The organism is Priestia endophytica DSM 13796 (assembly GCF_900115845.1).
GTDB lineage: Bacteria > Bacillota > Bacilli > Bacillales > Bacillaceae_H > Bacillus_I > Bacillus_I endophytica.
The window spans coordinates 10363-67265 of sequence record NZ_FOXX01000014.1; the positions used below are offsets into that span (position 1 = coordinate 10363).

General features: G+C 33.5%; 65 protein-coding genes and 1 pseudogene. 38 read left to right on the plus strand and 28 right to left on the minus strand.

Going from position 1 to position 56903, the window contains the following annotated elements:
* Positions 1-222, plus strand: a pseudogene (locus BM012_RS26685) (group II intron reverse transcriptase/maturase); the annotation flags it as partial.
* A gap of 114 nt (positions 223-336) precedes the next feature.
* Here the strand turns inward: BM012_RS26685 and BM012_RS20485 are convergent.
* A complete protein-coding gene (locus BM012_RS20485; RefSeq protein ID WP_061804085.1) occupies positions 337-954 on the minus strand; it encodes a TetR/AcrR family transcriptional regulator in 618 nt (205 codons plus the stop codon).
* A 169-nt stretch (positions 955-1123) separates the two neighbouring features.
* Here BM012_RS20485 and BM012_RS20490 point away from each other — a divergent pair, with 169 nt between their 5' ends.
* Positions 1124-1462 carry a YhgE/Pip domain-containing protein gene (locus BM012_RS20490; RefSeq protein WP_061804084.1) on the plus strand — a complete coding sequence of 113 codons (339 nt, stop codon included), beginning with the start codon at positions 1124-1126 and terminating at the stop codon, positions 1460-1462.
* A 279-nt stretch (positions 1463-1741) separates the two neighbouring features.
* Here BM012_RS20490 and BM012_RS20495 read toward each other — a convergent pair whose 3' ends face one another.
* The 17 genes from BM012_RS20495 to BM012_RS20570 form a co-directional block, all read right to left on the minus strand.
* Positions 1742-2182, minus strand: coding sequence for a S1 domain-containing RNA-binding protein (locus tag BM012_RS20495; RefSeq protein WP_074842885.1), 441 nt, complete (start codon positions 2180-2182; stop codon positions 1742-1744).
* 94 nt (positions 2183-2276) lie between these two features.
* On the minus strand, positions 2277-2453 hold the full coding sequence (locus BM012_RS27290) for a TetR/AcrR family transcriptional regulator (protein WP_082802561.1): 177 nt from the start codon (positions 2451-2453) through the stop codon (positions 2277-2279).
* A 228-nt stretch (positions 2454-2681) separates the two neighbouring features.
* The gene (locus BM012_RS20505) at positions 2682-3893 is read right to left on the minus strand and encodes a cation:proton antiporter (protein WP_061804083.1); all 1212 of its coding nucleotides are present in this window, start codon (positions 3891-3893) and stop codon (positions 2682-2684) included.
* A gap of 272 nt (positions 3894-4165) precedes the next feature.
* Positions 4166-4681 (minus strand): methyltransferase family protein, encoded by a 516-nt coding sequence (locus BM012_RS27295; protein ID WP_061804082.1) that lies wholly within the window; start codon positions 4679-4681, stop codon positions 4166-4168.
* A 1-nt stretch (position 4682) separates the two neighbouring features.
* On the minus strand, positions 4683-5138 hold the full coding sequence (locus BM012_RS20515; protein WP_061804081.1) for an SRPBCC family protein: 456 nt from the start codon (positions 5136-5138) through the stop codon (positions 4683-4685).
* Entirely contained in the window at positions 5122-5367 is a 246-nt protein-coding gene (locus tag BM012_RS20520) for an acyl carrier protein (protein ID WP_061804080.1), read from the minus strand. Before BM012_RS20520 ends, BM012_RS20515 begins: the two co-directional genes overlap by 17 nt.
* Entirely contained in the window at positions 5364-5738 is a 375-nt protein-coding gene (gene acpS, locus BM012_RS20525; protein WP_061804079.1) for a holo-ACP synthase, read from the minus strand. The genes BM012_RS20520 and acpS overlap by 4 nt, the downstream gene beginning before the upstream one ends.
* Complete coding sequence (locus BM012_RS20530) at positions 5735-6976, minus strand: beta-ketoacyl-[acyl-carrier-protein] synthase family protein (RefSeq protein WP_061804078.1); 1242 nt, start codon at positions 6974-6976, stop codon at positions 5735-5737. The genes acpS and BM012_RS20530 overlap by 4 nt, the downstream gene beginning before the upstream one ends.
* Before the next feature lie 18 nt (positions 6977-6994).
* Positions 6995-8275 (minus strand): beta-ketoacyl-[acyl-carrier-protein] synthase family protein, encoded by a 1281-nt coding sequence (locus BM012_RS20535; RefSeq protein ID WP_082802560.1) that lies wholly within the window; start codon positions 8273-8275, stop codon positions 6995-6997.
* The gene (locus BM012_RS20540) at positions 8272-9249 is read right to left on the minus strand and encodes a class I SAM-dependent methyltransferase (protein ID WP_061804076.1); all 978 of its coding nucleotides are present in this window, start codon (positions 9247-9249) and stop codon (positions 8272-8274) included. The genes BM012_RS20535 and BM012_RS20540 overlap by 4 nt, the downstream gene beginning before the upstream one ends.
* A gap of 13 nt (positions 9250-9262) precedes the next feature.
* Positions 9263-10087: a cyclase family protein gene (locus tag BM012_RS20545; protein WP_061804075.1), complete on the minus strand. Its 825-nt coding sequence runs from the start codon at positions 10085-10087 to the stop codon at positions 9263-9265.
* Complete coding sequence (locus BM012_RS20550) at positions 10080-11762, minus strand: NAD(P)/FAD-dependent oxidoreductase (RefSeq protein WP_061804074.1); 1683 nt, start codon at positions 11760-11762, stop codon at positions 10080-10082. The genes BM012_RS20545 and BM012_RS20550 overlap by 8 nt, the downstream gene beginning before the upstream one ends.
* On the minus strand, positions 11755-11880 hold the full coding sequence (locus BM012_RS27120) for a hypothetical protein (protein WP_268801468.1): 126 nt from the start codon (positions 11878-11880) through the stop codon (positions 11755-11757). Before BM012_RS27120 ends, BM012_RS20550 begins: the two co-directional genes overlap by 8 nt.
* An 11-nt stretch (positions 11881-11891) precedes the next feature.
* Complete coding sequence (locus tag BM012_RS20555; RefSeq protein WP_061804073.1) at positions 11892-12911, minus strand: methyltransferase; 1020 nt, start codon at positions 12909-12911, stop codon at positions 11892-11894.
* An 11-nt stretch (positions 12912-12922) separates the two neighbouring features.
* Positions 12923-13327, minus strand: a complete 405-nt coding sequence (locus BM012_RS20560) for a cupin domain-containing protein (RefSeq protein ID WP_061804072.1) — start codon at positions 13325-13327, stop codon at positions 12923-12925.
* Positions 13328-13360: 33 nt separating this feature from the next.
* Positions 13361-13783: a sigma factor-like helix-turn-helix DNA-binding protein gene (locus BM012_RS20565; protein ID WP_061804071.1), complete on the minus strand. Its 423-nt coding sequence runs from the start codon at positions 13781-13783 to the stop codon at positions 13361-13363.
* Between the two features lie 16 nt (positions 13784-13799).
* Entirely contained in the window at positions 13800-13985 is a 186-nt protein-coding gene (locus tag BM012_RS20570) for a helix-turn-helix domain-containing protein (RefSeq protein WP_061804070.1), read from the minus strand.
* Positions 13986-14343: 358 nt separating this feature from the next.
* Between BM012_RS20570 and BM012_RS20575 the strand changes: the two genes are divergently transcribed.
* The 5 genes from BM012_RS20575 to BM012_RS20595 all read left to right on the plus strand — a co-directional run bounded on the left by BM012_RS20575 (position 14344) and on the right by BM012_RS20595 (position 19852).
* Positions 14344-14919 carry a TetR/AcrR family transcriptional regulator gene (locus BM012_RS20575; RefSeq protein ID WP_061804069.1) on the plus strand — a complete coding sequence of 192 codons (576 nt, stop codon included), beginning with the start codon at positions 14344-14346 and terminating at the stop codon, positions 14917-14919.
* 62 nt (positions 14920-14981) lie between these two features.
* Complete coding sequence (locus BM012_RS20580) at positions 14982-15926, plus strand: ABC transporter ATP-binding protein (RefSeq protein ID WP_061804068.1); 945 nt, start codon at positions 14982-14984, stop codon at positions 15924-15926.
* Entirely contained in the window at positions 15926-17056 is a 1131-nt protein-coding gene (locus tag BM012_RS20585) for an ABC transporter permease (RefSeq protein WP_061804067.1), read from the plus strand. Before BM012_RS20580 ends, BM012_RS20585 begins: the two co-directional genes overlap by 1 nt.
* 13 nt (positions 17057-17069) lie before the next feature.
* Positions 17070-18191: an ABC transporter permease gene (locus tag BM012_RS20590; RefSeq protein ID WP_061804066.1), complete on the plus strand. Its 1122-nt coding sequence runs from the start codon at positions 17070-17072 to the stop codon at positions 18189-18191.
* A gap of 143 nt (positions 18192-18334) precedes the next feature.
* Entirely contained in the window at positions 18335-19852 is a 1518-nt protein-coding gene (locus BM012_RS20595) for an FAD-dependent oxidoreductase (protein WP_061804065.1), read from the plus strand.
* 118 nt (positions 19853-19970) lie between these two features.
* Here the strand turns inward: BM012_RS20595 and BM012_RS20600 are convergent, their stop codons facing one another.
* The gene (locus tag BM012_RS20600; protein ID WP_242068036.1) at positions 19971-20186 is read right to left on the minus strand and encodes a helix-turn-helix transcriptional regulator; all 216 of its coding nucleotides are present in this window, start codon (positions 20184-20186) and stop codon (positions 19971-19973) included.
* A gap of 162 nt (positions 20187-20348) precedes the next feature.
* Here BM012_RS20600 and BM012_RS26555 point away from each other — a divergent pair, with 162 nt between their 5' ends.
* From BM012_RS26555 to BM012_RS20615, 4 genes are all read left to right on the plus strand, one after another.
* The gene (locus BM012_RS26555) at positions 20349-20525 is read left to right on the plus strand and encodes a hypothetical protein (protein ID WP_167360156.1); all 177 of its coding nucleotides are present in this window, start codon (positions 20349-20351) and stop codon (positions 20523-20525) included.
* Positions 20526-20646: 121 nt separating this feature from the next.
* On the plus strand, positions 20647-21813 hold the full coding sequence (locus BM012_RS20605) for an FtsK/SpoIIIE domain-containing protein (RefSeq protein WP_061804063.1): 1167 nt from the start codon (positions 20647-20649) through the stop codon (positions 21811-21813).
* Positions 21797-22369 (plus strand): replication-relaxation family protein, encoded by a 573-nt coding sequence (locus tag BM012_RS20610; RefSeq protein ID WP_061804062.1) that lies wholly within the window; start codon positions 21797-21799, stop codon positions 22367-22369. Before BM012_RS20605 ends, BM012_RS20610 begins: the two co-directional genes overlap by 17 nt.
* A 458-nt stretch (positions 22370-22827) precedes the next feature.
* On the plus strand, positions 22828-23829 hold the full coding sequence (locus BM012_RS20615; protein ID WP_074842886.1) for a hypothetical protein: 1002 nt from the start codon (positions 22828-22830) through the stop codon (positions 23827-23829).
* A 571-nt stretch (positions 23830-24400) separates the two neighbouring features.
* Here the strand turns inward: BM012_RS20615 and BM012_RS20620 are convergent.
* Positions 24401-25012 (minus strand): DUF3967 domain-containing protein, encoded by a 612-nt coding sequence (locus BM012_RS20620; RefSeq protein ID WP_061803911.1) that lies wholly within the window; start codon positions 25010-25012, stop codon positions 24401-24403.
* Positions 25013-26274: 1262 nt separating this feature from the next.
* Between BM012_RS20620 and BM012_RS26940 the strand changes: the two genes are divergently transcribed.
* The 6 genes from BM012_RS26940 to BM012_RS20640 all read left to right on the plus strand — a co-directional run bounded on the left by BM012_RS26940 (position 26275) and on the right by BM012_RS20640 (position 30063).
* Positions 26275-26613 carry an acetate and sugar kinases/Hsc70/actin family protein gene (locus BM012_RS26940; RefSeq protein ID WP_235606135.1) on the plus strand — a complete coding sequence of 113 codons (339 nt, stop codon included), beginning with the start codon at positions 26275-26277 and terminating at the stop codon, positions 26611-26613.
* Positions 26614-26665: 52 nt separating this feature from the next.
* Complete coding sequence (locus tag BM012_RS20625; protein WP_235606136.1) at positions 26666-27454, plus strand: ParM/StbA family protein; 789 nt, start codon at positions 26666-26668, stop codon at positions 27452-27454.
* A gap of 4 nt (positions 27455-27458) precedes the next feature.
* The gene (locus tag BM012_RS20630; RefSeq protein ID WP_061803912.1) at positions 27459-27863 is read left to right on the plus strand and encodes a hypothetical protein; all 405 of its coding nucleotides are present in this window, start codon (positions 27459-27461) and stop codon (positions 27861-27863) included.
* Between the two features lie 423 nt (positions 27864-28286).
* Complete coding sequence (locus BM012_RS20635; RefSeq protein ID WP_061803913.1) at positions 28287-28547, plus strand: hypothetical protein; 261 nt, start codon at positions 28287-28289, stop codon at positions 28545-28547.
* A gap of 601 nt (positions 28548-29148) precedes the next feature.
* A complete protein-coding gene (locus BM012_RS26175) occupies positions 29149-29352 on the plus strand; it encodes a hypothetical protein (protein ID WP_139210406.1) in 204 nt (67 codons plus the stop codon).
* A 171-nt stretch (positions 29353-29523) separates the two neighbouring features.
* Positions 29524-30063 carry a L,D-transpeptidase gene (locus BM012_RS20640; protein WP_235606137.1) on the plus strand — a complete coding sequence of 180 codons (540 nt, stop codon included), beginning with the start codon at positions 29524-29526 and terminating at the stop codon, positions 30061-30063.
* 211 nt (positions 30064-30274) lie between these two features.
* Here BM012_RS20640 and BM012_RS20645 read toward each other — a convergent pair whose 3' ends face one another.
* The gene (locus BM012_RS20645; protein ID WP_061803914.1) at positions 30275-30556 is read right to left on the minus strand and encodes an AbrB/MazE/SpoVT family DNA-binding domain-containing protein; all 282 of its coding nucleotides are present in this window, start codon (positions 30554-30556) and stop codon (positions 30275-30277) included.
* Positions 30557-30745: 189 nt separating this feature from the next.
* Here BM012_RS20645 and BM012_RS20650 point away from each other — a divergent pair, with 189 nt between their 5' ends.
* The 6 genes from BM012_RS20650 to BM012_RS20670 all read left to right on the plus strand — a co-directional run bounded on the left by BM012_RS20650 (position 30746) and on the right by BM012_RS20670 (position 34663).
* A complete protein-coding gene (locus BM012_RS20650) occupies positions 30746-31399 on the plus strand; it encodes a ParB N-terminal domain-containing protein (protein WP_061803915.1) in 654 nt (217 codons plus the stop codon).
* 96 nt (positions 31400-31495) lie between these two features.
* A complete protein-coding gene (map, locus tag BM012_RS20655; RefSeq protein ID WP_061803916.1) occupies positions 31496-32239 on the plus strand; it encodes a type I methionyl aminopeptidase in 744 nt (247 codons plus the stop codon).
* A 404-nt stretch (positions 32240-32643) separates the two neighbouring features.
* The gene (locus BM012_RS20660; protein WP_061803917.1) at positions 32644-33192 is read left to right on the plus strand and encodes a L,D-transpeptidase; all 549 of its coding nucleotides are present in this window, start codon (positions 32644-32646) and stop codon (positions 33190-33192) included.
* 233 nt (positions 33193-33425) lie between these two features.
* A complete protein-coding gene (locus BM012_RS26945) occupies positions 33426-33584 on the plus strand; it encodes a hypothetical protein (protein ID WP_235606138.1) in 159 nt (52 codons plus the stop codon).
* Positions 33585-33593: 9 nt separating this feature from the next.
* Complete coding sequence (locus BM012_RS26950) at positions 33594-33860, plus strand: VOC family protein (protein WP_235606139.1); 267 nt, start codon at positions 33594-33596, stop codon at positions 33858-33860.
* 245 nt (positions 33861-34105) lie between these two features.
* Positions 34106-34663 carry a L,D-transpeptidase gene (locus BM012_RS20670; RefSeq protein ID WP_061803918.1) on the plus strand — a complete coding sequence of 186 codons (558 nt, stop codon included), beginning with the start codon at positions 34106-34108 and terminating at the stop codon, positions 34661-34663.
* 629 nt (positions 34664-35292) lie between these two features.
* Here the strand turns inward: BM012_RS20670 and BM012_RS20675 are convergent.
* A complete protein-coding gene (locus tag BM012_RS20675; protein WP_061803943.1) occupies positions 35293-35574 on the minus strand; it encodes an AbrB/MazE/SpoVT family DNA-binding domain-containing protein in 282 nt (93 codons plus the stop codon).
* 175 nt (positions 35575-35749) lie between these two features.
* Here BM012_RS20675 and BM012_RS20680 point away from each other — a divergent pair, with 175 nt between their 5' ends.
* The 3 genes from BM012_RS20680 to BM012_RS20695 all read left to right on the plus strand — a co-directional run bounded on the left by BM012_RS20680 (position 35750) and on the right by BM012_RS20695 (position 37636).
* The gene (locus BM012_RS20680; protein ID WP_061803919.1) at positions 35750-36412 is read left to right on the plus strand and encodes a ParB N-terminal domain-containing protein; all 663 of its coding nucleotides are present in this window, start codon (positions 35750-35752) and stop codon (positions 36410-36412) included.
* 616 nt (positions 36413-37028) lie between these two features.
* The gene (locus BM012_RS20690; RefSeq protein ID WP_061803921.1) at positions 37029-37235 is read left to right on the plus strand and encodes a helix-turn-helix transcriptional regulator; all 207 of its coding nucleotides are present in this window, start codon (positions 37029-37031) and stop codon (positions 37233-37235) included.
* The gene (locus BM012_RS20695; RefSeq protein ID WP_061803922.1) at positions 37235-37636 is read left to right on the plus strand and encodes a hypothetical protein; all 402 of its coding nucleotides are present in this window, start codon (positions 37235-37237) and stop codon (positions 37634-37636) included. Before BM012_RS20690 ends, BM012_RS20695 begins: the two co-directional genes overlap by 1 nt.
* A 221-nt stretch (positions 37637-37857) precedes the next feature.
* On the opposite strand, the gene BM012_RS20700 is transcribed toward BM012_RS20695, so the two are convergent.
* A complete protein-coding gene (locus tag BM012_RS20700; RefSeq protein ID WP_061803923.1) occupies positions 37858-38046 on the minus strand; it encodes a YjzC family protein in 189 nt (62 codons plus the stop codon).
* Positions 38047-38526: 480 nt separating this feature from the next.
* On the opposite strand from BM012_RS20700, the gene BM012_RS20705 reads away from it, so the two are divergent.
* Complete coding sequence (locus BM012_RS20705) at positions 38527-38967, plus strand: helix-turn-helix domain-containing protein (RefSeq protein WP_064504982.1); 441 nt, start codon at positions 38527-38529, stop codon at positions 38965-38967.
* A gap of 328 nt (positions 38968-39295) precedes the next feature.
* Here the strand turns inward: BM012_RS20705 and BM012_RS26560 are convergent, their stop codons facing one another.
* The 3 genes from BM012_RS26560 to BM012_RS20720 are packed head-to-tail and all read right to left on the minus strand — an operon-like array spanning position 39296 to position 41992.
* Positions 39296-39469, minus strand: a complete 174-nt coding sequence (locus tag BM012_RS26560; RefSeq protein ID WP_161939298.1) for a hypothetical protein — start codon at positions 39467-39469, stop codon at positions 39296-39298.
* Positions 39462-40190: an ABC transporter ATP-binding protein gene (locus BM012_RS20715; RefSeq protein ID WP_061803925.1), complete on the minus strand. Its 729-nt coding sequence runs from the start codon at positions 40188-40190 to the stop codon at positions 39462-39464. Before BM012_RS20715 ends, BM012_RS26560 begins: the two co-directional genes overlap by 8 nt.
* A gap of 14 nt (positions 40191-40204) precedes the next feature.
* Positions 40205-41992, minus strand: coding sequence for a hypothetical protein (locus tag BM012_RS20720; protein ID WP_061803926.1), 1788 nt, complete (start codon positions 41990-41992; stop codon positions 40205-40207).
* A gap of 371 nt (positions 41993-42363) precedes the next feature.
* On the opposite strand from BM012_RS20720, the gene BM012_RS20725 reads away from it, so the two are divergent.
* The 3 genes from BM012_RS20725 to BM012_RS20735 all read left to right on the plus strand — a co-directional run bounded on the left by BM012_RS20725 (position 42364) and on the right by BM012_RS20735 (position 45282).
* Positions 42364-43701: a sensor histidine kinase gene (locus BM012_RS20725; RefSeq protein WP_061803927.1), complete on the plus strand. Its 1338-nt coding sequence runs from the start codon at positions 42364-42366 to the stop codon at positions 43699-43701.
* Positions 43702-43713: 12 nt separating this feature from the next.
* Entirely contained in the window at positions 43714-44463 is a 750-nt protein-coding gene (locus BM012_RS20730) for a LytR/AlgR family response regulator transcription factor (protein ID WP_061803928.1), read from the plus strand.
* A gap of 504 nt (positions 44464-44967) precedes the next feature.
* Positions 44968-45282, plus strand: a complete 315-nt coding sequence (locus BM012_RS20735; RefSeq protein WP_061803929.1) for a ParB N-terminal domain-containing protein — start codon at positions 44968-44970, stop codon at positions 45280-45282.
* Between the two features lie 345 nt (positions 45283-45627).
* Here the strand turns inward: BM012_RS20735 and BM012_RS20740 are convergent, their stop codons facing one another.
* Positions 45628-46350, minus strand: a complete 723-nt coding sequence (locus tag BM012_RS20740; RefSeq protein ID WP_061803930.1) for a hypothetical protein — start codon at positions 46348-46350, stop codon at positions 45628-45630.
* A gap of 1079 nt (positions 46351-47429) precedes the next feature.
* Here BM012_RS20740 and resA point away from each other — a divergent pair.
* From resA to BM012_RS20770, 7 genes are all read left to right on the plus strand, one after another.
* Positions 47430-47951: a thiol-disulfide oxidoreductase ResA gene (resA, locus tag BM012_RS20745; RefSeq protein WP_061803931.1), complete on the plus strand. Its 522-nt coding sequence runs from the start codon at positions 47430-47432 to the stop codon at positions 47949-47951.
* Between the two features lie 16 nt (positions 47952-47967).
* Complete coding sequence (resB, locus tag BM012_RS20750) at positions 47968-49599, plus strand: cytochrome c biogenesis protein ResB (RefSeq protein WP_061803932.1); 1632 nt, start codon at positions 47968-47970, stop codon at positions 49597-49599.
* A gap of 19 nt (positions 49600-49618) precedes the next feature.
* Positions 49619-50794, plus strand: coding sequence for a c-type cytochrome biogenesis protein CcsB (ccsB, locus tag BM012_RS20755; protein WP_307843867.1), 1176 nt, complete (start codon positions 49619-49621; stop codon positions 50792-50794).
* Between the two features lie 180 nt (positions 50795-50974).
* On the plus strand, positions 50975-51106 hold the full coding sequence (locus tag BM012_RS27125) for a hypothetical protein (RefSeq protein WP_268801467.1): 132 nt from the start codon (positions 50975-50977) through the stop codon (positions 51104-51106).
* Positions 51107-51194: 88 nt separating this feature from the next.
* Entirely contained in the window at positions 51195-51677 is a 483-nt protein-coding gene (locus BM012_RS20760; protein WP_061803934.1) for a lasso peptide biosynthesis B2 protein, read from the plus strand.
* 4 nt (positions 51678-51681) lie between these two features.
* Positions 51682-53367, plus strand: coding sequence for an asparagine synthase-related protein (locus BM012_RS20765; RefSeq protein ID WP_061803935.1), 1686 nt, complete (start codon positions 51682-51684; stop codon positions 53365-53367).
* Positions 53360-53617 carry a PqqD family protein gene (locus BM012_RS20770; protein WP_061803936.1) on the plus strand — a complete coding sequence of 86 codons (258 nt, stop codon included), beginning with the start codon at positions 53360-53362 and terminating at the stop codon, positions 53615-53617. The genes BM012_RS20765 and BM012_RS20770 overlap by 8 nt, the downstream gene beginning before the upstream one ends.
* Positions 53618-53891: 274 nt before the next feature.
* On the opposite strand, the gene BM012_RS20775 is transcribed toward BM012_RS20770, so the two are convergent.
* Positions 53892-55679 (minus strand): ABC transporter ATP-binding protein, encoded by a 1788-nt coding sequence (locus tag BM012_RS20775; protein WP_061803944.1) that lies wholly within the window; start codon positions 55677-55679, stop codon positions 53892-53894.
* Between the two features lie 786 nt (positions 55680-56465).
* On the opposite strand from BM012_RS20775, the gene BM012_RS20780 reads away from it, so the two are divergent.
* Positions 56466-56885, plus strand: a complete 420-nt coding sequence (locus tag BM012_RS20780) for a MarR family winged helix-turn-helix transcriptional regulator (protein WP_061803937.1) — start codon at positions 56466-56468, stop codon at positions 56883-56885.
* Positions 56886-56903: the final 18 nt, after the last annotated feature.

Below are 56903 nucleotides of genomic sequence, written 5' to 3' on the forward strand. Positions count from 1 at the left end.
AGTCCGGACGATCCTTGCCTAAAAGAATATTGGATGCAACGAGACCGCAAGGTCTTTGATGCTGAAAATACTTTTGACAGAATGAAACTCGCTAGAAAGCAAGGATATCGTTGTGCGTTGTGTAAACACACTCTTCAAAATGGGGAAACAATCATTGTTCACTGTTTTAAAAATACTAAAGGGACAATAAATAAGCTCGTACATAAACCTTGTATTAAATAAGTTGTGGTTATTCGGATAAAGGAAGGCTTGAGCCGTATGAGTTGAAAGGCTCACGTACGGTTCTTAGGGGAGTTGGGGGCAGTGATGCCCCCTGCTTACCCGACTTAAGTGAATTTAATTTTTTAAACCAGCTGCAAAGAAGGGGCCATTAATTGTCATGGTTGAAAGGATTTCAGCCATTTCTGAAGGAGATTCTCTTCCATCGTCCTGTAACCACTGTTGAATAACGCCTAAATGGGCCGAGGCGATATAAGAAGATAAGTAATCTACGGGAACCCGTAGACTTCCCTGTTTAATAAGTAAATCCTCATGGCTTTCGAATAATTCTTTCCACATAAAGTTCTTTAGAGTCGTTTGGAACGATGGATCCCCTTTTGTCCCCAACATCGCTTTCATCACTCTTCGATGCTGATGAAGATACTCGAATACCGAAATGGTAAAGGAAAAAGGTGGAGTCGTTGAAGGTATGGGTTCCCCTTTTGCCAGTATATTCACAACACCTTTCTTTACAATACTAGCCATGTTATACATAATCTCTTGCTGGCATTTGGTCATAAGATCATATTTATCTTGATAATGTAAGTAAAAGGTACCTCGATTAATATTAGCTCTCGTCGTAATATCCTTAACTGTAATAGATTCAAATCCCTTTTCCTCTATAAGTTCAGTTAATGCATCTACTATAAGGGCTTTAGTACGAACCACTCGTAAATCCATATTTAAATCTCTCAACTTTTCTCCTCCTAGATTTTAATCAACAGATATTTACCATGTGTTCAATGTGCATCATATCTGTTATTTCTGTTTATTGAATAAGAAGATATCTAAACTTATAATTAAAATTGCAAGTAAATCAACATCGTGTTCATTACAGTTTAAATTAGGAGGAAGGTATATTCATTTGTTTAAAAATAAACTGCTTTTTATTTCGCCTTTAGTTGTACTCCTAGCCATTACCCTATTTGGATTAACCCTTATCCCTTCAGTTCAACAGAATCCGGAGAACTTACCCATTGCATTGGGCAATGAGGATATAGACGTTATCATTCCTCAACAAGGTAAAGTTAATATGAGGGAGACCATTACTAATATGGTGAAGGAACAGACCACTTCTACGGATGGGGAAGAACCGGTTGTTAAGTGGATAAATGTTAATAGTGAGGAAGAGGTATTGAAGGGACTAGATAATCAGGAATACTATGGAGCCCTTATTATCCCTAAAGGATTTAGTCAAAAATAATCCTCCTTAATGACTCCCAAACCAGAGAAGCCTGAAATCATTGTCTTTATCAACCAAGGAATGAATCCTATGGAAGCTACATTAACAAGATAAATATTAGATGGAATGGGAGATAATCTAAACAATGGAGTACAAACCCAAATCCTAAAGGGATTGGAAAAACAAGACGTTTCGTTAAAGGCCGATCAAATCGACTTATTGACAGAGCCAGTACAGGTCAATGTAAAAAATGTGAACGAGGTGGGCACAGAAAGTATCTATATCCTGAAGTAGTAAAGTTTATCCGCGTCTTCCTCCTCTACTACCTCGTTTTGTTACAGTACTACGTTTGAGCGTGGATAAATTTTCTTCACTATCTTTTAAGAAACGCGCCATTTTTTGTTCAAAGTTATCCTTTGGTTGGAAATTGCTTTTTGAACGAAAGTCTTTGGAACGGTTATCATTACTTCTTGTCTGACGTGGTAGGCGTTGGGTATAAGAAGAAGGTTTTCTCTCAGGTTTATCTATAGCTTTTTTAATGGATAATCCAATTTTTCCGTCTTTCTCGTTCACAACTTTCACTTCAATTTCTTGACCAACTTTAAGGTGGTCGTTAATGTCTTTTACATAGCTGTCAGCTACCTCACTGATATGTACAAGGCCTGTTTGACCTCCAGATAATTCTACAAATGCTCCAAAATTAGTGATGCCTGTTACTTTATCTCGTCTCTGGAAAAAGATTTTTTTCTCTCAACCCAACTACAATTAAATTCTCATTTTCCTTTAAGATTTGCTGATATAATCTAGAGAACATCAATAAATCTTCTTCCAAATCCTATTTTACTCTCTCTCTTATAGCTGTCGAAAAGGCTGAAATATATGAGAATTGTTCAAAAGCAGATATTAAAATTCCTTTCTTATTCTTAAAATGTCGAAATAATGTTGTTTCATTTACTCCGGCTTCATTTGGAATTTCACATGTAGTTGTCCCCTTAAAACCTTTCTTCTTCATTAATTCTAAAGTTTTTTTAATATTCTCCCACGTGTACTAAGATAATTCATTATGATTCAACACCTTCTTTAGAATCTTGCATATCGTTAGTTTATAGGGGATTCCTTTCTTATTTTTGGGAAAGAGAAGCATACAAAATATGTAAATTTTACTGCTAGTTAGAAGAGGTAACCCTTGATTGATTTGGGATTTGTTTGTCTAAGAAAAAGGATTTAGGTGTTAAGTTCATTATTTTACTTTTTTCTCATTACCTACGGCATTATTTTTATATATTTGTAAGACTTGCCTCCTTCTGCCCATTTTACCTTCCGATTGAATGATATATTTAGTAAGAGGTGGGGAAATCAATGTTGTAATAACCACTATTATGATAGTTGAAGTGAAGTAATCCGGCGTTAGTAGTGAATTCTGAATTCCAGCAGAGGCTATTACTAATCCTACTCCCCCTTTAGATATCATTCCAGATCCAATAAGTAGAGAAGATTTTGTAGGTAATCCTGTCAACCTAGATCCCCATGCCCCACTTATCAGCTTAGTTAAAATAGCAACTAGAGAAAATGTTGTTATAAATATTAATTGATCATCAATGTTCTTAAAAGATATATTTAATCCTATACTAATGAAAAAGACGGGTACAAATATGGAGTATGCAACCGGTTCGACTTTACTTACAATTGTATATTTATGATTAGTCTGTGAAATGGCAAGGCCAGCAGCAAAGGCACCTATAATTCCAGACATTTCCATGAGGTTTGCGAAATAGACGTAACTAAAACAAATTGCTAATCCTATAGAGACTAAAGGTTCTGAAACCTTTAATTTCATCATCACGTTTAAGGTTTTTGGTACTATAAACCAACCTACTAATATGATCACAATGAAGAACATCATCTTCTTAACAATAAGGTCAGTTAGAGAAATATCTTTATCTGTTCCAAATAAACTAATTAAGATAGCTAATAATACAACAACGATTATTGCATCTATTACAGCAGCGCCTAGAATAATATTACCTTCTTTAGAGTTTAGTTTATTTAAATCCTTAAGCACTTGCACAGTGATACTTACAGATGTTACGCATAGTAGGACACCCATAAATAATGAAGAAGTTCTATCTAAATTAAATAATTCCCCTAATCCTACTCCCCCGATAAAAGGGAACAGGATTCCCAGTATAGCTACCATAAGTATGGATTTCCAATTCTTTTTAAGTTGGAGTAAATTTGTTTCCAAACCTGCTATAAACATAAGTAGTAAGACACCAATTTCAGAGAAATAGTAGATAAATTGATCATTTTGAATCCAATCTAAAGCCGCAGGACCTAACAAAATTCCGACAATTAACTTTCCTAAGACAGCTGGTTGTCCCAAACGAACCGATAAATGACCGGATAATTTCGTCAAAATTAATATCAAAGCTAGGGATAAAATAAACGTCATATGCTAGGAATCCCCCTCACTATCCTGAGTAAAGCCTAAGTTTTTTTATAAAGTATAGGAGGTGTGAATTCTTTAAAGAATTCACACCTCCTCTTTTCCTAATACTAATGTTTTCCCAAATAGTTAATCTTCGGGTACTGTACATAAATAAATGATTTTTATATAAATATCTTTTGTAATCTATCCTTAATTAGAAGGGCCGTAGATAATATGATTAGAGGTATAGATACCTTTCTATTCGTGATAAGAGAGTGATCTATAGAAATAGAATATTAAAGGTTTCTTTTGTAATTATGCTGTTTGTGATAGGAATAGTTAAGACTAATCCACCTAGGTGTCCTACGAAAATAATCATCGTACTCCTTGCCAAATTTCCGTCTTAGGCTCGGTTCTTCAATCTTTATAATTAAAAATATTGATACGATTAGAAATACAACTGTCCAAATTAGAATACCAATAGATTTAAAAAACAGTCCTTCACCTAAAAGGATAGATAGGAATCCTAAAGTCATGGGATTCCTACAATACCTATATGGTCCGTAGACAGCTAATTTCTCAGGTGGTTTATCCCATAAGGGGGTATCTAAATGACCGTAAATTATCCTAGCACTCACTATTACATTAAGGATGCCAAAGATCATAAAGCCTAAACCGGCTGAATTTGCTAGGAAAGCCCATGGAAAACGATTAATTGGCATATTAATAGGTATTAAGATATAAAATAGATAAGGGATACATAAACCGAAAAAGCTAGGAATCAGAAAATTTATTATCTTGCTCTTTCTCATATTATTTAACGAGAGAATGCATATTCTCTTCAATAATTTTTTTAATATTTTCTTGATTGATTTTAGTACTTCTATCCATTTTCTCTGTCACTTTATCTAATGGTTCCCTAAAGCCAGGATCAAGTTCAAAATCTTGCACCCAGGTCATTAAAGTACCTTCCGGATGGTGTTCATAATACCAAGTTAAATGCATATAAAGAAAAGGGAACATTGGTTCAATGCGTTGCGCAATCGCTGTGTATTCTTTATGATCTAATAATCTATATGATTTCCAAGTACTATTTCCCTTACCTAACTCAAATACAATCTTTGTAAATCTACCTTCTTTTTCAATATTCAAAATCTTATTGTCGTGATAATCACTGAATAGCTCATTCCATTTGCTAATATCATTTGTAATATTGAACACTTTTTCAATATCTTCTCGTATTATAATGCTATTATTTATTCTTGGCATAGGTATCCTCTCCCTTAAGTTCTACTAGATCATATAAATCCCTTAAGTTATCCAATGCTTTAAGTTCTTCTAGAGTTAGGACAATATTTAATTTATCTTTAATTTGAAAAGCTAGTTCTACTAATTCTGTTGAGTCGATTCCTAAATCATTAATTAAAGAAAAGTCATCATTTAAATCTTGAGTTTCAAAACCGATTTGTAGCATAATATTATTTATTTCTGTTCTCATTGATATCCTCCTATATTCATAGCAATAGCAGTTGCTAGGTTTTTATCATGCGAAATACTACATCTCCATTGCAGATGGGAAAAAGAATTAGCTGCTTTTCCCTTAAGATTTATCACTGGTTCTTTTGCATGACCCCTCAAAATTTCAATATCTTTCAAACTGAAAATTTGTGTGTTAGGTAAAGCCTTAATTACAGCCTCCTTTAAGGCGTAACGGCCAGCAAGTGAATTCCAATTAAAGTCCTGAGTTTTAGACTTTGTTAAATTAAGTTCTTCTTGTGTAAAAATCATTTGTAGAGGTCGTATACCCCATCTTTCATATAGTGTTTTAATCCTTTCAACATCTACTAAATCTATACCAATCCCGTTCAAGAACTAGCCCCCCCTATAACGAAACTTAGATTGTTTCCGCCCATACCTCTTGAAATGACAAGAGCGTTGCTAATATCTTGTTTGTATGGTTGTTCGGTTACGAAATTCAAATCATCAAATCCATAAGCTGGTGTATCCAAGTTTATAATTGGTGGGATAAGACTTTTTTCGATAGATAATAAGGAAAGCATAATGTCAGTTACAGCAGCAGCACCTAAAAGATGACCAAAGGAAGCCTTAGGACAGGTTAAAATCGGTTTATCGCCGTCCTTAAAGACCTCTCTATATGCATAAATCTCAGTTGCATCCTCTGAAGGAATTCCCGTTCCATGTAAGAATAGTAGGTTTACTTCTTCTGGAAAAATTGAAGCTCGATCAATTGATTGTTGCATTGCTCTTGCAAGTTTTTGACCATCCGGACGATGAGTGTAATATGGATAATAGGCATCATTTGTAACACCCCATCCTTTTATTTCTCCATAGATTTTAGCGTTTCTATCCTGAGCGTGACTTAGTCTTTCAAGAACTAGGAAAGTACTACCCTCCCCTAAAACCATTCCACTATGTTCCTCAGAAAAAGGTTTATACGTCTCCGAGGGTTCATTTTTATTAGATGACAAATAACCACTAGATTCGCAACATAACCACCCATAAGGGGATAAGGGTGCTTCTGTTCCGCCCACTAGTACAATATCTGCTTCATCCCTATTCAATGTACTAATTGCATCCTGAAGTGCATATGCGCTACTCGCTCTATCCGCAACAAATGTTCGAGCTTTTCCTTTAATGTTTTGAGCAATACTTATATATCCTTGGGCTGAGGTTGGGAACCATGCCGTAGCTTGATAAGGACTTACATACTCTTCGCCCTTCGCCCATAAATTCCTTAATTCCCTTTCTGCAAATTCCCATCCTCCTAAAACATTTCCTACCATAAGGGAAAGCCTATTGGGTTCAAAGTTCCCTGTATTTATTTGAGCATCGTCTAAGGCCATCTGTACGGCTGCTAGAGCTAATTGCGTAAAACGATCAGTCTTTTTTACAAGTCTTTTAGAAATATAATCTGTAGGTACAAAATCTTTGATTTCTCCAGCAACATTTGCCTTATATTTTGAGGAATCAAATCGGGTAATGAAATCAATGTATGATTCATCTTTCAATACATTATCGAAAGTATTATCCGCACCAATTCCAGCTGGATTGAGGGTTCCTATCCCGGTAACAACTATATTGTCCATTTTTCTACTACCGCCTCTCTAAAAACTCTCTAGAATAATAGCTGAGTGTAAACCCGAAAAGCCACTAGCAATACTTAAAATATTTTTTAGTTCTTTCTTTCTAGACACATTAGGAATATAATCTAGATCACATTCCTCATCTTTTGAGTTGTAATTAATAGTAGGATGTAAGGTGTTATCTTCTAGACTTTTTAAAGAAGCTATAATTTCTAGAGCGCTAGCAGCAGATAAGGGATGTCCAGTCATTGACTTAGTAGAACTAACTGGTATTGAATAAGCTAATTCTCCAAAAACTTTTTTTATTGCCTTCGTTTCACATCTATCATTTTGGGGGGTAGAACTACCATGTCCATTTATATAATCAATATCTACTGGTTTTAAGTTTGCATGACTTAGGGCGTTTTCAATAGCTCTTGCTAAATCTTCTCCGTCACTTACTAAATCTGTCATATGTAGAGCATTACTAGTATTACTAAACCCTGTAATATAGCCATAAATTTTTGCTCCACGTCTTTTAGCATGGTCTTCATCCTCTAAGATAATGATACCGGCCCCTTCGGAAAGGACAAATCCATCGCGGTCGCGGTCATAAGGTCTAGAAGCCTTAGAAGGATTATGATTGTTTCTTGTGGAAAGACAATTTATAACATCAAAAGCCCCATAAGAAATAGGTGTAATAGGCGCTTCGGACGCACCAGCTATCATGACATCTATATCTCCATTTAAAATTTGTTCATATGCATAGCCAATTGCGTCAATACCCCCAATACAACCTGTAGAGAGAGTAGTACATGGACCTTCAGCTCCAATAAGAGAAGCAATAATTTTAGATGGGGTATTAGACATTGATGATAAATATAGGTTGGGGGATCCCTTAGAAGGATCTATTTCCTCTGTACCGTTGTTCGTAACCTCCACAAATACCTCTTCCATATGTTTTGTTCCGCAAATAGCCGTGGATAACGATACACCGACACGTTCAGTATTAAAATCACTACTTCTATTTGTTAAGTTACTATTATTTTTAGCTAATTCTGCAGCTAAAACAGCAAATTGAATATAGCGATCTAATGACTTAATATCACTAGGGATCCGTGATAAATCATTTAGGGAGAAATTTTCAACTTCTATAGAGACATTAGCATTAAAGTTATTTATATCTTGGAATAGGCGGGATGATTCAATATCCTTTAGATTCTTAGCTTTTGTATAACCTAGTTTTAGGTTATTCCAGTAGTTATCAACTCCTATTCCAAGTGGACTTACTACTCCCATTCCTGTAATAGCTACTTTTCTCAATATTTCTCACTCCTTGCAATGAGTATTGGATAGGGTTTTGTATCAAAAATATTTTCAATTTGCAAACCTACATCCTCTAGAAGGGAACATGCTTCATTTATAGTTAATACTCCACCATTACAAGTATTAACTAACATGCTCAAATCCAATAAATTCGCAATAGATGGCTTATCCTCCCTATCAATATGAAAGACATCGTATATAATTATTTTTCCATTGTCTTTTAAGTATCTTTGTAATGAACCTAATAATGTTTTTGAGTATTCTTTATCATAAAAACGTAAGAAATTTGATAGAATAATGTAGTCATATTTATCATTAATCTTACAAATAAATTTAATATTATCTTTATGATTTCTATAGTTAGTCTTCATTCGCTCGTTAAAAGCTTCTCTATATTCCTCGTGATCAAATGCATCAATAACAGCTTCACTATATTTTCTAGAAAGGGCATATGTCCATTCACCTTCACCGCAATGATAATCAAGGATTCTTGTGTTATCAAAATTACAGGGAAGTGTAGAGAGAAGTCTTTCTACAAGTGGGGAAGCTAGGTTATAGCTCTTTTTCTTCATATGTAATAGGAGATGACTATTATCATTTCGTTCATTCTTTAACATAATGGTATCTAAAGCACCCCAACTATCCCATTGTTTAAAGACTAATGTTAAGTGTTCCCCTATATAATCTTTACTTGATGAACAAAGATATTTTGAAGTATTTAAATATATATCACTTTTCTTAGATAGTAATCCCATATATACTAAGGCTTCTAATAATTTTTTGACATTCTCCTTCTTAATAGACGTTATTTCTGAAATAGCTTCAACTTGATTTTTGCAAGTTGACTCCACAATATCAAAGAGATTAAGTTTAAGAGAGAAATCTAAGATTTTACTTTTTACGAATCCATAGTTTAGATCAAGTAAATCTTTCAAGTTAATATCTTTCGTTGTTGAATTAACTTTTTCCATATTTTAATTCCCTTCATGTTATAGCTATTGCCCTGATCCAGCTTGCTCCTACATCCTTGATCGAGATTGGTAAACAGGAAACCTTGAAACCATGAGATACTGGAATGTTTCTAAGATTTGCTAACCTCTCAATATGCAAGTAATGTCTCTTTCTACCTAGCATATGGCTAGGCCATAAATTACTAGAGTCTTTATTTACTAAGTAGCTAGTCGCCATTTGCATAAAGGGGAGATCAAACCCATTAGTATCTATTCCTATAATTTTAATTCCTTGGTCAATCAACCATTCAGTTGCTTCTCTAGACATTCCAGGATGCTCAGTAAAGTATTCTTTTTTAGGCCAATATTTATCGAAATCTGTTCTTATAAGTACTATGTCAAATGGCTTTAGCGTATAATTAATAGAAGATAACGCAGTTCTTATATCTTTCTCTGTTATAAGTGTATTATGAATTTTATGTGTTAAATCAAGTACTACTCCATCGGAGATAAACCAGTCTAGGGGTAGTTCATGTATAAATGGTGCTCTTTCTCCTTCACAATATGGGCCAAAATGGAAAGGGGCATCAATATGTGTACCACAATGTACAGATAGAGACAGAAATTCATTACTTAAAAACATATTGTCAGGGAAGCTACTATTTTTTAGTAGCTTCCTATGTTTAAGATACTTAGGGATTCGACTAATTTTTTCTATAATAGAAGATCTTTTCGGGAAAAAGACCTTTTTCCAAACTAAATTTCCACCTTCGCTGTGCTCAACTTGTTTTTTTTTAACAAATGTAGGGTCTGGAACTTTATCATCAATAGGCAAACTTAAATCAATGATATTAGACATTTGTGGCACCTAATACTCGATTATTTAATGTAATTAATCCATAATTATGACAAAGCTTTAACCAGCGAACTAATTCTGATTCACTTATTTCACTTTGAAGCTTCTCTGATAGAATCATTTTCAATTCTGTCACACTTAGTCTATCTAATTTTAATGACTCTACTAAATTTTCTAACAAAGGAGATAACTGAATAATATCTCCGAATGGATTCTTTAGCACACGTTTTTTATTCATCTTATTTGCATTTGGTATTACAGGAACGAAATACTCATTTTTAATTTCAACTCTATTGTCTAGTTCAATTACTGTTTCAGAATTGATAGTTGTATTGTCTTTTCCTTCGTCCCTTAGGTTTTGGTTTATATGGTCAAATACCATAAACATTGTTTCTTCGTTAAAGGTAGTATGAGTACTTCCAATTTTTTTTCGTTTTTCCATAAAATTATTAATTACTTTTTCAGTGTCTTTCTGGTTTAGTCCAGAAATTAAGCTAATAAAGGCTTGTCGATCTCCGGTTTGGTCTACCTTTTCATGTGCAAGCTTAGGTTGTACTAGATTTCGGGCTCCCGAAAAATAATCTTCCTTAGATTTCTTCTGAGTATCATACATGTTATTGCACAATGCAGTAAAGGTGTTATAATTTCGTATATACATTTCTTCATATCGTTTAAAAACATCATTCTCTATATTAGGTTCATCTAATAGGGTATTTAAAGCATATGCCCCCATCATTCCATTAGAAGTAGCCAACATTACACCGGATGAGAGGATAGGATCTACAAAACATGCAGCATCTCCCACCATAAGCCATCCTTCACCAAATAAATTTGTATTACGGTAGGAATAGTCTTTAGTAACTTTAATATTGGCCACTTGTTTCGCATTTTCTAATAGTGAAGGTAAAGTATCAGATGAGTTAATAGCATCTAAATAGAATTTTTCAAATCCTTTTTCCCTTAATACTTTGCGACCCGATGGAGTCACAATGGCGCCTACACTGATTAGGTTATTATCAAAGTCAAGTGGGATATACCAGAACCAACCGTGTTCGAACGTGATGTAGATGACATTTCCTTTATCATGTCCTTCTAATTGTTTGCCATTTTCCCAATAAGACCATACTGCTACATTTTTAAAGTCTGGGTTATATTCTATACTTTTGAGTTTTTTACCTAAAAATTTATCTTGGCCACTTGCATCTACTACATATTTAGCTTTAGCTTCGTAAGTTTGACCACCATTTTCATATATAACACCAGTAGCCCGATTTTCTTCAAATATAATTTCTTTAACTACGGATTGCTCTTTAACTTTTGCACCTTTTTCCTTTGCATTGTCCAACAAGATTTTATCAAAAACATCTCTTTTTACTTGTCTAGCAGCTGGTAAGCCATTTACTTCACCAAAATATACTGTCCAAGGTGTTCTATCTTTTCCCCAAATAAAGGTTCCTCCTGGTTTGGGGACAAAAGATGTGTTTCTTATCTTTTCACTAACTCCTAGCCTATCGAATACTTTCCAGTTAGCAGGTAAGAGAGACTCACCTATGTGTTCGCGAGGGAACTTTTCTTTCTCAAGTAATAAAACATTTCTCCCCCAACTAGATAATAGGGTGGAGATACTGGAACCGGCAGGTCCGCCTCCAATGACAATTACATCATAAGTTTCAGCCATTTGCTGACTCTACCTCCATCTCTTGACTTTCAGTCTCGTTTTCTGGCTCTATAACAACATGTGGTAAACCAAAATCGTTTAATATAACTAGGTGAAATTCCGGTTCTTTATTTCCCATTATTTACCCTCCTATTTATACATTTCAATTACTGAGGAGATAGGTGATACTTTCTTTAGGATAATGTCTTTAAAACCAAGTTCATTAATCCAATCTAGTATGGTTTGTTCACCATGAACTTCTCCTTCTGCTGTATTAGCTAATAAGATTAAATTAAATAGATAAGGAAAAGTTGTTTCAGCTCTTTCTGGAAGATGAGCATGCATAATTAATTTTCCACCTTCAGGTAATAGAGTGTGGATTTTTTTTAATATTTTGAATGCTTTGTCCCTTCCATATCCATCTAGTACATGTGATAGTAAAACAGTATCTATATTTTCAGGTAGACTAATATTAAAGATGTCACCTTCAATAAATGTAATTTGATTTTCAAGATTTTGGTCTTTAACAAATTCTTTAGCAACTTCACAAGTAGCTCCATAATCAACTGCAGTAATTTTCACATGAGGATTTTGCTTAGCATATTCAATAGAATATGCTGCTGACCCACATCCCATATCTAAAAGGTGCTGACCCTTTATACTACTATTAGCTACTAAAGATTTAGCTTGAACGACTGAACTAGCATGCATAGCCTTAATAAAAGTGCGAGTCCCTTGACGATCCTCATTAGCCCCTGCACCTTCATTGGCATAACCGTCTTTTTTTACTCTACCGGTAATAGAAGTATTATTTATTAAAGCTTCCTCCAACTTAACAAAGTTATTATAATGTACTTCTTGATGCTTTGCTAAATTCCCCATATATCCGGGTTTACCTTCAACTAAAAAAGCTGATGCAAGTGAACTGTTATGAATTAGTCCATTATTCTTATGAAGCAGTCCAATTCCGAGACATGATTGAACAAGGATTCTAGTTGGACGAGGTTGCAAATTTAAAATTTTACCAATTTCTTCAATGCTTTTTGGTTTTTTATCAAGTAGTGTGAATAATCCGAAATTTATACCTGTAAATATAGCTTTGGATGAAATAAATCCAGTAATAAGTTTATGAACTTCTGTAGGGTTTAGTTTTTCTGCTGTACTATTCAACAATCTGCCTCCTATTTATTAGACGTATATTCATAAGGTTTTTCACTTAAGAAATAGTTATGAATAGGTGGTCGCTCAGTTGGGGCCACTACAATAAATTTGCATTCTTCTCCTTCACTTGTAGTAAATCCGTGAGGTTCATTTCTAGGAATGAAAACGACATCACCCTTTTCAATTTTTACATTCTTATCTTCTTTAGGTAATTGCAATTGGCAAGATCCTTCTAATACAACAATCTCATGTTCCCAATCATGGTAATGGGGAGGAGTAGAACCTTGGGGTTCGATATGAAATAATGTCATGACAAATCGGTCTGCTCCGTCTGGCGTATCAATTAAACGTTTTAAGGTTGTTTGTTTAGCTCCTGGTTCACGTACAATATCAGGTTGAATATTTTTAATACTTCTTTTAATCATTTTTCATCCTCCTAAGTTTTTGTTTACATATAATTAAAAGACATTGTTTAAGTTAAAAGTCTCACGATCTTCCAAAAAATTTCTAATTTTATTAAATGCCTGGTTTTTAATTCGAAATATACTACTTCTAGCCATATCCATTTCTTGTGCAATTTCTTGGATCTTTTTATCTTCCCAATAAATTTTTTTAATGATTTGATATTCTAAAGGTTTTAGTTCCTTCATAATCTGTTCTATAGTGGTTTTAAGAACAACGTATTCTTCCATGTTAGTGTGCTTTGTTTCAGCAATACTATAAACAAAGTCCTCGTTATCTTCCCTACTCTTACACTTATTTAAAGTATTTTGTTCATAATAGTTCCTGGATCTGTAATATTTTTGTAAGCGTGATCGTTTTCCTTTTAGATTCATAATGATATACTTTGTGAATTGTCTCTCAGTACTAGTATTCAACATGGATATCTATCCCTTCTTATTGTCTAACTTCAAATTTATCTATTGCTTTTAAGAAAACTATACTTAATTCTTGAATGGCATCTTCTAGTTCCATATGGGTTAGTGTTCTTGCATATTTAATAATTAGGGGATGAAATCTTTCTATTAATTTCTGTTTACTATCCTCTTGTCCATTTAGTGCCTCTAATATTAAATGTTCCATTAATACTCACCTTTCAACAATTAATTAGGGATATGTTTCTATAAATAACAAAGCACAAGATTTAAAAGAAAATTTTATTAATTAATTGATTAATTATACCTACGTAACTCATAATAAACAAAAAAATTACATATAACAACATTTTTTGCATAATATGTATGTATAGGTATTATGACCTAACGTGATTGTTTATATCTATGTTGCTTGATAGTGTGTAGATCTATTTGACTAACCCTAAACATAAGTTTCTAGTTCCAATGTAAGCGGTTAATATAACAATAGAAAAAATTGACTTATATTCTATATTTTTTTATAATTAATTGAACGATTAATTAAAGAGTTAATGGGAGGATATAGAATGACTAAAACTAAATATACAGAGAAAAGAGATTTACTTATAGAGGCAGGTTTACGAGTGTTTTCGAGGAAGGGGTTCTCTGGTAGTACCATAAAGGATATAGCTCAGGAAGCTGGTGTTACGAGTGGTTTAATCTATCATTACTTCGATAATAAAGAAGATTTACTTTGGGGAATTATAGAAGAACATACCCTAAATCATAAACTTTATAATATTATAAAGTTTTCTACTGAAGACCTAACTATTGATGAACTATTAAAAAATATTTTAACAGCTGTTTTTAACTTTTTAAAAGAGAAACCATATTTCATTTCAATGTTTTTAGGAGAGGCTCAAAGAAACCCTAAAATTAGAAAACGTTTGATAAACCTTATTCGAGAAGCAACCGAAGGATTGAGTTATTTTATTTCAAACAAATACAAACTTGATTTTCACTATGTAGAGGTAGCAGTTAGAAATACACTTACTGCATCATTTATGCATCATTTACTTTATATGGAGGGTGATAACCCAGTTATTAATGAAGAAAGATATATACAAAATACTATCCAACAACTTAGTAAGGTTCTAAACTAATTTTTTTAAAATAGAATTAATTGAACAATTAATTAATTTTTATAAAAGAAAGGAGCATACTTATGTGTGGAATAGCTATTAAATGTATAGGGATTACGAAGAATTTTGGAAACTTTAAAGCACTTGATAATATCAACTTAGAGATACAGGGAGGTGAAATATTTGGGTTGTTAGGACCTAATGGTTCAGGGAAAACTACATTGATTAATAGTATAACTGGACTATCTCGGCCGACTCAAGGTAACTCATATATTTATGGAATTGATAGCGTAGCAAATACAAATAAAGCAAGAGAACTTCTAGGTATGGTTCCTCAAGAAACAGCTATTTATATGAAATTGACAGGATATGAAAATTTAGCATTTCATGCTGATTATTATAATGTTTCTAAGAAAGTTAAAGAACAGAGGATTAAAGAAGTATTAGACATTGTACAGCTTTACGACCGTCGCAATGACAGAGCAGGAAATTACTCCGGAGGGATGAAGAGAAGACTTCTACTTGCTAGAGCGATGCTTACAAATCCTAATATTATTATTATGGATGAACCTACATTGGGAGTAGATGTGCAAGCTAGAAACGCTATCTGGAACCAAATATTAGAATTGAAGATGCAAGGAAAAACAATACTTTTAACGACTAATGTTATGGAGGAAGCAGAATATCTTTGTGATCGTCTTGCCATTATAGATCGAGGAAAACTAATTGAAATGGATACTCCTTCTAATTTAAAGGAGAAAGTTGGGGAGGGTATCATCGAATTAGAAGTATCCCCTCATCAGAAATCACTAGCCGAATCTTTTAACTGTTTTAAATCAGTTAAGAAAGTTGAAGACAAAAATCCCCAATATCTTCTAACGCTTCTAAATGAAGAAAAAGAAGATATTATTCCTGATATTATCTCGGTTGTAAGCGAAAATAATTTAAAAATTTTAAAAATATCAATGAGAGAACCAAGCTTAAATGATGTCTTTTTACATTTCACTGGAAGGAAGTTGAGAGACTAATGAGAGTAATATGGTCAATAATAAAAAAGGATACCAGACTGATGTTACGTGAACCCTTTTACATAGGGATATCCATTGTTCTCCCTATAATGTTTTACATTTTTTTTAGTATCATTACTTCGGGAAGTGCGACAGTTCCTATTGCTCTTGTGGACAATGCTAACAACGCTAACTCTAAAGAGTTTACTTCATTATTTAGTGAGAAACTTGATGATAAGAGAGATTTGGAAGCATCTTATTGGGAGATAGTGTCTACAGACGCTAAAGAGTCTATGAATATGTTTAATAATAGAGAAGTAATGTCTGTTGTAATTATACCGGAAAGATTTGACGAAAACTCCAAGGTTACTATGAAAACTCATAACGTGAATAGTGATTATACTAAAAACTATCAATTAAGATTAGATGAGCTTATAAATTATTATAATCACAATAAATTCGATGCTGATAAGCAAATATCAATAAAAGAACAATCTTGGGTTTCAAAAGATATACCTATGTTAACGTATATGGCATCTAGTCTCCTAGTGTTCGCCTTTCTCTACGGAGGGATGGTTAATACAGGAGTCTTAATTGCAAGGGAATGGGAAGAGGATACTGTTAAAGAACTACTTTTATCCCCTGTATCTAAAACTTATCTTGTAATAGGTAAGATGCTTTCAGGTTTAATACCTACATTTATCAGTGGAGGTATTATCTATCTACTAATTTACTTAATTCAGGGATTTAAACCTACCGGAAGTTTATTATTAATATCTTTGTTAGTATTAATAACGGCCCTTTTAGGTGTAGGTATAGGGGTCTTAATTGGTTCCCTTACTAAGAGAATTTTGCCTACAATTCAAATCAATATAATTATTGCAGTAGTGTCCCTAATTATAGGAGGAGGATTTAGTCCTCTAGATGGTTTAGCTTGGGGGGGAATATCTCAATATGTATACTATTTCTCTAAGATTTTACCACCTTATTATGCATTTAAAGCTGGCCATTTAATTATGAACACTGAGTTTTTAGATAACTTCTTTATGTATCTACTAATTGTATTTGGCTCGAGCTTAGTAATAATATTTTTAGCTTCCTTATATCTCAGCAAAGGACTTAAACAAGCGCCTAGACCTAAAGTTTATTAAAGGAGTGACAAAAGTGATTAAACTAAATGTGATATTAGGGCTAATAAAGAAGGATTTAAAGGTCACTAGACGTGATCCTGTAACCTTTACTGCAGCTTGTATGGCCCCCTTAATTTTATTATTTATTTCTGTAATATTATTTAGTGGGGATGGAGATAAATGGCCAATTGGTCTAGTTGTTGAGTCAGAAGGACCGTATTCTCAAGAGTTAGTAGAAGAAATACAGTCTGCAAAATCTAATATCTCACCTTATTTTGCTATAATCACTATGGATAAAGATAAGGCTAATGAGTTAGCACATAAAGGAAGACTTACCATGGTGATTAACATTCCAGAGGATTTTGATGAAAAGTTTGCCAAGAGTAATTCACCAAGTATAAAAACATATCAGTATAATGTAAATACTGATATGTCAAAAAATACAAGATTAAGGCTTGAACATGTCCTAAGAAATTTTCAGGATAAATATGCAGGAGAAAGTATTAAGAATGATTTAGTATCGCCGGAATTTCAGACAACATTTTCGGATGATACACCTCGAAAAACATATATAGCTTTAGGCGTTCTTATATTCTCCCTTATGTTTGGTGGGGTTGTATTTGGATCCTCTATTGTAGTTCAGGAATGGGAAGAAACAACTATAAAAGAGGTACTTTTATCGCCTACTTCAAAATGGAATTTCATTATATCAAAGTTACTTTCATCTAGTTTACTCTCTCTAACAATATTCTTCATTTTATTGTTAATTAATATTTTTATATTTAATTTGCACATAGAGAGCCACATAGCTGAACTTATCGTTCTTATTTTAATAGTAGTTATTTCAAGCTCGGCTGTTGGGATTCTTCTAGGATTATTAGTAAAGACAAACAGGATTACTTTACCAATTTCAATTATATTGTCATTTGCCTTCTTCTTTGTTTCAGGAGGATTCAGCAGTGTTGCTACTTTACCTGAATTAGCCAGAAATTTAAATATTATTATCCCCCCTTCCTATGTATATGAATCAATTCAAGATATTATCTTATTTCATGTCGTTGGATGGAATTATGTAAACTCATTAATTATTTGGATTATACTCCTTATAATAGCTTTACCAGCTTCATATATATCCTTTACGAAGAGTAAAATTTAAAGAGTAGTTTTATCTATACTTCAAATGGATCCAGATGATATGAAATTTCCCTCACTAAAGCAGTCTGCACTAACTATGGGGTAAATATTTATTAACATTTGGATCCAAATCACACTTTGAAAAGGAGTAGAAAGTGAATAAAGATGAATAACATTACAAATAAGGTAGTTATAGTAGGTGGAGGACCGGTAGGACTAACTTTATCACTTATATTGGCTCGTTATAATGTTTCTTCATTAATTCTTGAAAAAAGGAAAGAAGCTACTCCATTAGATGAATCTAGGGCAATAACATGGATGCCTCGGGGATTGGAATTGTTAAATTGGTTAGGAATTTATGAAAAATTTCATGAGAAAGGTGTTTTTCGTACTTTCCATCAATTTAGAAACCAACATCGTGAATTACTTGTTTTACCTTTCACAACATTGCAAACACCTTATAGTTATTCCCTCCAACTTCCTCAGCACGAAACAGAGACAATCCTTGAAAAAGCAGCTCTGGAGACTGGATTAGTGGAAATCAGAAGAGGACATGAAGTAATTGATATTGGACAAACGGAAGAGAGTGTAATGGTTAAGGTTCAATATGAAGATGAGAGCTATAAAATCTATGCTCCTTTTGGAGTTGGATGTGATGGTAGCAAAACAATGGTCAGAGAAAAGTTAGAAATAGAAAAGAATTGGAGGGATTTTGGTTTAAACTCAGGAGTTGCAGATTTTGAATTAAATTGTGATCTTCCTAAGGATGTTTCAAATATTATTTTAGATCCCGAAAGACCTTATGGTTTTTTTTACTTTGCACCTCAACGTTGGAGACTGATTTATAGAATAAATAAGGGAGAAGATCGGGAAAAAGCAAGTAGTTTTGAATTCGTTCGAGGACTTTTAAATGAAAAGCTACCAAATGTAAAGATTAAACGTATACTATGGGTAAGTGCATTTAGACTAGGTGAAGGCCAAAGTAATAAATATCATAAAGGAAGATGGGTATTAGCTGGGGATTCTGCTCATGCCATGGGACCCTCTGCAGGAGCAGGTATGATGGTGGGAGTACTTGGAGCTTGGAGGCTTGGCTGGAGATTGGCTCTTTCAGTAAATAAACAACATAATCTTACTAGACTTCTCCAAGATTATTCAAGGGAACAAAAAGTGGGAGCTGACGAAATACAAGATAATAACGCTATAATCTTTAGAAATATGGCAATAAGCAATCCAATCCTGGCTACTGGACGATCAATTATATTAAAGTTTCTTGGATATATTCCATTATTTAAAAAAAAGACTATTGAGAAGGATGCTCTTTTGAATCAAATTCTACCAGTTTTCGGTGCAGTGGATCAATATGTCTCGAAATCTGCTAGTAATTTAAAATCTTATGGAAAATGGATCCTAGGTAAGAGGATGCCGTATATTTCAAATGAGGAAGGGTCCCATCCCCTAGAGCAAAATACGACTAAACATATGTTTATTTCCATTGGTAAATATCATCCAAAACGTGAGCAAAAGTACTTTAAATCTCTGTGCCAGGACTCAGAATATCCTATTTGTAAAGAATTTTTGCATATAGGTGCTGACTCTAAATATAGAAAAGATGGCAGGGATTTTGTATTTGCACTAGTTAGACCTGATCAGCACATAGTCTCTATATTGAAATTAAGTTAACTTATTGGAATACCAATAACAAAGACCGCCCGGTATCCATTAGTGTATAAGGCGGTCTTAAGTATATTTATGATATATAACTATTCGCTTTTTCACGACAATATTCCAACCTATGATTCTAGATATCGAAAAAATCATCGACTTTAGCATTCCTATCTACCTTTCTAAGGGCCCCCATTAACTTTTTTAATGTAGGAGTTGTAGGAGTTCGTCTCCCTGAACAAATATCGCTTACTGTACTACGAGCTAATTTTGTTTCTTTCACTATCCATTCTTGTTTAATCCCCTTCTTATCAAGCCACTTTCCTAATTTACCTCTTTGTTTTCCGGCCAATCTAACCACTCCCATTTTATTCGTAACTATCCAGCATTATGTACACTATTTAGGATTCTTAAACATAAGATTTCGTACTCTAGCGAAAAAAATTTCGAGATAAGGTAAGTTGAACAAGCCATACAACATACAATCGACTATACCAACTTAGGAGGCGTTCAGATGGTTACAGTCCTAGGAACAAGCCTAGTGTTATTTACGGTGATCTATGCAGAGAAAAAAGGATGGGTCGACAAATCGAAAGTGAGAGTGATCATGCAGATTGGAATGAACGTTGGCATCTTGGGAAGCTTGCTCTATTTTTTATACACGTTGTCCTCTTTTCTTCCTTTCTTATGACCAATGTTCCGACCAGGCTAGTAGAGAAAAAGGAATAGGTTCATGATGATCAGAACAACATTTGGAAGCTTCCTTTTTTAAGGAACTATCTATAGAAGATAAATAAGGAGGAGGAAAAATCATGTGGGAGCTCATGGCGATTCCGGTTTTAACGAGTGCCGCAGCCTTATGGTTTGGAAGGAATACATCGAGTGAGGAACAGCGTATCGTTCAACAGATCTTTGAGCACTACCATATCCACGTGAAAGACGGAAAAAACAGTCGATATCCTCAGCTTGTTCGAGAGTGTAAAAGCTCGAAACAAATCAAGCTCATTTATCGCACCCCTTTAGCTTTAGAAGAAAAAACATTGCGAACGTTACAACAGATTTTATCCGTTACCTTAGATCAAGAAGTGAACGTATCCTTTAAGAAATGGCTTATCATTGAAATTTTAAAGCATAAAATGCCTTCCTATGTGTCGTATCAAGAGGCTCCCTATCGAAAAGGATGGATGGTTCCATTAGGGAAAAACCGCCAGGGGTGGCACTTTCACCATTTCGACCATACCCCACATACCACCATTTCCGGAACGACTCGCTTTGGGAAAACGGTGATGATGAAGGTAATGATGACCTATCTGATTGAGCATCATCCCCAGGATGCTCAATTCATAATCATCGATTTAAAAGGTGGATTAGAGTTTGACCGATATAAGAATCTTCAGCAAGTTAAACGTATAGCCAGTGATCCTATTGAGGCTTTATACGCATTGAAACAGGTCCAGGAGGATATGAAAGAACGTATGGACCGTTTTAAGCGTCAAGGATGGTCCAACATTGTAGACACTCCCCTCTCTCAACGTCTGTTTGTGTTGATTGATGAAGCCGCCCAACTGACCCCTGAAAAATTTATGGAGAAAGAAGAAAAGAAGACGTTAGCACAATGTCAATCGATCTTAAGTGAAATCGCGCGCATAGGAGGCGCTCTGGGCGTTCGATTGGTGTATGGAACCCAATACCCTACTTCGAATGTGTTGAATGGCTCTATTAAGCAAAATGCGGATTTAAAGGTGAGTTTTCGCTTAGGAAGTGATTATGCCTCCAAGGTAGCTCTTGATGCGTATGGAGCCGAAACCTTACCTTCAGATATTAAAGGGCGTGCGTTGATTAAAACGCATGAAGTAAAAGAAGTGCAAGTCCCCTATCTCAATCATGATGAGATATGGAAACGGATTGGAGGGTATGAAGTTGCAAAACAAACAGTTGTGCCAAACGAGACAGGAGAAGATTATGTACGCCTTGGATAAATTAGAGTGTATGAGTCGGTCCCAACTTCAAACTCTATTTCAGTTGAAGAGTGTCCGAAATGCTAATCGCGTTCTGTATAATATGAGTCCCTTTTTAAACCACAAACGTCTGCATGAAAACGTCTATTATCTATCGAAGAAAGGACGTCAACACATTGGATCAGAGAAAAACAAACCTCATTTAACCCAGCTCGAACATAAAGTGCGACGGAATGATATTTACTTGTATTATGGATGTCCGAAAGATTGGAAAGTAGAACGACCGAATGAATGGAGGATTCAAGGAGAAAGATATAAGCTCATTTGTGATGCTCGCTTTTCCCTTCAGGGTGTCATTTGCTTTGTGGAAGTGGATCTCAAACAGAAGATGCTCGAAAACAAGAAGAAAATTAGGTTATATCGTTCCCTCTTTCAAGCTTTGGGCAACCAACAAGCTTTACTCATCTTTTATACAACCACTCTAGTGAGAAAAGAAAGGATTCTAAGCTGGTGTCAGGAATATAAAGTCAATGCGGAAATTCTAACAACGGAGGATATTGAAAATTATTTTTTATAAATTTATAAACGGCATAGATTTTAATATGGACAAATTGCAACCAGGCAGCCCTTATGAGAGTCAATTTATCTTTTAGAACTATGTTCTAAAAGATAAAAATTAAACAAAAAAATAATGACTCATTTAAGGGAAATCTATAAAAATAGGTCGAATATACATTGTGCACATTGGTAGAGTTTGCTATAATAACAGCAATTAGACAGTTCGGAATAGAAAAAAGGTTCAAGGCAATCATAGCGATGTTGGAAGCATCCTACGACGGCTCACCGTGCGAAACCACGGTAAACACTTACCTCAAACCTTGTTCACAATAGTTAAAGTTTCTATCTGCATTTTACAGTAAAACTTTAATTATTGCAAGGGTTTATTGTACTCTCTTTCGTAAAGGGTGTGTTTACCGAATTTTTAAACGGTAAACACACCCTTTTTCTTTTCCTACAGAAAAGAGGAGAGAAAATATGTTAATTTTCAGTGATGATTTTGCCCGTATGCAAAACTATGAATCTTATACGAAAACACAAAATGAACAGAAACAAATGAAGTATAAATTATTAAGTATGGTAGAGTCTGTATTTGGAGATTCATATGCTCGTTTAAAACCCGAAACACGTAACGCCATTGATATGATTTGCTTTCTAGCAACAGATAAAGGCTTTGTTTATGCGAAAGATACTTATTTTGCTGAGAAACACGATATTTCTGCTCGTACAATCCGTCGTGTCATGAAAACATTAGAAGAAGCCGGAAAGATCGTGAAGGCTCATCGTTCTTCTTCTAAACATAATGGTCGAGGCGCTGCCGTTTATTTCTTTGTGAACCACCCCTATTTCGCCCATTGGACAACGTATTTTGGCTTTGATGTCCAAGCTGATGTCCAAGCAGAAAATGCTGAAATCCCTTGTGAGAGTAAAGATGAAGAGGCAAAAAAAGTTTCTACCTATTCTTTACCTAAAAATCATTATATTAAAAATCATTTTATGTACAAAACGATTCCTTTTATCAAAGGAGTCCCAAAACTAATTAATCAAACCTTTAAAGATGTGTTTAAAGACTCTTTAAAAGATCTTTATATACGTGTACGTGTGGCTTCTCAAAAAGTATGTCAATCCGTATCTATAACTCTTTCTAAAAAGGATATTCACTCGATTGCTTATGAATCTATTCATGCTTTATTTACATACATAAAAACGCGTTCTATGAGCTTTGAAGAGCAATGTAAGTTGGTGTATCGTATTGCTTTAAATAAATTTAATGAACTTGTGCAAACAGCAGATAAAAAAGATAAAGAAGAGTCTGTAGTTGTAACCCCTCGTAAAATTGTGCGTAAAGAAATGTTGCCGGATTGGTTCCAAGAAAAACAAGAGGATAAGAATAGAACAGAAAGCGAAGAGTCTGTAGCTGTAGTATCTGAAGAAGAAGAAATAGCGAAAATGAAGGCTATTTTGGCTCATTATGCGTAACTATTGCCAACTAAAGGTTGTTAAATCGCTAGGGTTATCAGTGATAAAAATGAAGAAATGGCGAGAATAAAGCTTATTTCGGTGATTTGAATTTTTGAAGTTATGTATCCACTTGTTAAAAAATTGTGAAAAAGTAAGGAGTCATAAAAATGACTCCTTAGAATTCATGTAAAATATTTATGTAATATTTTCTCACATAAAAAAGCTCTATAATGCTAGAACTTGTCTATTTTTCTCGAATTGTTGCTATAGATCTTAATGAATAAGGTTGTTTCTTTCTCTTTGCTATAATTTTTTTCGCATTTATTCTTTCTTTTAATCATCTTTTATAAAAATAGTAAAGAACTACTTTATAAAAGGGTTTCCTGATTTATTTGAAGTTATAGCAGAATCACTGAGGATGTGATTAAATAGAAATCCATGGTTATAAGAGTTTCTATTATTATATTATATCTCAAAGCCAAATCAATAAATCATGTATAACAATCCACCAAACTCCTAAAAGGAAACTCATTTTAATTTAAATAGAGAGTAGTAAAAGAAAATAAGGGATTCCCCCTATTTATTGGATTCACCAGAATTTCCACCACTTCTTTTCTTTAGCAGTTGCAATCATTTTTCTAGTTTCTTGAACCTCACGCATTAATGAGACAAGTTTTTCATCTCTCTTTGACGAATTCGCTTCCACGTTTGTTTGAAGCTGCTCATTTTGTTCTTGTAAAAGTTCATTTTGTGATTTTATTTCTTTAAGTTCCTGTTCCATTAAGTCTAACCGATCCATAACATCGTTAAACTGTTCTAGTTTCTTCATAATCAAAGTTATCGCCTTGTTCTCTTGTTCGCCTACCTGTTCTTGGGCGACAACCATCTCATTTGAATGATCAGTTTCATAGTGGTTACGGTTAAGACTAGTACCAGTTTTCTCGTCTTCTGGAAGCTTTGATAAAACTACTTGAGCCGATGTTTCCATTGTCATTTTTTTCTCACGAACTAAGTCTTTCATTCTTTGTAACAAGATTATATCTTTGTTTGTAAAGGCTCTCGAGTTGTTCTCATATCTTATAAAACGATACCCTTTTTCTTCTAAAGCCAAGCAATATTTCGTTAAAGAACTACGAGGAATACCAAGGTTTTTAGAAACTTCCCCACCTAAAAATACAAATTCATTCTCCTGTTCTGTCATTTTTTCACCTTCCATAGTAAAGTAATTAATTCACACTCTTGTTCGCAAAGTTGTTCCCGCGCTAGAAATACTGCAATAAAATAAAAGGACCCGTCCTTGTTCGCGATAAGAACAAGGCTTGTTCTCCATTTCTCTAGAACCATTGATAACACTGGCTTTAAAGGTGTTATCATTAACACTTTTTGTAGAAAATAAAACCTCTCTTATTTGCAATAAGCTTATATTTTTGAGTGTAAAGATTTTAAAGCTGTTCTCGTGTCTTATAAAATAATAATAATTTTCCTTTGGAATTAGGTCGTATCTTATAGAAGAAATTTAAGTGTACTGAGATTCCTAGTTCTTTTCCCATTAAGAATGAAATTTGTTTATCCTATTCTAGACCCTATTCCTCTTTTATTCTTACTTTCAATAATACTACTACATTTCTTATTTTAACAAATAGTTCTATGCTGAACTATATTCTCCTTCTTATTTATTTACTATAACTTTTAAATAAACAATAATACGATTTATTAACTTATGCTCTTGTTCGCGATGTTGTTCTCTTGATGAGAATACTGTAATAAAATGGGGGAATCTAATCTTGTTCTTGATGAGAACAAGACTTGTTCTCCAGTGATCTAAAACCGTTAATAATACTGAGTTTAAAGGTGTTTTTATTACTATTCCTCGTATTTGTGATGAAATTATACTCTTGTGTGTAAAAAAAATAAAGTTGTTCTTATGTCTCGTAAAATGATATTGATTTTCCTTGGGTATTAAGTTATGCCTTTTGGAGAGATTAGTAGGATTAAGATTTCTCATTCTTTTTCTATTAAGAATAAAGCTTCATTCTCTTATTCTAGAACATGTTCGTATCCTGTTCTTTATACTGTGACAATACTAAAGTTCTTTATTTTAGCCCAAAAGTCTAATTAGTAGGCTTGTTCCTCAAGGTAACCTGAAAATTTCACATTTTAAAATAATTGATTTCTTTACTTTTGTTGCTCTAATTATATAGAAATATTTATATTTTATATAATAAAAGTATAAATTATGATTGTTTTTTACTTTTTTGTATTGAGAGATTTTATTTTTCAACATTTTTATATAAAAAAGGTATGTATTATATAATTAATTTATTCGAAATATCAATCTTAGCCAGGTGATAGATGGATTAAGAATTTTTTATATAATTTAAGTTAAATTATATAAAAAAAAGGTTAGTTTCAAATATAAAATATGTTGAATTCTAATTGGGATAATTAAAAAAGGGAGTAGTAATGAAGTTGATCCTTGCGAACGATATCGGAAACGATAAAATGAAGATTCTTGAACCAGGCATGAAAGAGGTAGTGAAAGTTCCAAGTGCTTATAAACGAATTAACCGAAAGCCATCAGTTCATGAAAATGATGTAAAAAAGAACATAACAAATCTCATTGATCGATTACTCGTACATATTTCAAGCCCATCGATTCGTCGTGATGGTTTATATATGATTGGAGAACGAGCAATTCAAACCACAGAAGGCGTAAGCAATATGGATATTGCCGTTCATGAAAAACATAGTAGTGATTTACCTTTAATTAATACGTTATGTAGCAAGGAGAGCTGTACATAAGCATTACGATGCAGAAGGAAACCTTCCTCAATCCATAAAAGCAGAAGTGGGTATGAGTAGTGCCATTCCAACTAGTCAACACAATATAGAGACAGCGAGACAGTTAGAAGAACGTTTTATGGATACTTCTCATGTGGTCATTGTGTATGTAGGGCAAGAACAAGTAACCGTAGAATTAAACTTCTCACAAGTAAAAGTCACAAAAGAAGGTATTCCGGCATTATACGCCATCTTTGAAGCACCAAATGATATGTTTAAAGAGTTTTCTAAAGAATATGGATTGAAAAAGGTAGATGGTTCATATTTTATGAATTCGAAGATTATGCATATTGATATTGGAAGTGGAACAACAGAGTATATTTATTCAGTAGGAATAAATCCACAATCTGAGCAATGTACAGGAGAAAGACGTGGAGTAGGCCATGCAGTTGAAGAAGCGATCCAACTCATGAAAGAAGAACGAAAAGGCTTAAATATTAATCGTCAGCAATTTGCGAAATACATTGAGCGACCAGATGAGTACCCAAAAGATCATGATTTAGCTGTTCATTATCTACGTGAAGCGCGCATTAATCAAGTCGATTTTATCTTGGAAGATGTAGAACGTAAGTATACAACAACTTTATCCAGCGAACCAGAATATTTGGCTTGCTATGGTGGCGGATCTATTGAATTCAAAGAAGATATGTATAAATTCTTAAAGGAATTTGCAGATTCTGTAGATGCGAAAGTCCTTTGGATTCCAGAACAATATGCGGTAGATATGAATGTGAAAGGATTAGATATCTTAAATCGCAACATCCTATTTACAGAAGAATACAAAGAAACTGTGGTGATGTAAAGGTATGACGAACGAAAAAAAGAGAAAAACACAGTACAACTGGAAGTTTAAAAGCAACGAAACCGATGAGTTTTATGATTGGTTTGAAAATCAAGATAACATTGCGCTATCTCTACGTAAAATTGTGTACCATATGATTGAACTGTATGGAACGGAGAGCGTTTTAAATCATCATGTCGATAAAGAAATGAGTCGAGATATGTTCATTTTAGAGGCCCTTAGAGGAAAAGAGGCCTTAACAGTAAAAGAGAGTATCCTTTCAGAGGGATCTCCACGAAAAGATTTATCTATCCTTGAGAAAACGTCTCCCTATGTACAAATGGAACGTCGTGTAAATGAAGAACCAAATAAATCAGAAGCCAAAAGTAAAGTCAATTATCAAGAGGTTAATCCGAAATCGATTTTTTGATCACTTCTAAGGAATAGAGTATAGCCCTCACATGATGTGAGGGCTATTTTTTATAGAGAGATAAGATAAAAAGTTGAATAAATAAAATAGAGAGGCGTTTCCTTTTAAGGGCTGGAAAACGTCCATTCAAGGATAGACTGACGGATTAAAGTTTTATATCAGGGACGTGAGGTGGTTAAAACAATTATCTTTATATGGAGAAGTCTTAGTGCTTGATCTGTATCAAAAGTTGATGGCAGCAGAAGGTGTAGATGGGGAGAGAAGTAAGGCAAAAACAGAGGAGAAAGAACCAGAAGATGAACTTGTTCAGGCAACCCCTTCTGATTAAACAAAAATACCTACGAGTACAAAAACGTCACCTAAGAATAGGTAAGCTTACAGGTTATTAGTGGTCGATATCCGATAAAATAGGTCAAAAAGAAAATGAAGTTCTCTAAAAAAGCCGTTGTAGTTGAGGTGGAAATCCAGGGAGCTTTACGAAAAGAAATTGGTGAATTAAAAGCCGATATGGAGTATCAAATTGGGATAGAAAAAACTGAAACGGAAGCTCAAATTTCACTAAAAGAAAATGAGATTCGAATGAAAGAAGAGGGCATTAGTCTTTATAAAGATGAGAAGAAAATGTTAAAGGAAAAACTCAAAAAGTTAAACGAAAAAGAGCAAGATTTATCTCAAACCCGTTAAAACCTGTGGGGGCGTCGAGGGGACATCACGCAAAAATGAGGGGACGTCGGGGGGACGTTTGGCGCTTTTCTTTGTACCCATGGTTTTGTTAGGCTCTGCCTAACCCCACACCTCGGTGGGGGCAGAAACCCCTTATGCTCTTCAGGTTTTCAAAAGGTAGTGTACTTCATTTTGAAAAAGGATGAATGTCATGAAGGTTAAAGTGAGAAATGCAGAACCTATTTCGTCCCAAAAGCAATCATATCAAAGTGTTTTATGAAGTCTTTCATCAACTTCTATTGACAGCTATGGGTAGGAGATTAGCGACAATAGAAGATATTTTAACGGAGGACGATAGTGCCATAAGAAACGATTAGAAGAACACTTTGGTCCCGTTGAAGAGTAGGAGGTTCCAGAACAGGAATACAAAAAAGATCGATATGCTGTAAGGGTTTATCAGTCGTTTTCAATCAGAGACAAATTAAAGAATCGGGGTTATAAATACAGCTCCTTAGAGCAAGCATGGACGAGAGAAATCAATGAAGACGGGGTAGAAGAAGAAAAAAATACGGTTGCTCAATGGATTGATGAAAAGTGTATTGTCATAGAGCAAGCGAATACGATGAAAATTGAGTCGTATTATTATCTATGCGTTTCCAATTGTTATGATCATCGAGATTACTTGAAGGAAAATAGCTTCCGATGGAATGGATATGGGATGAAAAAAGCGTGGGTGAAGAAGATCCCTACTCAATCTTTAGAAAAGGAAGAAGCCAAGCTTTTGCATTTAGCCAATATTAAGGTGAAAGTGGCTACTAAAAAGTAAATAAGGATGATAAGAAAGCATCTTCTCTTTATAGAAGGTGCTTCTTTTGTTAAGAAATAATTTAGATTATATGTAGACATTGTAAATGGTATGTGATTATTTTTTGTGCTGTTATAAAATATAATTAGATTTTACAGATTTTTAAAAACATCCAAGAGGGGAACAGCTGCTATGAAAAGTATACTCATTAAAACCATGACAGTATTCGCTTTACTCGTATTCCTAGTAGGTGGAATGATGACAGGCAAAACGGAGGCAGTGAGTAACACAGCCAATCAAGATCTCATCATTATTAACAAGTATTATAATAAATTAGCTTATTATCATAATGGATACCTTGAAATGGTGGTGCCCGTAGCAACAGGGAAGACGTGGGATAAAACACCAGTTGGATTTTTTAAAGTCATGAATAAAATTAAGAATCGACCATATTATACAGGAAAGATTCCTGGGGGAGATCCTCGAAATCCATTAGGAAAACGTTGGTTAGGAATCAATGCCGATGGGACCTATGGTGATACGTATGGAATCCATGGAAATAACAATGAAAGCAGTATCGGAAAATATGTGAGTCAAGGGTGCGTTCGAATGCATAATGCGGATGTTGAAAAGCTTTATGATAAAGTTCAAGTAGGAACGCCCGTTAGTATCACAAACTCCTACAGAAGTTTTGAGGAGTTAACAAAAGTTTATGGGTATACATTTATTTAAGGGATATAATACGAAGTAATGCTCGCAGGATCCACTCTTGGAGAGTGGATCCTTTTTTTGTTTATGAAGAAGTTATAAGCAATGAAAAGCACATATTAAAAGGGGCCTGAATTTTGCATTTAGTGGAACTATCCACGAAACAAAGGATAAATGCAAAATTCGGGCCTATCATCACATCCATACTTACTCATTCATACTTATCATTTATCTTTTAGACATAAACGTCGATTTTCCCTACTTCTTTAGAAAGAATCTCTATTCCTTCCCGACTTAGTATGACTTTTCCATTGGCTAATACCATATTGTCCTCGGATACCTTTCCTTTAATCATACATGCTTTATGGTACTGATATTTTCTGAAGATGATTTGATTCTCGTCTACAAAGATTTCTAAAGGATCATTCTTTTCAATAGCAAGATTTTCTCTTAGCTCTTTTGGTAAGACCACACGACCCAATTGATCAACTTTCCTCACAACTCCTGTACTTTTCAATTCAACAACCCCTTTTTTCCGTGATGATTTTATTGTAGCAAATATGGAAATAGAATAATAACATGCTAAATTACCAAAATTATGGGTTATAACCCTGGTTTTGTATCATTTTTGGGCTTTTGTTCTACCCAATTGTATATAAGTGTATATATACTAGACATATAGAAAGAGAGAAAGGGAGGGAGAACGATGGCTCATAAAATTACTGTAACTGGCTGTCCGACTAGCTCAATTCAAGACTATGGGAAATACCTGGCTTTTGATATGGAGGAAAAGGGAAGTCCAAATGCACCAAAAGGGATACCATTTAAAAGTAATACCATTACCTATACGGTTGTGCTTAGTCTCAAACAATTTAACAAATTAAATATAAATCAGGAAGAATTTTCTCAACGACGTTTTGTTGTTCAAGGAGAGCCTTGTTTAGACATTCCTTTCGAACAGTGCACGGGTGAAATTGGCGTGATCTGTATGCAGATACAGGAGATTGAAAACAAAGTAAAGGAAAAGAAAGAAACACCAAAAAAGGGATCAAGAGCTCAAAATCCAGAGAATAGCGATCATAAAGAAGAAAGTAAAAAAGAGAAAACCGAAAAGTTAATTCTTGCTCCCGAAGGCACAAGAGAGTGGATGGCCTTAGAAGACATTAAGGTTCCAGAACCTTTTCTGCAATTCACACCAGGAATAGCGAAACAAAAGGCAGTAGAAGAAAGTATTGGGAAGAATGGCACGGTAGATAAACCCATTATTATTAATCCAGATACACACGAACTTGTAGATAGTTATAGTCGTTATTTTGTAGCCAAGAAAAAGAATTTAGATCGTGTTCCTGTACATTATTAACGGTTATAAGGAGAAATTTTAGAGAACCCGTTCTGTTTATGCTAGAAACTAAATGGAATACTAATCATAAAATACTTTAAAAAGGGAGGATATACAATGGTTGCAAAGACGAAAGAAGATTTTAATGGATTAAAAGAAATTGGTGAAATTTGTGGAGCGATTCGGGAAGAATTAGTTCATTGTACAAAGCCTGGAATGACCACAAAAGAACTCGATGAAATTGCGAGAGAGATGTTCGAAAAGGCAGGGGCTCAATCTGCCCCAAAAGGAGAATACAATTTTCCTGGATATACGTGCATTAGCATAAATGAGGAAGTAGCGCACGGGGTTCCGAAGAATAAACGGACCATTCAAGAAGGGGACATTGTAAATATTGATGTTTCAGGTTCAAAAAACGGATATTTCGCGGATACCGGAATCTCCTTTGTAATAGGGAAAGGAGAGATCATCCTACAGAAAATATGTGACGTTGCTAAAGAAGCATTCGATGCTGGACTTAAGAAGGCAAAGCCAGGTGTGAAAAAAAGCGCGCTCGGAAAAGCTGCACACAATGTAGCGAAAAGGCATGGCTTAACGGTCATAAAAAATCTTACTGGACACGGTATTGGACGCTCCATTCATGAAGAACCAAAACATATTTTCAATTACTTCGACCGATGGGATGACGAAATTTTAAAAGATGGTATGGTCATTGCCTTTGAGCCTATGATCTCTACATTTGAAGAGGAAGTTTTCCAATCCGAAGATGGATGGACCTTTTTAACCAATGAAAGCTTTGTGGCTCAATACGAACATACCATTATCCTTACGAAGGAAGGGCCGATTATTACTACATTATAAGAGCACTAATACCACAATAGGGCGCGATTGTGGAGCAACAAAGATAGAATAATAATTAAATTTTTTATAAACCAACAGTAAAAGGGTGATACATATTGTACATGTACAGTATGTATCACCCCTTATTTTTTGTGTCTTTTTACGATTTAAGTCTTTACAAAAGGAGGAATCCAAGTTTTTACATTTAGACGATTTTAAGGTGGAGGCGATGGTAAAAATCTGGTAATTATTACAATTCCCCCTCGAATCCCAACTATTTTGCTGGTTTTTTTCATTTTATGGTAAATAGGGATAAATCTTTTTACCTAAAATTCTATTTATCATGATTTAATGAACAGGTATCTTTCTAATAAAGGGATTATTATTTTATATAAAGTGCACTATAAGAGAGGTGAATCATTTTCATGAAGAAATTATTTAAAACTATGACTGTTTTGGCTTTACTCATGATCCTACTAAGTGGAATGACAGCAGGTAAAAGCGAGGCAGCAAGTAATACAACGAATCAGGATCTCATTATTATAAACAAGTATTATAATAAACTAGCTTATTATCATAATGGTTATCTTGAAATGGTGGTGCCTGTTGCAACGGGAAAGACGTGGGATAAAACACCGGTTGGATTTTATAAAATCGTTAATAAAATTAAGAACAGACCTTATTATACGGGAAAGATTCCAGGGGGAGATCCTCGCAATCCATTAGGAAAACGCTGGTTAGGTTTAAATGTCAATGGAACTCCGGGAAATACGTATGCCATTCACGGAAATAATAATGAAAGCAGCATCGGAAAATATGTAAGCCAAGGGTGCATTAGAATGCATAATATAGATGTCGAAAAACTTTACGATAAAGTACAAGTGGGAACCCTTGTTACTATTACATATTCCTATAAGAGTTTTAAAGAGTTAACAAAAGTTTATGGGTATGAGTTTAAAGGCTACAATATGTAGAAATAGTGAAGTAGAGGTCTACTCTTCAAAAGTAGATCTTTTTTGTTTATAAAAGGGGAGAGGTAATGAAAAATGAGTATGAAAAGAGACCTAAATTTTGCATTTGGTGGAGATACACAGCTTTCTCATTTACATAATATTAAATTACAAGTGACAGCTAAAAAATAAACACTTGACCTTCACGTTACGTAATAACTTATGTTTTATGTATCTCAGTGATGGAGGGAAATATAATGGAATTTTATCCTATGCCTTTGTTTGTAAAACTTTCTGTCAGTAATATGGAAAACTCTCTTTGCTGGTATAAGAAAGTTTTAAAATTTGAATCCGTGTTTGAGTTACTGAATAAAGATGGAAAGGTTATGATGGCTCATATTCGAGGCAAAAAGTAACAAGACATAATGTTAGTTGCAGAATCAAAACAAAAGGATGTGAGTTCTAACGGGAAGGGAATTGTTTTGAACTTTTCTGTAGAAGATGTGGATCTATATTCAAAAAAAGCAAGCGAGGCCAGTGCGGTAGTGTTAGAAGGTCCTATTGATCGTCCTTGGAATGCTCGTGAATTGGTTTTGAAAGACCTTGATGGTTATCTTATAACACTTTCAATGGGAATAGACCGAAAAAAGAATTTTAATGATGTTATAAATCAAGTTGAAAGTGAAATTTAGGTACCTTGGGAATAATCAAATTTTATTTAAGGTAACTAAGGATCACTCTTTTCATCAAAATTTCAATTTAACATGTTTTAATGAGCAAGCATCTTCTCTTTATAGAAGGTGCTTTTTTGTTAAGGAATAATTTAGATTATATGGTTAAATTGTAAATTATATGTAATTATTTCCTGTAATGGTATATAATATAGTTAGAATTTATAGACTTTTTTAAAAATAGATACAAAAGGGGAACAGTTGCTATGAAAAGTATACTCATTAAAAGCATGACAGTTTTAGCTTTACTCGTATTTCTAGTAGGTGGAATGGCAACCGGCAAAACGGAGGCAGCAAGTAACACGGCCAATCAAGATCTTATCATTATTAACAAGTATTACAATAAACTAGCGTATTATCATAATGGATATCTGGAAATGGTGGTGCCCGTAGCAACAGGGAAGACGTGGGATAAAACACCGGTTGGGTTTTTTAAAGTCGTGAATAAAATTAAGAATCGACCATATTACACGGGAAAGATTCCTGGGGGAGATCCTCGCAATCCATTAGGGAAACGTTGGTTAGGGATCAATGCCAATGGAACTTATGGTGATACGTATGGCATTCATGGAAATAACAATGAAAGTAGTATTGGAAAATATGTCAGCCTAGGTTGCGTTCGAATGCATAATACTGATGTGGAAAAGTTATATGACAAAGTTCAAGTGGGAACGCCCGTTAATATCACATACTCCTATAGAAGTTTCCAGGAGTTAACGAAAATCTACGGGTATGACTTTAAAGGGTATAATACGAAGAACTAATGCAAAGAGGGTCCACTCTTGGAGGAGTGTACCCTCTTTTTATTTATAAGGAAGGATATGTTACATAACTTTGTTGATATTCAATTAAAGTTAATAAGTGGGTAAGAGGTTGTGGAGCATAGAAACAATGATGAATCTGTAGGTAAAAGGATTATAGAAAGTTGTTTATTACCAAATAATGAAACTTATAACTCATAAAGAACGTATGAATAGTAGGGCCGGTGTTCAACTAACTGGGTACATTACTAAAATTAAATTTATAAAAAGGTGATAAAATGAATTGGTCATCGTTTGTTGCAATAATTATTGCATTGGCAGTTGTATTTGGTTTTTTTGATAATAAAAACAAAAAGAATAAAGGAAAAAAGTAAATCATCTAACAAGTACATTAGATGATTTAGAATACCCAAAAAGGACTTTAAATAGTGCCCTTTATTTTTATAATTAGATTATCAGCACTATTATTTAACAGAGCCATTTATAAAAGACATATAAGTAGTGAAAAGCAAGTATTAAAAGAGGCCTGAATTTTGCATTTAGTGGGGAACACCCACGAAACAAGAGATAAATGCAAAATTCGGGCCTATCATCACATCTATACATACTCATTCATACTTATCATTTATCTTTTAGACGTAAACGTCGATTTTCCCTACCTCTTTCGAAAGAATCTCCATTCCTTCTTTACTGAGTACTACTTTTCCATTTGCTAATACCATATTGTCTTCGGATACTTTTCCTGTAATCATACATGCTTTATGGTACTGATATTTTCTGAAAATAATTTGATCCCCGTCTACAAAGATTTCTAAAGGATCATTCTTCTCAATAGAAAGGTTTTTTCTTAGTTCCTTTGGTAAGACTAAACGTCCTAATTGATCGACTTTCCTCACGATTCCTGTACTTTTCAATTTCATAACACCTCTTTCCCTTTTCCTTCTTTATTGTAGCAAACGTGGAAAAAGAAGGAGTATAATAAAAATATGGTATATTATCATTTTCCTGGGATTTTGTATTTTGGCTCTATTCAATTGTACGGAAGGGTATATATACTAAAACCATAGATAGAGAGAAGAAGGACTAAAGATGGCACATAAAATCAGTTTAACAGGCTGTCCAACAAGTTCAATTCAAGACTATGGGAAGTACCTGGCTTTTGATATGGAGGAAAAGGGAAGTCCAAATGCGCCAAAAGGAATCCCTTTTAAAAGTAATCCAATTACCTATACCGTTATAGTGAGTCTCAAACAATTTAATAAATTAAATATAAGCCAGGAGGAATTTTCTCAACGACGCTTCCTTGTACAAGGGGAGCCTTGTTTGGATATTCCGTTTGAACAATGTACAGGTGAGATTGGCGTTATCTGTATGCAGATACAAGAAATTGAGGACAAAGGGAAAGAGAAGAAACAACCAAAACAAACGCTCAAAAAGGGTTCAAGGGCTAAGAAACAAGAAGAAACTAAACCTCAGGAAGAGAGTAAACAACAGCAAGAGAAAAAGCCTCTTCTTGTTCCAAAGGGAACGAGAGAATGGATGTCCTTAGAAGAAATTAAGGTTCCCGAAACCTTTCTTCAATTTACCCCAGGAATGGCGAAACAAAAGGTAGTAGAAGAAAGTATTGAGAAGAATGGAACCGTAGATAAACCCATTATGATTGATCCAGATACACACGAACTTGTAGATAGTTATAGTCGTTATTTTGTAGCTAGGAAAAAGAATTTAGAACGTGTTCCCGTATATTATTAAAGATTCTATTTTTATTCTTTATAGGAGGAATAGAAATAAAATAGATCCAAATGGGTATGGAATACGGATTAGCACATGCTAATTAGAGAAGGTGAGGTTTATGAGTAATTCATCCAAATTAACTTTTTTAGGATTTTTTATATTTTTTCCTGTTACTTTTTTATTAGCAAACGTGATTTGGAGATTTTTTATAAAGAGTGAAGGTTTTATAAATGTCGTAACTAGTAGTTTATCCATTCTAGGTATATATTATATTTTGGCAAGCATAGTTTTTGCAGTTATGAAAGTTAGGAACGTTAACCTAAAAGATATTTGATAACATTTAATAAAAAAGAGTGCATAAAACCTAGGTTTTTTATGCACTCTTTTTGTGTTGGAGGAGCGATGAAAGCTTGCTAACTCAATGATGTGTAAAATCTTGCATAAAGAAGAAAAAAAGAAAAGTCCAGACTCCCTGTTAGGCAAAGGGTCTGGACTTTTTTAACTTCCCCTAAGATGTATTATGTAAACTAATATTGCATAGAATTAAATGTAAAATAAATTTGACATTTAACATTTTTAACCATATAATCTAAATGTAAAACTTATTTTACATTATGGGGTTGAGTTGATATAGATGATTAATCGAATCAAAGAACTAAGAAAATTAAAAAAGCTCTCTCAGGAGGATTTAGCTAATGCTTGCGAAGTATCCAGGCAAACGATAAATGCTATTGAAAATAATAAGTACGATCCAAGCTTAGCTCTAGCTTTTTACCTAGCAGAAATATTAGGAGTAAGTGTAGATGAATTATTTTCTTACCAAAACAGGAGGGATTTATAATGACAAGGAATCGAAAGAATAATATAGTTGGAGGCATAATCTTAGCTATGCTTTCCTTATTTTTACTTACAATGTATACGACAGATTTTATAACTGGAACCAAATTAAATGTAAATCATGTAATAGGAATGGTTTTAGTAGTCGTAGCATGGTTCCAGTTCATTACTTGGGGTTCTGATAAGAAGGTACAGAAGGATGAAATGGGGAAAAAGATAGCTACAAATAGTGCTAAAGTGAGTTATTATATCCTAACAATAAGTCTTTTTTTACTTTGGATTTTAGATCGGATGGTTTTTTTAAGAAAGAATGATTTTGGAAATATATCTTTGTTTGCAGCTTTATGTCTTGCTTTAGTTGTGTTTCCAGTTGTCCAATTTTTTTCAGCTAGACGTTATAAATAATTTGAGAAAGCCTTGAATTTGAAGAATTCAAGGCTTTTTATTTCCGATAATACTCATTATGTTAACTAGTTTTGTATACGTTATTTATGTATTTCTTAAAAACTGTGTGCAATTAAAGGGCCATATTATGAAAGATTGCTCTCATAATAATTCAAACTAATTTTTATCATAACACGAATCATGACCACCCGTTGGAGGGGTGGTCATGATTTCTATATTAATTAAGATACTTTCTTCCAGTGCGCCGCTTCATTACTTGAAGGAGAAGGAGGGAACTGTTCACCTTCCTCTAATTTAATTTCAGTGTTATCTTGACTTGATGAGCTTCCACTGACTAGACTTTGTACTTTATACGTTCCACTTTCTGGTGCTTTTTCACCTGTTTTGTACGTATTATTGTTATTAGCCATCTTACTCCACCTCCAAAATTAATTTAGAAAAGAAGCGTCATTATTCTACATTTTCTTTTCTATATTGGACGTGTTCCCCGGATATTAAGTCTTAAACCCTCATTTTCCGTTGAATTTTTTATACGAAGGTATAAGGATAATTATAATATACATATATATTACCGTTGATTTGCTTATTTCTTTTTGATTTAAAAAACTTACGATTTTAGCACCTAATTGTTTAGATGCTATTTTTTATTGAAGTAATTAAGGTTGAGTGATGAAGCAAAATGCTTATCTTGTTATATTCGAAGAGGGTTCGGTACCTAGAAGGCGTCCAACCTTTTTTCATTGCCGATAACAAAGATTATGTCAATTAGAAATGTATGATCTATGCATGAAAATATTCTTGTTAACCATTAGTTTACAGTGCATAATCAAAGCGTTTGTGGCTGGTTTTACACATTTGTTATAAAATGGTACTACAAGGTAGGTGGTTAGATGAATATAGGTGAGCGATTAAAGCATTTAAGAGAGTTAAAAGGTATGTCCCGAGAGGATCTTTCTAGAAAAATGAACGTATCAAGGCAAGCCGTTTATAAATGGGAAAATAACAAAGGTTATCCTGATATCCAAAATCTTTTAAAGTTAAGTGAGATATATGAGACAACAGTTGATGAATTGATCAAAGGAAATTATTCATCAACTAGTCAAAAAGAAATAGATATTGATGAGAACAAAGAAGATGATGATATTTGGAATATTGGATTTTATATAGGAATGGCAATTATATTTTTGGGCTCCTTTCTTAATTTATTTTTTGGTTTATGGATTTTCTTCATCGTTTTAAATATTGTTGGAACTTTAATTGCTTGTTTCTCTAAAGAATTGAAGAGACATATAGTTCGTACAATAATTGACTTTAAAAAAAGCTTTAACTAATAATAACAAATGAAAGACTTTGGACAATCAAAGCCAAAGTCTTTTTCCGATAACATTAATTATTTTAACGGTAAAATTTATAAGATAATTCATTTAAGGGATTATAAAACTAATTTCCTGTTTAACCTTAAAGGAAGTGGTATGGAGATTATGTATAGTCAGATGATTAAGGGATTATTAGAGGAAAGTATCCTAGCCATGATTCAGAGGAAAGATGTCTATGGATATGAGTTACTAGAAACATTGCAAAAAGGGGGATTTAAAAAGGGGAGTGGTTTGATTCGTGTTTGTCATAAAAAAGGACTAAAGTTTAATCCCCTTAGTCCTTTTAATTCCCCTTTTTTCTATTGTATTCATATATACTCATTACACATACTAAAATAATGATACCGGATATTATTAAAATATCTTTTAATTCCCCATTGTAGATAGCAATTATTAATGGGGGAGAAGCAAAGAGTAAAAATACTAAAATAGCTAGGAAAAGAAATTTTTTAGTCATTTTTATAATCTCCATTAATATGTAGGGTATTAATAAAATATTCTTCTAGATTGCCATTCCCAGAAAGTACATTTGATAGGTTACTCTCTCTTTTCAGAATTACCCCATTATCAATTAAAATAAGAGCATCACAAAATGTCTCTGCTACTTCTAATTGATGTGTAGATAGTAGAATGGCATTGTTCCATTTTGTAACGTAATCTTTTAGTATCATTTTGATTCTTTTCATGTTTATCGGATCAATTCCGGCGATGAATTCATCTAATAGTAATACAGATGGTCTATTTAACAAGGTTCCAAGTAAAGCTAATTTCTTTCTATTACCAAGGGATAAATTTTTAATTAATTTATCAATTTCTTTATTTAAACCATAATATATGATTTCCTTTTCCACTTGTTCTTGTGAGATTTCCAACTTAGTGAGTTGTATAATAAACTTAAGGTATTCACGACCTGTTAATTCTTCATAAAGATAGGGATAGTCAGGAATGAATGCTACGTGTTTTTTTGCATCCTCAATCTTTTCTTGATCAACGAGCACTCCCCCTTTATCAGGGAGAAGTAACCCGGTTGCAATTCTTAAAGTAGTAGTTTTACCTGCTCCATTTTGTCCTAGGAAAGCAGTGATTTTTCCTTTTTCAATATCAAATGACACATCTTTTAGAATGTACTTGGAATTAAATGTTTTACTAATCCCTTTAAAGGATAAAGCTTTTTCCATAGATTTCTCTCCTTCTATAAATTAATACGATCAAAATTAGACATTTTATATAAATGATTGGCAATGATTAAGAGCAAACCTCCATATATTATGGAAAGAATAGCTCCTATTCCCCCCCATTGAAGTGTTAGGTACTCTAATTTACTCAATGCACCTACTAGCAGGAAAGCTGTCGGCATCATTAAAATTGGAATTATTAATCCAACAGTAGAGAACTGAATAACGTCTGATATAATTTTTTTATCAGCATACTCATCTAGTTGTTCAATATTACTGTAATGAAAATGGGGTCTAAAAATAGACGGAAGAAACAGTAATGTTGAAAGGAATAGAAATACTACGGTATGCAACAGTAATGTAGATATAGATATTACAATATCCATTTTATTAATGGTGAAAAATACAATATCCATTACTATAAATAAAGGTAAACTTGTAATAATGAATAAGTGAAATTTATATTTAAAAACCTCCCACAATGATTTTCCTGTCAGTAAATAAGTTATAACCTGCTTTCCTTCCCCATCTAACGAAAATATTCCTGTTAGTTCTGTAAATATAGAATGAACATAAAAATGCGTGAGAAAAAATAGATAGAAAGAGAGTACAAGAAAATATATATTTTCTGTAGAATTCATGGTCTGTAATATTCCTAAGATGCCCCCCCATAATAACCAAAAGACTGGTGGTCCTAAGATAGTAGGGAATCTATACCTTAAATATTCTGTACGATAAAAATGTTTGACTAATACTTGTGTATAAGATGGACCAGGTATTACTCGAGCTAATAAACTACCTATAGGCCCTAATCTATTAAAAGAATGATGGGTATCCTTCCTTCCTTTTCCCCATATCGATACAAGTAAAATTGACAAGATTATTAACCCGAAAAACAGGAGTATTTTAAGTATAGAATAGTAATTAAGACCCTCAAGTAAAATATTTGATAATACATTGTAGGGCATATAAGAGTAAGAAAAAATTGCTGAGATTGATTTGAAAATTTCAAAGGTTACATTAGTACCTTCCTCTACCCAGTCATTATAGACTTTATAATCTACATTATTACTAGTTAAAGGAAAGTTTTTCACCCACGGAGAGATCACTTTTCCAAGGTGAAATGCTATATAAACCGTCACCCCTCTAAATGAAATATTACTCAGTATCCTAAATACAAAACTTTCTCCATAGTTCTGTAATAATATATATTGGTTGTGAAATACCGAAATAAGAAATGTTAGGACTAAATACAGTCCTAAAGTTAGGAAGATAAGTGTTATAAGGGATAAATAATCTACCCCAGTAATTATCCCTAATGCTAACATAAGGGGGATATAGTTAAATATAAACTCTTTAGTATCCCATACTATGGATTCTAGATATAAGAATATATCTGATTTGAATTTACTAAGCTTAAGGTTAATTATTAACCAATCTTGATCCTGTGATTGTAGTTTCCATTTTGAAGAAGAAACACCTGAAATGATAGAAAATAATATAATGATTAGGAAGACTAAGGACCAAAGAATTTCATAATTCTCTTTAATAATAGAAAAGAATCTCGATATGATACTGGTGACAATTTGCTGTCTTATGGTTTCATTAGAAAAGAAATTATTAAAAACGGTATATTTTAGAAAGAAATAGGTGCCAAAAAATATGAGAAGTGCATTGAACACATCCCTTATAAGGGCTAATAACCACAAATATTTGCCTATAGATATGTTTTTAAAGACTCTAATATTACTCCATTGATTTTTCCATCTGATAATCAGTTTCCATTTTAGCCAGCTAACAATCATAAATTTACTCCCTTACTATTATGTAATACAATATAGCTCTCTATAGAACTTCTCCTCATAAATTAAATCAAAGGATGTGTTACGTCTATACTTTATTCCCAACATGGATATTTTCTGTCTTAAATAGGGCATAATTATGTCTATTCAGTTTAGACTTGCCTTTCTTTATATGTTTTATATAAATTTAAAAATTAGTTAAAGTGATTAAAAAATATAATGAACATTTACCCCAACTGTAATTTATAAATATTTTTTTAAAAATAAATTAGGATCAAGAAGGAATATTTATCATTAATTACTACTTATGATAAATATTCCTTTTTCATACTATTACATGTTGTATACTATCTATAGGAAAGGGAGGGATCAAAATGAATTTTGTAATTCAAGTATTTGGAACAGGATTGGAGATAACTTCGTTAATGTTCTTTTCAATTGCTTTTTTAGGATTGAAATTTTCGAAGTTAAAATATGGGATAATTACATTTATTCTAATTGGAACCAGCTTTACCGTTCTTATTACTATGACTTCTCCATTTCATTCTTGGATCACGTTTATATGTAATTTTAGTATTATGTTTATGTTATTTAAAATGATATTTAGAATTAGCTTAACAGCCTCATTTTTATCTATTTCCTTAGGAATTTGCACACTATTAATGGGGGAATTGTTATCGATTTTATTCTTAGGGAATTTAATTGACGTTATCACAATTTTAGATTCAAAGTCCATTGAGAAATTATTATTAGCTTTTCCCCATATAGTATTAATAATTTTAGTAGGTCTAGTTTTTATAAGATATAAACTTTCTTTTGTACCTGGGCGAATGGTATATGGTGAAACAGATAATTCATCACCTGAAAAATACGGATTAAAATACAGAATTTTAGTTTGGAGTACCATGGCTTTAGTTGTTATTGTCTCCTTGACATTATCGTCGAACCTATTCTTACTAAAATCAATAGATTCAACAGTTTTATTTGTAATTATTAGTGCTACAACGTATTTAGTTTTCTTTTCACAGATAATCATAAAAAGTGAGCTGTATAACCTCGAAAAGAAATTAGAACAGCAGCACGAGAAGGAAATTAACACATATTTTCAAGTTATTCGATCTCAACGGCATGATTTTATTTATCATCTAAGTACTTTATACGGGTTAATTGTACAAAGAAAAGTAGAAGATACTGAAAAATATATAGAAGAGCTGCTAGACGACGTTAGAGCACTTAATGAAATTATTCCTTTATATCATCATGCTGTCTCGGCTATGATTCTAACATTTAAGCAACAGGCTGAAGTTAAAAATATAAAAATGTCGATAAATGCTAATGATTCTCTAGAAAATATACCCTGTAAGGTGACTGATATCAATCGTGTACTTGGGAACTTAGTAACTAATGCAATTGATGCTTTAGCATATACCAACCATTCTGAGAAATGGATCGAGTTATCCATTGAGTTTGAAAACCTTTCTAAAGAATATGTATTTACTGTTACGAATAGTGGCCAAATGGATAGCGAAATTGCAAACAAATTGTTTAAAAAGCAATTTACTACTAAACGTAATAATCACGAGGGTATTGGTCTACTGAATACTAAACGACTTGTAGAAAGATATAACGGGTTAATATACCTTGAGCTAACTGATAATACAACTTCGTTTGTTACCCGTATTCCCCTACTCGAACAGAACAAAGTTATATAAGGAGAGAGAAGCGTGGGAAATTATAATGTTTTAATTGTTGATGATAATGTGCACTGCATAGAAATGTTAAAACATTTATTAAACAATTACTCATATATTGATAAAATACATAGCTGTTCAGATGTCAGAGAAGTAGTATCTTTTTTAAGAACAAAAGAAATTAACCTGGTCTTTTTGGACATAGATATGCCTTATATGAATGGTTTAAAATTGGCAGATATTATTAATAAAGAATTTCCTCATATATCATTTATATTTGTGACAGGGTATGCGGAATATGCCTTACATGGATACGAACTGTATCCAATAGATTTCCTAATTAAACCGGTAGGTCCTCTACGACTCGAGAAATCTTTATTACAATTTCAAAGAAAATATAGCCCTTTAACAAAAATGATACCTTCAAGAACTCAAAAGCCAAATAGAAAGATAACAGTGAGGGACAAGAGTTCCATACATTTTATTAATATTAACGAGATTAGTTTTATAGAGAAACGGGGAAGAAAATGCATCATTAATATAAAAGGGAAGAAAGAAATTGAATGTAGCAACACACTTAATGAATTAGAGAGAATGCTTGCAAATTACCAATTCTTTCGACCTCATCAGTCTTTTTTAATTCCTATAGAGAAGATTGTAGAAATTAAGCCTGATCAATATATGAGGTCCTATTTAATAGAACTTGAAGATGTAGATGCCGAAATAAGAGTAAGTAAGAATAAATATAGCGAACTTAAACATGTAGTATCTCAGAATTTATAAATTATCCTACAACCTACTTTTAGTGGTTCTATATGTCTTTATATCTAATCTTTTAAATAATTATATCCCTAGTTATACTCATCTACGAAAGTATAAATAAGATATAAAAGAGCACTCCTATTTTCAATCAATGGGTTTGCTTTTTTTACTTTTTTAGACATATCTTATATAATAAAAATTTATTTGTTCTCTAAATGTCCACAGTATTTAAACAAAAACTATTATATATGATATCTATATAGAATGAGACAAGGGCAATTGTGATAGGCGAAAAGTGGTTTCCTTATTTGGTAAATTTAAGTGAAGGTGAAAGGGAACAACCTTTTTTAAAGTTTAATAAAGGTTCTCTAGTCATTATACAAAGGATAATCAATTCCAAAAACCATGTTTTTTGAGATGGTTCCATAATGGATTAGTTCCTACCTCAGCAAACCCTTATCTCTGTTTCGAAACTTGTATCAAAATCTATGTATCATAAATGTATGTTTTTGATGTACTTTAAAAATGGGCATTAATTCAGAACTTCCATTATACACTCCACGAGAGGAAGGCAAAAAAGAGAAAGAGAAAAGGCCTCTTCTTGTTCCAAAGGGAACGAAGGATTGGATGTCCCTAGAGAAAATTAAGGTTCCAGAAACCTTTCTTCAATTTATACCGGTAATAGCGAAACAAAAAGCCGTAGAAGAGAGCATTGAAAAGAATGGAACCGTAGATAAACCCATTATTATTAATCCCAAAACACATGAGCTCGTGGATAGTTATAGTCGTTATTATGTAGCAAAACAGCGAAAGTTAGATCGTGTTCCAGTACATTATTAAAGGTTATTATAAAAATTAAAAGCACAAGAAGATAGCTTCTTGTGCTTTGTATAATCATTCAACCATAAGAGTACTGTTTTCCTATTATTTGTAAACTACAGAGCTTTTACTTAGAAGAGTGTGTCAACTAAATAATGACATATATAATTATAGCGATAATAGTTTGGATTAATGAAATGATACTTAGACGCCCGAAAGAGGCCTTTTGCTTGTTGAAAAATTTATCAACTACAAAATTAAGTATAAAAAAACAAACATATCCTATAATAGCTTCTATTGCAAACATCATTTAGTTTTCACACCTCTCTATAATCAATAAAAGTCTGTTTATCCAGATCTTTTTGACTAATAATCAAATTTTGATCTTAAGACTCGATAGTTCCCACTACCATATAATCCGATGTCAATATATCCATGATAAGTTGCTCCTACCTTTAGTGCAGTAAAAGTACCTTTACTAATTACTTTTACATAACTGGGATCTACTCTATTTGCCCTAACAGTATCAGAAGCACTATACGGCCATATAGTTTGTGCATCGCATTGATACGAGTAACCATTTACTACAGCCTGACCTTTTGAATTTTTTCCATGAGTGAATGAACCAAATGTTTTCATTCTAAATTGATAAGCAAAACCATTCATTGCAATACTATGCGAATAGTTTTTATTTTGATATGCTAGGGTATTATAACCATCACTCTGCATTAAGAGGTTCTTTGGTGCTGGCTCAGGTTGAAGTATTTCTGTTTCAAAAGTTACAGTACCAAATAAATCTTCATCCCCTATTTCCTCTTCAACTTTTATATCTTCTTTTCCTTCTTCGAGCTGTTTATTTACTTCTATTCTTGCTTTATCTAAAGCCTCATTAGCAAGTTCGAAATAATGTTCTTCTGTTATCGGTTCTTTTCCTTCCTTTTTAAGCTCTGTATTCAGTTTATCAATAGGCTCTTGTTCTTCATTTAGATTACTTATTTCCTTTTCGGTAGCGCTTACACCTTTATCAGTAAAAGTCAATAGTCCAAAACCTATTGATAATGCTGTTAAAATAGAAATAGTTTTTTTCATTTTTTCCTCCCTAATACTAATATATTTATTAGTTTAATTTAAGTTTTAGAATATAAAATAGAGATTGGATTATATACCTTGCATTGTTAATGAAAACCGAATTATTTGAAAAAGTTAAAACTTCGTGAAGATGATCCTCAATTCTGTAGAAGAAAGCGTTGGAATTTTTCTGATGTCTGATCCAAAGGTAAAGGAGGAATTGGTGTACTATAATGCTTCTTACTGTTTTCCATAACTGAAAGTGAGGGGATACTCCTAAAAATACGTTGGAGTAAACTCATATCAGGTAAAAAGGAACAGATTTAAGAATGTTTTTTTACTTAATCTTTTATTCAAATACATCGCCTCCTAATTTATGTATTTTATTTCTTGTAAATATCTTAACATTCAAATTTTTCCAAGTAAATAAAAAAAGATAAGGATTTCATAGTAGAATAACTTGGATACTATCGTTCTGACAGATAAACATATGAGTTACTATGATAACAATAAATAACTACAAAAGGGACTTTTAAATATATAATCTGCAATATTATGGGAGGGTTTTTAAAGGCTTAAAAAGAATGAGTATAAAGAAGATTTAAAAATAGTTTAGATTAGTAATATAAAGAAGGTGATAAGCATGTCAACATCCCTATATACATATGAAAAAGGAAACTTATTATATTAAGTGGATAATTAAATACGCCGTTACCTGAATATTCCTACAGTAGGAATTGAATTAATCATTGTCCCTGAAGAAAAATAGCTTTTGATTATAAAAATTGTAAAAAAACAACACTGGATGGATCCTCCACTAAAGTATTTCAAAGTATTGTTAATACAACCTTTCAATCGTATATAAGTAGAGAAAATAAGGAAGGGGAAGTGAATGGAACAGGATATAAAAAAGAAATTTAATGATATTTCTCTTTTGTATGGCAGTGATGATGAGAATAATAGCTCTCTGTAATCTGATAATTAAATTATCTCGGTAGTTAAACCGGCTCTACCCCTAAAGGATCCAATTAATTCAATATAATATAAAATAATGAATTTGGATATCGGGGGATTGAGGCTTTATTGATAGGGGAGTTTGTATGAAAAAAAGACGTTTGCTCATCCGTACCATCATCTTATCAGTTTTAATTGCTACTTTAGGATATACCTTATACACCAACTTTTTTACAGATAAGGAGAAGGTGAAAGAAGGTAGTGTAGCACCTGACTTTGTGCTAACAGATCTAGATGGGAAAAAACATCAATTATCAGATCTAAAAGGAAAAGGAGTTTTCTTGAACTTTTGGGGGACTTGGTGTGAACCCTGTAAACGAGAAATGCCTTATATGGCAAATCAGTATAAAAATTATCAAGAACTTGGTGTTGAGATCTTGGCTATAAATGTTGGGGAATCAAATTTAACGGTTTCAAATTTTATAAAACAATACAATTTGAATTTTCCTGTTGTCATGGACAAGGATAGTCAGGTTTTAAATGCTTACGGGGTGAAGCCCCTTCCCACCACCTTTTTGATTAATAAGGATGGCAAAGTCGTTAAAATCATTACGGGCTCCATGACTGAAAAGATGGTAAGAGATTATATGGAGTTAATTAAACCTTAAATGGGGAGTTTTCAACATGAAGGAAGTAAAGTGTGATTGCGGACATATCAATCCAGTTGGAACTATCTTATGCGAATCATGTGGAAAGCCAGTTGGTCAAAATAACGAATCCAAAAGTAAAAAATTACTTGATATGCGTTATGATGGCAGTGCTCGAAGATCACAAACTTATAATAAAACTATAATAGATAAAATTTGGAATTTCTTTTCATCCGTAAAAGTGGGAATATGGCTTATCGTGGTGACTCTCATAGCCTCTGCACTCGGAACTATTTTTCCTCAAGAAATGTATATACCTCAGACCGTAACACCTGAAGAATTCTATAAGGATGAGTATGGCGTTTTCGGTCAATTGTATTACCAGTTTGGCTTTCATAACTTATATGGTTCCTGGTGGTATATGATTTTAATCGCTTCCATTGGTATCTCATTAGTGATCTGTAGCTTAGACCGGGTTATTCCATTATATCGAGCCCTTAAGAAACAAGGGGTAACCAGACATGAAACTTTTATGCGTAGACAACGGCTGTTCAGTGAAACAACAGGAGATTTATCACAAGATGTGGAAGTTATCAAAGAAAAGTTAAAGAAAAAAAAATATAACATTCGAGAGGGAAATGGTAATCTTTTCGCAGAAAAAGGAAGATTTTCAAGGTGGGGCCCTTATGTGAATCATATTGGTCTTATTATCTTTCTTTTGGGAGCAATGCTTCGATTTGTACCAGGAATGTACGTCGATGAAGTATTATGGATTCGAGAAGGGGAAACGGCTGTTATCCCAGGCACAGATGGAAAGTATTATTTGAAAAATGAACAATTTTTAATGGATGTTTATACCAAAGATAATGCTGATGATGTATTTGATAAAGCAATTACGCGTGTAGGGGATGGATCTATTGTTAAAACCTTCCAAACTAATGCTGTATTGTATGAACGGAAGGGTGAAATAGTCCATGGTAAGGAACCTGAATTAGCCAAAGTGAAGGAAAAGAAAATTAAGGTTAATCAACCATTAAAACACGATAATTATTCCCTCTACCAGTTTAGGTATAAATTAAACGAATTGAATAAGATGAAATTTAGTTTAATCAATAAGGATACAAAGAAGAGCTTCGGGGAAGTTACCATAGATTTACTGGAACCCAAGAAAAGCTATGATTTAGGAAATGGCTATAGAGTAGGGGTCGTTAGATATCTACCTGATTTTTATTTTAACAGTGAGGGATTACCAGATACGAAAACAAAATCACCTGACAATCCAGCTTTTTTGTTCAAAATGATTACACCTGATAAACCAGAGGGTGAGAGGAGCTTCGTGGCCATTCAAAAAACGATTGAGGCTAATGAAGATAACCAATATAAGATGCAGTTTGAAGGTGTAGAAACAAAGAATCTTTCGGCCTTAACAGTTCGTAAGGATATGACCCTTTGGATACTTGGAGTGGGCGGGGCAATCTTTATGATTGGAGTCATTCAAGGTATGTACTGGGCTCATCGACGCATTTGGCTACAATCAAAAGATGGAAAGATCCTTTTAGCTGGACATACGAATAAAAATTGGTATGGGTTGAAAAGTGAAATAAGTCAAATTGTAGCTAATACCCCGATTGTCGAGCCAGTTGATCAAAAAGGAACAGAAGACAAATAGTGTAGTTAGGAGGGGAATGGTGGAAGATTTAAGTAGTAATTTATTGTATATAGCCTTTTTTTTATATTTAATATCAACGTTCTTATTTGGGGGAACTATTCGAGATAAACGTTCTGAATCCCCCAGTCCATCCAAATGGGCAAAACTTGGATTTCTTACAACTGTCATTGGTCTTCTTGCTCAGCTGGGATATTTTATTACTCGGTGGATATCCGCCGGCCACGCACCAGTTAGTAATTTATTTGAATTTACAACGGCCTTTGGGATGATGCTTGTTTTTGCTTTTGTCATTATTTATTTGATTTACAAGACAGCTCTTATTGGAATGTTTACTCTCCCGATTGCTTTGCTTCTTATTGCATATGCAAGCATGTTCCCTTCAGAAATTTCCCCATTGATTCCGGCGCTACAAAGTGACTGGCTTTATATTCATGTCACGACTGCCGCATTAGGGCAGGCAATACTAGCTATTAGTTTCATTGCCGGAATTATCTATCTGATTCGAACAGTAGACCAAACGGAAAGGTCTAAGAAGGTTTTCTTTCTGGAATTTGTTATGTTTGTAATTGTAACAACGATTGCATTTATAATCGTTACATCTATTTTTAGATTGATGGATTATGAAGCCATATTCAATTGGGTGGACAAACAGGATAATCAGGCGAAGATGGAATACCATTTACCAGCACTAGTAAGTCCCCATGAAGGAGAACTATTAACGAAAGGAAAGTTTGAGACAATAATAGAACTACCCGCAATTTTTTCAGCCAGAAAAGTTAATACTGTTATCTGGGCTACATTAGTTGGAATCTTTTTATACGGAATAATCAGATTGATATTGAGAAAACGAATTTCAGCTATGCTGCAACCATTAACTAAAAAAGTCAATTTGGATCTAGTCGATGAAATTGGCTATCGATCAGTAGCAATTGGTTTTCCGATCTTTACATTAGGGGCATTAATATTTGCGATGATTTGGGCACAAATTGCTTGGACACGTTTTTGGGCCTGGGACCCTAAAGAGGTATGGGCCCTTATAACATGGTTATTCTATGCTACCTACCTGCATCTTCGTCTTTCGAAGGGATGGCATGGGGAAAAGTCCGCTTGGCTTGGAGTCGTCGGTTTTGCGATTATTATGTTTAACTTGATTTTTGTTAATCTTGTAATAGCAGGTTTACATTCTTATGCTTGATTATTAGGTATAAAATAGTTGCTGATTATATGCTCTATCCCTTTATAAAACTAATATTTTTATATGAATTAAATTACATTTTTTGAAATTTAATCCATAATAGTATTGATATTAAATTAGGAATTATTTACAATAATAGTAGAACCACTTAATTTTAAATCAGAGGGAGGAATTAATAAAATGGAAGAAAAAACAATTGAGAAAATCATTTTTGAAGAGCCAGAGTTTTTTAAGGAAGGCGATCTAGAAGAATTAACAGGTGGCATGTCTGGTAGATATCCTGACGGGATGCATGGGGGCCGTGGATTTTAATAAAGTAAATAAATAGACCCAGAGTCTCTGGGTCTATTTATTTGCTTTATTAGGATAAATAATCTCATAAAGAAAGGGAAGGTCAACTATGAAATACTATCAATTTCTCATAACTGGTGACAATCATATCTATGATGTCCCACGAATTAATATAACAACAAAAGTACGTTTGATCTCTCTTACCCTAAAATTTATGGCTGTATTTAAAAAAGTAGGGGGGAACGAGTGCCTGAAGATTTTGGAAAAGGTTAAGCCAATAATAAATTATAATTTTTCTGATAAAACAGAAAAATATCTCTTTGCAAGAAAAGTAAACTCATTTGTACAGATTTGGATTAATGTTAAGCACAAACAAGCCCTTTGTCTAGAGAGAGCTACTGTAATTTGTGCAGCTCTCCGTTTTGTTGGTTTACCAGCTCAAGTAGTAATAGGACGACGTAGAACCATGATGTCTGTACTTGAATATGAATTTCATGCATGGGTTGAATTAGAAGGTGTTCCAGTTAATGATAAGATAGCTTATAAACAATTGTGTATGGAAACGCATCGAGTTCCACAAGAAGTAGGGTGATTAAATGAGATTTGATATAAAAATGAAAGGGGAATTCACCCCAAATTATCCAGTTATAGATAAAAATTTAATGTTAAATGGTTTCATTTGGGCAAATGATTCCAAAATAAATAATAGATGGTTTCAAGCCCTTTCTAAACAACAGGAAACCAAAGCCGTATTAGAGCTTACTGACTTACTTATTAATGAGGGAATGAGACCCTTATGTGGTATTGATGGTGCATTTTTGATGGCACTTCATGATCAAGAACGGAGTCGTAGTTATTTGTACCGTAGTATACTATGTAAAACATCATTATATTATCAAATAGATAACGGAAAGTTAAGATGGTCAACAAACCCTTTAGAGTTGTTGGACAACAAACGTTTTATACATGATCAGATTCAAAAAGAATTATTACTAGTAGCTTGTTTTAATAATAACCCACCAGATGATGGGAGCTTTTTTACAGATATACATCGATTACCCCCAGGGTATGGTTTAATCTACGATGAAGGAAATGTACAAGTCCGACAAGTGGATCAACTAGAAATTAAAAAAGGAAATAAATACCGAAATATTGGGGGTTATGTAGAAGAGGCAAACAAATTAATGGATGAAACATTTAGACGTCGATTTAACTCTAATGATACTATTGCAGTACAATTAAGTGGGGGAATAGATTCAGCGTCTGTACTTTGTCGCCTAAAACAGATTGGGATACCAGTTGTTGCATTTCATTGGTCATTTCGAGGCATAGATGCAGGAGATGAAACTCATGATGCACGTTTAATTACAGAATATCTTAATGTTCCTTTAGAGGAAATAGAGGTTTCAACGGTATTAGAAACAAATAGTTATATTAATCCAAATTGGGATTTTCATACCCCTTATGGACATAGTTTTTATAAATTATTCGAGCTTACAGCTCAAAAGATTAAAGAACATAACATAGACATCGTTACTAATGGTCATTTTGGAGATCATATATTTGGACCATTACCTGATATCTCGATGGACAATCACTTAAGTTCATTACCAATTCATGAAAGGTTACGTTATTGGTTAGAAAGTATAGGAACAGATAGATCAAGCCCTACATTAGATGAGGAATGGGAGAGAATATCTCCGAAAATGTTCCTGTATAAGGATCTTTTATCAAATAGTTCTATCGAGTTAGCGAAATCAAAATCAGAGTTATTAAGGTTTCCTAAAAATATGAACGAGGCATTCCTAGAAGTACTCAATAATGAAACTGAATCTTCTTTACAAAGTAAACTCTCTGAACAGAATGTTCATATGATGTATCCTTTAGCTAGTCGAGAATTAATCGAGCTAGCCCTACGAATTCCTTATTCATATAGGGATATACCAACTGGTGGGATGTGGGTAGACAAGCCCATACTTCGTCTAATGAATAAGGGAAAATTGCCCCCTGGAATTATTTCTAAGAATTATAACTATAATATGGGGGCATTGGATGAGCAATATGTTTTACAAAATCGAAATCAAATAAGCTTCTTATTGGAAAATTCCTTTTTATCACAATACGGAATCATTGACCCAGATAAACTAAGAAGAGTAATGGGAAATAAAAAACTCACCGCAAGGTTGGCAACATGTCTTATATCATGTTGTATGATAGAAATTTGGCTTCAAAGTTTAAATAGGGTAAATGTTACAAATTTAGAGGAGGAACATCATGTATAGGTCAAGCAAACAAGTCAAGGTGTCTACACTATACGGTGATACAATACTATTGAATACAAATACAGGGGAGTACTTATCATTTAATGAAACCGGTCAGTTATTTTGGCAGGCTCTGATTAATAACAAAAATGAGGATGAGGCATTACAAACTTTGCTGGGGCAGATTGATGCTTCTCTAGATACACTTGAATCCTCTCTTGATAAATTTAAGGACAAGTTGCTTCAAGCTAATTTAATTGAGAAAATATAATGAAGAAATAAAGGAAACTAATTAGCCAAACTAACTCATCTCATTTTGGCATTGGTGGAATTCCAGAGGGGATTATGAGTGTTTTTCTAAGAAACCTATACTTCTGTGCAGTTACTACAACGGTTACTCCGGGTTGGGACTAAACCATTATAGTGATGTACTTACTTAACGCGCATAATTCGATAATAAACCCCAACTAGCAGCTTAAGTATTATGAGTTGGCTAGTTGGGGTTTAAAAGTGTAAGGATAATAGATACATGATTTAATAACTGTTTAACTTAAAAAACCGTCGTAACTTTTTAAAAATTGTTGTTCTACAAGTTTTTGGTAAAAATCATGCTTAGAATTAAGTTCCTTATGAGTACCTTCCCCTGTCACTTCACCCTGCTCCAATACAATAATCTTATGTGCATTACGTACTGTTGAAAGGCGATGTGCTATTAAAATTGTTGTACGACTCTCCATTAATAATTCTAAGGCTTTTTGAACTAAATATTCACTCTCACTATCTAAATGGGCAGTAGCCTCATCAAGCAACAATACATCAGGGTCACGTAAAATAGCACGAGCGATTGCCATACGTTGACGCTGTCCACCAGAGAGTTTAACACCACGTTCTCCTACCTGTGTGTTGTAGCCATCAGGCAGAGAATTAATAAACGAGGTAAGAGAAGCCTGTTCAACAGCCATGTGAATCTCTTTATCTGTTACGTCTTTTAAACCATAAATTAAATTTTCACGAATTGTCCCCGCCATTATGGGACTTTCCTGTGAGACATAGGCAATACGCCTACGCCAATCTGACAACTTCAAACTAGAAATCTTCATATCCCCATACGAGATCTCACCCGAACAAGGTTCATAGAATCGTTCAATTAGGGAAAAAATAGTCGTTTTTCCACTTCCACTCGGTCCTACTAATGCTGTTACTTTGCCTACTTCAGCATGGAATGATACTTTATTTAAAATGGGTTTATCCTTTTGATAAGAAAAATTAACATTATTAAATAATAATGGTTGGCGGTTAGATAAAAGGGGATAGTCCGATACTTGAACGCAAACGGATTCTGATTTTTTATTTAATATGTAGTTAATTCGCTCAGTTGCCCCCATCGCTTTTTGGAATTCCGTGTAAAATGAGGCCATTTGGGTAAATGGGAGAATAACCTGAAATATGTATAATATTATCGCTACTAGTTCCCCAGCAGTTAAAGTACCTGCAGTCACCCGGACACCACCATATCCTATTAATGTTACCAACATTGTAAGCATTACGGTCATTACTAGAGGTGAAACAATGGAGGTTAATTTTGCCTCCCGGAGCCCCTGATAGAATAGATTATTAATCCTTGTTTTCCCTTTTTTATTTTCCAATGCTTCCGCTTTAGAGGCCTTTACTAGTCGGATATCCGAGAGAACCCTACCCAGTTCAGATTGGAAATTCGCAGTTTCATCTTGTAAGGACATTGATACGGAATACATTTTTGTACCTAGTGGCCTAATAAGAAACAGCATCACGGGGGTAGCAATAATTAAGATTATAGTTATTCTCCAATCTATGAAAAACAACAAGGCAACTGCACCAAGGATAGATATAATACTAGAAAAGAAGGGAACAACGTGCATTGTAATAAAGTATTTAACAATGTTTGTATCATTTGTTACGCGACTCATTGTATCTCCCGAGGTATGTTGATCAAAAAAAGGAATCCCCAGAGTTAAAATGTGTGTCCATAAATCCTCACGTAGTTTGGAAATTATATATTGACCAACATAGGACATAGTATATATCGAAAAACCAGAGGTAATTGCTTGAATTAAAAAAACAACAATGATTGTTAAAATCTGTCCTAATTGGAAGTTAGCGTTGGACATAGTATCAACTAGATTCATTGTTATTAATGGAATTAACAATGAAAGGAGGGCTTCCCCCATACCGAACACTAAGGCTGCGATCATAATCCAATTTGTTGGACGTCTTCGTATTATAAGGTTCCAAAATCCTCTCCATTTGGATGTTTGATATGGATGCCCTTTCTTTTTATAATTGCTTTTCTTCATCCCCACCTCGATTTTCTCTCTCTGCATTTTATACCTCCCCCTTTTAACTCGATTTCCCATAATTCCCTTTTGTAGAGTTATGGCCAGTCTTATAAGCAATTTCCTTCCTTATATTTTGTTTACTATTTTATCATTTTCGATATCGATTAACATTAAAAATCCAATAATGTAATAAAATAGAAAGGCAAGAGGTACCCATAATTAGATTATTATTTTACTAATTTATAAAATGCTGCAAGGATAAATTCTAGATTAGTCCATAGATTAAAGTTGACAACCTTCATTTTGATCCCAGCTGCTCACTCGTATGTCTCTAAATTTTCTATTTTCCACTTTTATACTCCTTTTGTATTTATCCCCCTATTATACTATCAAAAACGTTCGTAAAAATGTATGTATTTCAAAGAACGTTCGTAATTTAATTTTAAACTTAAACGAACATCAAAAGGGCTAGATTTCTAATCAAAAGGAAATGACCGTAAAAGTAAACTTTTACGGACGTGCGCTTTGCGAACTGTTTGTTTGTGTTTACTTTTTACAGAAAAAAAGGTAATTAAAGGATGTTGAAATTATGCTCGTTCATAAAAGAGAAAAGTTCCAAATTATTGTTAATTAATTAGTTTGCGATTTTTTACTTCCTTTAATCAACCTCATGGTAAATACTTCCGAAGTGGTCCGCTGTTGCTATGATAGTAAACCATTATAAGTATTTACTTGTTTTTTGAAAAATAGTCAGTTATACTGATTATATATTCAACTGATTAATATAAGGAGGTGAGGACTTAGATGAATAAGTGGAATCAATCTTATGGTTTTTTACTTGGAAAGGCTCTTCAACAAATGGAAAATAAGTTTGCTGAAGGACTGGTTCCTTTTAACATCAATTCAAGACAATATGGCGTTCTTTTATTTATTGAGGAAAACCCATACTCGTCTCAAAAAGACATATCGGACAACCTACAAATTGATCGAACGACGATGGTCAGTCATATTGATCATTTGGAAACGTTAGGATTTGTGGAGAGAACCAAGAACCCTAATGACCGAAGATCTTATAGTCTTTTAATTACGGAAAAAGGAAAGGAAGTACTGCGTTCACGTTGGGAATTTCTAACCGATGTAGAATCAGAAGTTTTAACGCCTTTAAATCAGCAAGAAATACAATTGCTGAAAGACTTTTTGATTAGAATTTGGAAGTCACTATAGAAAACGGGAGGTTATACC

What these genes read in the sequence shown, in the direction of transcription:
- BM012_RS20630 (WP_061803912.1), top strand. Translation starts at nt 27,459, where the DNA reads ATGACGAACGAAAAAAAGAGAAAAACACAGTACAACTGGAAGTTTAAA.
- BM012_RS20670 (WP_061803918.1), top strand. Translation starts at nt 34,106, where the DNA reads ATGAAAAGTATACTCATTAAAAGCATGACAGTTTTAGCTTTACTCGTA.
- BM012_RS20625 (WP_235606136.1), top strand. Translation starts at nt 26,666, where the DNA reads ATGAGTAGTGCCATTCCAACTAGTCAACACAATATAGAGACAGCGAGA.
- BM012_RS27295 (WP_061804082.1), bottom strand. Translation starts at nt 4,681, where the DNA reads ATGAGAAAGAGCAAGATAATAAATTTTCTGATTCCTAGCTTTTTCGGT.
- BM012_RS20660 (WP_061803917.1), top strand. Translation starts at nt 32,644, where the DNA reads ATGAAGAAATTATTTAAAACTATGACTGTTTTGGCTTTACTCATGATC.
- BM012_RS20515 (WP_061804081.1), bottom strand. Translation starts at nt 5,138, where the DNA reads ATGCCAAGAATAAATAATAGCATTATAATACGAGAAGATATTGAAAAA.
- BM012_RS26945 (WP_235606138.1), top strand. Translation starts at nt 33,426, where the DNA reads ATGGAATTTTATCCTATGCCTTTGTTTGTAAAACTTTCTGTCAGTAAT.
- BM012_RS20760 (WP_061803934.1), top strand. Translation starts at nt 51,195, where the DNA reads ATGAAATACTATCAATTTCTCATAACTGGTGACAATCATATCTATGAT.
- BM012_RS20575 (WP_061804069.1), top strand. Translation starts at nt 14,344, where the DNA reads ATGACTAAAACTAAATATACAGAGAAAAGAGATTTACTTATAGAGGCA.
- BM012_RS20765 (WP_061803935.1), top strand. Translation starts at nt 51,682, where the DNA reads ATGAGATTTGATATAAAAATGAAAGGGGAATTCACCCCAAATTATCCA.
- BM012_RS20560 (WP_061804072.1), bottom strand. Translation starts at nt 13,327, where the DNA reads ATGATTAAAAGAAGTATTAAAAATATTCAACCTGATATTGTACGTGAA.
- BM012_RS20680 (WP_061803919.1), top strand. Translation starts at nt 35,750, where the DNA reads ATGGCACATAAAATCAGTTTAACAGGCTGTCCAACAAGTTCAATTCAA.
- BM012_RS27290 (WP_082802561.1), bottom strand. Translation starts at nt 2,453, where the DNA reads ATGAAGAAGAAAGGTTTTAAGGGGACAACTACATGTGAAATTCCAAAT.
- BM012_RS20635 (WP_061803913.1), top strand. Translation starts at nt 28,287, where the DNA reads ATGAAGTTCTCTAAAAAAGCCGTTGTAGTTGAGGTGGAAATCCAGGGA.
- BM012_RS20615 (WP_074842886.1), top strand. Translation starts at nt 22,828, where the DNA reads ATGTTAATTTTCAGTGATGATTTTGCCCGTATGCAAAACTATGAATCT.
- BM012_RS20565 (WP_061804071.1), bottom strand. Translation starts at nt 13,783, where the DNA reads ATGTTGAATACTAGTACTGAGAGACAATTCACAAAGTATATCATTATG.
- BM012_RS20540 (WP_061804076.1), bottom strand. Translation starts at nt 9,249, where the DNA reads ATGGAAAAAGTTAATTCAACAACGAAAGATATTAACTTGAAAGATTTA.
- BM012_RS20570 (WP_061804070.1), bottom strand. Translation starts at nt 13,985, where the DNA reads ATGGAACATTTAATATTAGAGGCACTAAATGGACAAGAGGATAGTAAA.
- BM012_RS20740 (WP_061803930.1), bottom strand. Translation starts at nt 46,350, where the DNA reads ATGAAAAAAACTATTTCTATTTTAACAGCATTATCAATAGGTTTTGGA.
- BM012_RS20720 (WP_061803926.1), bottom strand. Translation starts at nt 41,992, where the DNA reads ATGATTGTTAGCTGGCTAAAATGGAAACTGATTATCAGATGGAAAAAT.
- BM012_RS26175 (WP_139210406.1), top strand. Translation starts at nt 29,149, where the DNA reads ATGAAAATTGAGTCGTATTATTATCTATGCGTTTCCAATTGTTATGAT.
- BM012_RS20705 (WP_064504982.1), top strand. Translation starts at nt 38,527, where the DNA reads ATGAATATAGGTGAGCGATTAAAGCATTTAAGAGAGTTAAAAGGTATG.
- BM012_RS20530 (WP_061804078.1), bottom strand. Translation starts at nt 6,976, where the DNA reads ATGGACAATATAGTTGTTACCGGGATAGGAACCCTCAATCCAGCTGGA.
- BM012_RS26560 (WP_161939298.1), bottom strand. Translation starts at nt 39,469, where the DNA reads ATGACTAAAAAATTTCTTTTCCTAGCTATTTTAGTATTTTTACTCTTT.
- BM012_RS20585 (WP_061804067.1), top strand. Translation starts at nt 15,926, where the DNA reads ATGAGAGTAATATGGTCAATAATAAAAAAGGATACCAGACTGATGTTA.
- BM012_RS20505 (WP_061804083.1), bottom strand. Translation starts at nt 3,893, where the DNA reads ATGACGTTTATTTTATCCCTAGCTTTGATATTAATTTTGACGAAATTA.
- resB (WP_061803932.1), top strand. Translation starts at nt 47,968, where the DNA reads ATGAAGGAAGTAAAGTGTGATTGCGGACATATCAATCCAGTTGGAACT.
- BM012_RS20605 (WP_061804063.1), top strand. Translation starts at nt 20,647, where the DNA reads ATGTGGGAGCTCATGGCGATTCCGGTTTTAACGAGTGCCGCAGCCTTA.
- BM012_RS20545 (WP_061804075.1), bottom strand. Translation starts at nt 10,087, where the DNA reads ATGTCTAATATCATTGATTTAAGTTTGCCTATTGATGATAAAGTTCCA.
- BM012_RS20650 (WP_061803915.1), top strand. Translation starts at nt 30,746, where the DNA reads ATGGCTCATAAAATTACTGTAACTGGCTGTCCGACTAGCTCAATTCAA.
- BM012_RS20700 (WP_061803923.1), bottom strand. Translation starts at nt 38,046, where the DNA reads ATGGCTAATAACAATAATACGTACAAAACAGGTGAAAAAGCACCAGAA.
- BM012_RS20520 (WP_061804080.1), bottom strand. Translation starts at nt 5,367, where the DNA reads ATGAGAACAGAAATAAATAATATTATGCTACAAATCGGTTTTGAAACT.
- BM012_RS20775 (WP_061803944.1), bottom strand. Translation starts at nt 55,679, where the DNA reads ATGAAGAAAAGCAATTATAAAAAGAAAGGGCATCCATATCAAACATCC.
- BM012_RS20735 (WP_061803929.1), top strand. Translation starts at nt 44,968, where the DNA reads ATGGGCATTAATTCAGAACTTCCATTATACACTCCACGAGAGGAAGGC.
- BM012_RS26950 (WP_235606139.1), top strand. Translation starts at nt 33,594, where the DNA reads ATGTTAGTTGCAGAATCAAAACAAAAGGATGTGAGTTCTAACGGGAAG.
- BM012_RS20595 (WP_061804065.1), top strand. Translation starts at nt 18,335, where the DNA reads ATGAATAACATTACAAATAAGGTAGTTATAGTAGGTGGAGGACCGGTA.
- BM012_RS20640 (WP_235606137.1), top strand. Translation starts at nt 29,524, where the DNA reads ATGAAAAGTATACTCATTAAAACCATGACAGTATTCGCTTTACTCGTA.
- BM012_RS20780 (WP_061803937.1), top strand. Translation starts at nt 56,466, where the DNA reads ATGAATAAGTGGAATCAATCTTATGGTTTTTTACTTGGAAAGGCTCTT.
- BM012_RS20770 (WP_061803936.1), top strand. Translation starts at nt 53,360, where the DNA reads ATGTATAGGTCAAGCAAACAAGTCAAGGTGTCTACACTATACGGTGAT.
- BM012_RS20715 (WP_061803925.1), bottom strand. Translation starts at nt 40,190, where the DNA reads ATGGAAAAAGCTTTATCCTTTAAAGGGATTAGTAAAACATTTAATTCC.
- BM012_RS20620 (WP_061803911.1), bottom strand. Translation starts at nt 25,012, where the DNA reads ATGACAGAACAGGAGAATGAATTTGTATTTTTAGGTGGGGAAGTTTCT.
- map (WP_061803916.1), top strand. Translation starts at nt 31,496, where the DNA reads ATGGTTGCAAAGACGAAAGAAGATTTTAATGGATTAAAAGAAATTGGT.
- resA (WP_061803931.1), top strand. Translation starts at nt 47,430, where the DNA reads ATGAAAAAAAGACGTTTGCTCATCCGTACCATCATCTTATCAGTTTTA.
- BM012_RS26940 (WP_235606135.1), top strand. Translation starts at nt 26,275, where the DNA reads ATGAAGTTGATCCTTGCGAACGATATCGGAAACGATAAAATGAAGATT.
- BM012_RS20550 (WP_061804074.1), bottom strand. Translation starts at nt 11,762, where the DNA reads ATGGCTGAAACTTATGATGTAATTGTCATTGGAGGCGGACCTGCCGGT.
- BM012_RS20580 (WP_061804068.1), top strand. Translation starts at nt 14,982, where the DNA reads ATGTGTGGAATAGCTATTAAATGTATAGGGATTACGAAGAATTTTGGA.
- BM012_RS27120 (WP_268801468.1), bottom strand. Translation starts at nt 11,880, where the DNA reads ATGGGAAATAAAGAACCGGAATTTCACCTAGTTATATTAAACGATTTT.
- BM012_RS20695 (WP_061803922.1), top strand. Translation starts at nt 37,235, where the DNA reads ATGACAAGGAATCGAAAGAATAATATAGTTGGAGGCATAATCTTAGCT.
- BM012_RS20725 (WP_061803927.1), top strand. Translation starts at nt 42,364, where the DNA reads ATGAATTTTGTAATTCAAGTATTTGGAACAGGATTGGAGATAACTTCG.
- BM012_RS20610 (WP_061804062.1), top strand. Translation starts at nt 21,797, where the DNA reads ATGTACGCCTTGGATAAATTAGAGTGTATGAGTCGGTCCCAACTTCAA.
- BM012_RS20690 (WP_061803921.1), top strand. Translation starts at nt 37,029, where the DNA reads ATGATTAATCGAATCAAAGAACTAAGAAAATTAAAAAAGCTCTCTCAG.
- BM012_RS26555 (WP_167360156.1), top strand. Translation starts at nt 20,349, where the DNA reads ATGGTTACAGTCCTAGGAACAAGCCTAGTGTTATTTACGGTGATCTAT.
- BM012_RS27125 (WP_268801467.1), top strand. Translation starts at nt 50,975, where the DNA reads ATGGAAGAAAAAACAATTGAGAAAATCATTTTTGAAGAGCCAGAGTTT.